48 protein-coding genes and 1 tRNA gene (1 of these 49 only partly in view) are annotated in these 49,426 nt (G+C 71.9%); 32 read left to right on the top strand and 17 right to left on the bottom strand.

Going from position 1 to position 49,426, the window contains the following annotated elements:
* Nucleotides 1-230: PilZ domain-containing protein (locus tag PSR1_RS00505; RefSeq protein WP_152643248.1), on the bottom strand; the 230-nt coding region annotated here is incomplete at its 3' end.
* Between the two features lie 191 nt (nt 231-421).
* On the opposite strand from PSR1_RS00505, the gene guaB reads away from it, so the two are divergent.
* The 14 genes from guaB to PSR1_RS00435 all read left to right on the top strand — a co-directional run bounded on the left by guaB (nt 422) and on the right by PSR1_RS00435 (nt 14,834).
* Nucleotides 422-1,885 (top strand): IMP dehydrogenase, encoded by a 1,464-nt coding sequence (gene guaB / locus PSR1_RS00500; protein ID WP_059435692.1) that lies wholly within the window; start codon nt 422-424, stop codon nt 1,883-1,885.
* Nucleotides 1,886-1,934: 49 nt separating this feature from the next.
* Nucleotides 1,935-3,491, top strand: coding sequence for a glutamine-hydrolyzing GMP synthase (guaA, locus tag PSR1_RS00495; RefSeq protein ID WP_059435691.1), 1,557 nt, complete (start codon nt 1,935-1,937; stop codon nt 3,489-3,491).
* Between the two features lie 157 nt (nt 3,492-3,648).
* The gene (locus PSR1_RS00490; protein ID WP_059435690.1) at nt 3,649-5,604 is read left to right on the top strand and encodes a hypothetical protein; all 1,956 of its coding nucleotides are present in this window, start codon (nt 3,649-3,651) and stop codon (nt 5,602-5,604) included.
* A 161-nt stretch (nt 5,605-5,765) separates the two neighbouring features.
* Entirely contained in the window at nt 5,766-6,500 is a 735-nt protein-coding gene (locus tag PSR1_RS00485) for a tetratricopeptide repeat protein (RefSeq protein WP_059435689.1), read from the top strand.
* A 13-nt stretch (nt 6,501-6,513) separates the two neighbouring features.
* On the top strand, nt 6,514-8,328 hold the full coding sequence (locus PSR1_RS00480) for a long-chain fatty acid--CoA ligase (RefSeq protein ID WP_059435688.1): 1,815 nt from the start codon (nt 6,514-6,516) through the stop codon (nt 8,326-8,328).
* 92 nt (nt 8,329-8,420) lie between these two features.
* Entirely contained in the window at nt 8,421-8,804 is a 384-nt protein-coding gene (locus PSR1_RS00475) for a response regulator (protein WP_059435687.1), read from the top strand.
* 110 nt (nt 8,805-8,914) lie between these two features.
* Nucleotides 8,915-9,247 carry an SCP2 sterol-binding domain-containing protein gene (locus PSR1_RS00470; protein ID WP_059435686.1) on the top strand — a complete coding sequence of 111 codons (333 nt, stop codon included), beginning with the start codon at nt 8,915-8,917 and terminating at the stop codon, nt 9,245-9,247.
* 15 nt (nt 9,248-9,262) lie between these two features.
* The gene (locus tag PSR1_RS00465; protein WP_059435685.1) at nt 9,263-10,438 is read left to right on the top strand and encodes a CaiB/BaiF CoA-transferase family protein; all 1,176 of its coding nucleotides are present in this window, start codon (nt 9,263-9,265) and stop codon (nt 10,436-10,438) included.
* Nucleotides 10,439-10,517: 79 nt separating this feature from the next.
* Complete coding sequence (locus PSR1_RS00460) at nt 10,518-10,781, top strand: hypothetical protein (RefSeq protein ID WP_012525578.1); 264 nt, start codon at nt 10,518-10,520, stop codon at nt 10,779-10,781.
* Between the two features lie 94 nt (nt 10,782-10,875).
* A complete protein-coding gene (locus tag PSR1_RS00455; protein ID WP_059435684.1) occupies nt 10,876-12,105 on the top strand; it encodes a hypothetical protein in 1,230 nt (409 codons plus the stop codon).
* Between the two features lie 12 nt (nt 12,106-12,117).
* Nucleotides 12,118-13,017 (top strand): metal ABC transporter substrate-binding protein, encoded by a 900-nt coding sequence (locus PSR1_RS00450; protein ID WP_059435683.1) that lies wholly within the window; start codon nt 12,118-12,120, stop codon nt 13,015-13,017.
* Nucleotides 13,014-13,784, top strand: a complete 771-nt coding sequence (locus PSR1_RS00445) for a metal ABC transporter ATP-binding protein (protein WP_059435682.1) — start codon at nt 13,014-13,016, stop codon at nt 13,782-13,784. The genes PSR1_RS00450 and PSR1_RS00445 overlap by 4 nt, the downstream gene beginning before the upstream one ends.
* Nucleotides 13,781-14,623, top strand: a complete 843-nt coding sequence (locus PSR1_RS00440) for a metal ABC transporter permease (protein ID WP_059435681.1) — start codon at nt 13,781-13,783, stop codon at nt 14,621-14,623. Before PSR1_RS00445 ends, PSR1_RS00440 begins: the two co-directional genes overlap by 4 nt.
* 134 nt (nt 14,624-14,757) lie before the next feature.
* Nucleotides 14,758-14,834 (top strand) — tRNA-Met (locus PSR1_RS00435).
* Between the two features lie 123 nt (nt 14,835-14,957).
* Here PSR1_RS00435 and PSR1_RS00430 read toward each other — a convergent pair.
* The 3 genes from PSR1_RS00430 to PSR1_RS00420 are packed head-to-tail and all read right to left on the bottom strand — an operon-like array spanning nt 14,958 to nt 17,623.
* Nucleotides 14,958-15,593: a hypothetical protein gene (locus PSR1_RS00430; RefSeq protein WP_059435680.1), complete on the bottom strand. Its 636-nt coding sequence runs from the start codon at nt 15,591-15,593 to the stop codon at nt 14,958-14,960.
* Entirely contained in the window at nt 15,593-17,008 is a 1,416-nt protein-coding gene (locus PSR1_RS00425) for an adenylate/guanylate cyclase domain-containing protein (protein ID WP_059435679.1), read from the bottom strand. The genes PSR1_RS00430 and PSR1_RS00425 overlap by 1 nt, the downstream gene beginning before the upstream one ends.
* A gap of 3 nt (nt 17,009-17,011) precedes the next feature.
* Entirely contained in the window at nt 17,012-17,623 is a 612-nt protein-coding gene (locus tag PSR1_RS00420; RefSeq protein WP_152643247.1) for a hypothetical protein, read from the bottom strand.
* 389 nt (nt 17,624-18,012) lie between these two features.
* Here PSR1_RS00420 and PSR1_RS00415 point away from each other — a divergent pair, with 389 nt between their 5' ends.
* The 7 genes from PSR1_RS00415 to PSR1_RS00385 all read left to right on the top strand — a co-directional run bounded on the left by PSR1_RS00415 (nt 18,013) and on the right by PSR1_RS00385 (nt 21,490).
* Complete coding sequence (locus PSR1_RS00415) at nt 18,013-18,216, top strand: hypothetical protein (RefSeq protein WP_059435677.1); 204 nt, start codon at nt 18,013-18,015, stop codon at nt 18,214-18,216.
* Nucleotides 18,213-18,737: a hypothetical protein gene (locus tag PSR1_RS00410; RefSeq protein ID WP_059435676.1), complete on the top strand. Its 525-nt coding sequence runs from the start codon at nt 18,213-18,215 to the stop codon at nt 18,735-18,737. The genes PSR1_RS00415 and PSR1_RS00410 overlap by 4 nt, the downstream gene beginning before the upstream one ends.
* 42 nt (nt 18,738-18,779) lie before the next feature.
* Entirely contained in the window at nt 18,780-19,037 is a 258-nt protein-coding gene (locus tag PSR1_RS00405; protein WP_059435675.1) for a hypothetical protein, read from the top strand.
* Between the two features lie 15 nt (nt 19,038-19,052).
* Nucleotides 19,053-19,553, top strand: a complete 501-nt coding sequence (locus PSR1_RS00400; protein WP_059435674.1) for a hypothetical protein — start codon at nt 19,053-19,055, stop codon at nt 19,551-19,553.
* Nucleotides 19,550-20,128, top strand: coding sequence for an SMI1/KNR4 family protein (locus PSR1_RS00395; RefSeq protein WP_059435673.1), 579 nt, complete (start codon nt 19,550-19,552; stop codon nt 20,126-20,128). The genes PSR1_RS00400 and PSR1_RS00395 overlap by 4 nt, the downstream gene beginning before the upstream one ends.
* A 19-nt stretch (nt 20,129-20,147) precedes the next feature.
* Complete coding sequence (locus PSR1_RS00390; RefSeq protein WP_059435672.1) at nt 20,148-20,546, top strand: hypothetical protein; 399 nt, start codon at nt 20,148-20,150, stop codon at nt 20,544-20,546.
* Nucleotides 20,547-20,734: 188 nt separating this feature from the next.
* Nucleotides 20,735-21,490, top strand: coding sequence for a DUF554 domain-containing protein (locus PSR1_RS00385; protein ID WP_059435671.1), 756 nt, complete (start codon nt 20,735-20,737; stop codon nt 21,488-21,490).
* A gap of 83 nt (nt 21,491-21,573) precedes the next feature.
* Here PSR1_RS00385 and PSR1_RS00380 read toward each other — a convergent pair whose 3' ends face one another.
* Both PSR1_RS00380 and PSR1_RS00375 read right to left on the bottom strand, forming a co-directional pair.
* Entirely contained in the window at nt 21,574-23,190 is a 1,617-nt protein-coding gene (locus PSR1_RS00380; protein ID WP_059435670.1) for a hypothetical protein, read from the bottom strand.
* Nucleotides 23,191-23,942: 752 nt separating this feature from the next.
* Nucleotides 23,943-24,557: a hypothetical protein gene (locus PSR1_RS00375; protein ID WP_059435669.1), complete on the bottom strand. Its 615-nt coding sequence runs from the start codon at nt 24,555-24,557 to the stop codon at nt 23,943-23,945.
* A 243-nt stretch (nt 24,558-24,800) separates the two neighbouring features.
* Here PSR1_RS00375 and PSR1_RS23250 point away from each other — a divergent pair, with 243 nt between their 5' ends.
* The gene (locus PSR1_RS23250; protein WP_082100062.1) at nt 24,801-25,199 is read left to right on the top strand and encodes a helix-turn-helix transcriptional regulator; all 399 of its coding nucleotides are present in this window, start codon (nt 24,801-24,803) and stop codon (nt 25,197-25,199) included.
* 52 nt (nt 25,200-25,251) lie between these two features.
* On the opposite strand, the gene PSR1_RS00370 is transcribed toward PSR1_RS23250, so the two are convergent.
* A complete protein-coding gene (locus PSR1_RS00370; protein ID WP_237757763.1) occupies nt 25,252-26,034 on the bottom strand; it encodes an AraC family transcriptional regulator in 783 nt (260 codons plus the stop codon).
* Nucleotides 26,035-26,131: 97 nt separating this feature from the next.
* Between PSR1_RS00370 and PSR1_RS00365 the strand changes: the two genes are divergently transcribed.
* The gene (locus PSR1_RS00365; protein ID WP_059435667.1) at nt 26,132-26,959 is read left to right on the top strand and encodes an NAD(P)-dependent oxidoreductase; all 828 of its coding nucleotides are present in this window, start codon (nt 26,132-26,134) and stop codon (nt 26,957-26,959) included.
* A 153-nt stretch (nt 26,960-27,112) separates the two neighbouring features.
* A complete protein-coding gene (locus tag PSR1_RS00360) occupies nt 27,113-27,739 on the top strand; it encodes a hypothetical protein (RefSeq protein ID WP_059435666.1) in 627 nt (208 codons plus the stop codon).
* 992 nt (nt 27,740-28,731) lie between these two features.
* Here PSR1_RS00360 and PSR1_RS00355 read toward each other — a convergent pair.
* A complete protein-coding gene (locus PSR1_RS00355; protein ID WP_059435665.1) occupies nt 28,732-30,366 on the bottom strand; it encodes an aspartate:alanine exchanger family transporter in 1,635 nt (544 codons plus the stop codon).
* 83 nt (nt 30,367-30,449) lie between these two features.
* A complete protein-coding gene (locus PSR1_RS00350) occupies nt 30,450-31,283 on the bottom strand; it encodes a rhomboid family intramembrane serine protease (RefSeq protein WP_160308981.1) in 834 nt (277 codons plus the stop codon).
* Nucleotides 31,284-31,569: 286 nt separating this feature from the next.
* Here PSR1_RS00350 and PSR1_RS00345 point away from each other — a divergent pair, with 286 nt between their 5' ends.
* The 3 genes from PSR1_RS00345 (at nt 31,570) to PSR1_RS00335 (ending at nt 34,327) form a co-directional block, all read left to right on the top strand.
* Complete coding sequence (locus tag PSR1_RS00345; protein WP_059435663.1) at nt 31,570-31,932, top strand: pyridoxamine 5'-phosphate oxidase family protein; 363 nt, start codon at nt 31,570-31,572, stop codon at nt 31,930-31,932.
* Between the two features lie 160 nt (nt 31,933-32,092).
* Nucleotides 32,093-33,145, top strand: a complete 1,053-nt coding sequence (cysK, locus tag PSR1_RS00340; protein ID WP_059435662.1) for a cysteine synthase A — start codon at nt 32,093-32,095, stop codon at nt 33,143-33,145.
* Nucleotides 33,146-33,157: 12 nt separating this feature from the next.
* Complete coding sequence (locus PSR1_RS00335; protein ID WP_059435661.1) at nt 33,158-34,327, top strand: aminotransferase class I/II-fold pyridoxal phosphate-dependent enzyme; 1,170 nt, start codon at nt 33,158-33,160, stop codon at nt 34,325-34,327.
* A 51-nt stretch (nt 34,328-34,378) separates the two neighbouring features.
* Here PSR1_RS00335 and PSR1_RS00330 read toward each other — a convergent pair whose 3' ends face one another.
* On the bottom strand, nt 34,379-35,230 hold the full coding sequence (locus tag PSR1_RS00330) for an oxidoreductase (protein ID WP_059435660.1): 852 nt from the start codon (nt 35,228-35,230) through the stop codon (nt 34,379-34,381).
* A gap of 102 nt (nt 35,231-35,332) precedes the next feature.
* On the opposite strand from PSR1_RS00330, the gene PSR1_RS00325 reads away from it, so the two are divergent.
* On the top strand, nt 35,333-36,268 hold the full coding sequence (locus PSR1_RS00325; protein ID WP_059435659.1) for a LysR family transcriptional regulator: 936 nt from the start codon (nt 35,333-35,335) through the stop codon (nt 36,266-36,268).
* Between the two features lie 523 nt (nt 36,269-36,791).
* Nucleotides 36,792-37,538 carry a glycine cleavage system protein H gene (locus PSR1_RS00320; protein ID WP_059435658.1) on the top strand — a complete coding sequence of 249 codons (747 nt, stop codon included), beginning with the start codon at nt 36,792-36,794 and terminating at the stop codon, nt 37,536-37,538.
* Nucleotides 37,539-37,607: 69 nt separating this feature from the next.
* Here the strand turns inward: PSR1_RS00320 and PSR1_RS00315 are convergent, their stop codons facing one another.
* On the bottom strand, nt 37,608-40,019 hold the full coding sequence (locus PSR1_RS00315) for a molybdopterin-dependent oxidoreductase (protein ID WP_059435657.1): 2,412 nt from the start codon (nt 40,017-40,019) through the stop codon (nt 37,608-37,610).
* Between the two features lie 134 nt (nt 40,020-40,153).
* Complete coding sequence (locus tag PSR1_RS00310) at nt 40,154-40,597, bottom strand: hypothetical protein (RefSeq protein WP_059435656.1); 444 nt, start codon at nt 40,595-40,597, stop codon at nt 40,154-40,156.
* A 114-nt stretch (nt 40,598-40,711) separates the two neighbouring features.
* On the opposite strand from PSR1_RS00310, the gene PSR1_RS00305 reads away from it, so the two are divergent.
* Entirely contained in the window at nt 40,712-41,971 is a 1,260-nt protein-coding gene (locus PSR1_RS00305) for a hypothetical protein (protein ID WP_059435655.1), read from the top strand.
* Between the two features lie 313 nt (nt 41,972-42,284).
* Nucleotides 42,285-43,019 carry a penicillin-insensitive murein endopeptidase gene (locus PSR1_RS00300; protein ID WP_237757761.1) on the top strand — a complete coding sequence of 245 codons (735 nt, stop codon included), beginning with the start codon at nt 42,285-42,287 and terminating at the stop codon, nt 43,017-43,019.
* 50 nt (nt 43,020-43,069) lie between these two features.
* On the opposite strand, the gene PSR1_RS00295 is transcribed toward PSR1_RS00300, so the two are convergent.
* The 3 genes from PSR1_RS00295 to PSR1_RS00285 form a co-directional block, all read right to left on the bottom strand.
* A complete protein-coding gene (locus PSR1_RS00295) occupies nt 43,070-43,582 on the bottom strand; it encodes a DUF4259 domain-containing protein (RefSeq protein ID WP_082100060.1) in 513 nt (170 codons plus the stop codon).
* Nucleotides 43,583-43,642: 60 nt separating this feature from the next.
* Nucleotides 43,643-44,182, bottom strand: coding sequence for a DUF1697 domain-containing protein (locus PSR1_RS00290; protein WP_059435653.1), 540 nt, complete (start codon nt 44,180-44,182; stop codon nt 43,643-43,645).
* Nucleotides 44,183-44,294: 112 nt separating this feature from the next.
* Nucleotides 44,295-45,155: an SDR family oxidoreductase gene (locus PSR1_RS00285; protein ID WP_059435652.1), complete on the bottom strand. Its 861-nt coding sequence runs from the start codon at nt 45,153-45,155 to the stop codon at nt 44,295-44,297.
* Between the two features lie 232 nt (nt 45,156-45,387).
* Between PSR1_RS00285 and PSR1_RS00280 the strand changes: the two genes are divergently transcribed.
* Nucleotides 45,388-47,514: a dehydrogenase gene (locus PSR1_RS00280; protein ID WP_059435651.1), complete on the top strand. Its 2,127-nt coding sequence runs from the start codon at nt 45,388-45,390 to the stop codon at nt 47,512-47,514.
* Between the two features lie 27 nt (nt 47,515-47,541).
* Here PSR1_RS00280 and PSR1_RS00275 read toward each other — a convergent pair whose 3' ends face one another.
* Both PSR1_RS00275 and PSR1_RS00270 read right to left on the bottom strand, forming a co-directional pair.
* Nucleotides 47,542-48,486 (bottom strand): TerC family protein, encoded by a 945-nt coding sequence (locus PSR1_RS00275; protein ID WP_059435650.1) that lies wholly within the window; start codon nt 48,484-48,486, stop codon nt 47,542-47,544.
* 200 nt (nt 48,487-48,686) lie between these two features.
* A protein-coding gene (locus PSR1_RS00270) for a hypothetical protein (protein ID WP_059435649.1) crosses the window boundary here: on the bottom strand, nt 48,687-49,426 show its 3' portion. It continues 229 nt past the right edge of the window; only the last 740 of its 969 coding nucleotides appear in the window; its start codon lies beyond the right edge, outside the window; it ends in the stop codon at nt 48,687-48,689.

The raw sequence follows: 49,426 nt of genomic DNA, 5'->3' as shown, positions 1-49,426 counted from the left end.
ATCCACCGCACCACGCCGCGGCCGCGGATGACGGTCTCGCCGCCCTGCAGGCGCAGGTCGAACGCGAGGTGGGTGCCCACCGGCCGCGGCTCCCGCGTCCGGATGAAGATCCCGCCGCGCGAGATGTTCACGGCGAACCGCTCGGTGAACTCGTCGACGCTGCCGTACGAGAGGCGCACGAGCAGCCCGACCGGCGTCCGCTCGCTCCCGCGCTTGTCTGCTGGTGGCACCGCCCGCGATTATCCCTTCGCGGCAGGCGGACCGGCAAGCGCGCGCACGTGCAAAACGTCGTGTGGGCGGCCGGCCCACCCGGTCCGGCGCCGGGAGGGCGGCGGCGGGGGAACTCGCCGCGATCCCCGGCGCTTGGGCCCGCCGGATCGGCTGGCTTGACGCTCCCGGACGCGCTCGTCTATACGTCCGCATGCTCAACCGCGACGACCTCCGCCTGGCGCTGACGTTCGACGACGTCCTGCTGCTCCCGGCCGAGTCGGACGTGCTCCCGAAGTCGGTCGAGACGTCCACGCGACTCACCCGCAACATCCAGCTCAACATCCCCATCGTCTCGTCCGCGATGGACACCGTCACCGAGGCGCGCATGGCCATCGCCATGGCGGCGGTCGGCGGGCTCGGCTTCATCCACAAGAACCTCACCGTCGAGGACCAGGCGGCCGAGGTCGTGAAGGTGAAGAAGTACGAGTCGGCGGTGGTCACCGAGCCGATCACCGTCGAGCCGGACGCGCCGCTGCACCGGGCCGTGGCGCTCATGCGCGAGAACGGCATCAGTGGCATCCCGGTGGTGCAGGGCGGCCGGCTCCTCGGCATCCTCACCAACCGCGACCTGCGCTTCGAGAAGAACCTGGAGCAGCGGGTCGAGCAGGTGATGACGAAGGACCTCGTCACCGCGCACGAGGGCGTCACCATCGAGGAGGCGAAGGAGCTGCTGCACCGCCACCGCATCGAGAAGCTGCTGGTGGTGAACGAGCGCTACGAGCTCCGCGGCCTCGTCACCATCAAGGACATCGAGAAGATCCAGAAGCACCCGAACGCCGCGAAGGATCGGATGGGCCGCCTGCTCTGCGGCGCCGCGGTGGGCGTGGGCGCCGACCGCGAGGCGCGGATCCAGGCGCTGCTCAAGGCCGGCGCGGACGTGATCGCCATCGACACCGCCCACGGCCACTCGAAGGGCGTGGTGGACGCGGTCCGCTCCACCAAGGCGAACTTCAAGGGCATCGAGCTGGTGGCGGGCAACGTGGCCACCGCCGAGGCCGCCGAGGCGCTCTGCAAGGCCGGCGTGGACGCCGTGAAGGTGGGCATCGGCCCCGGCTCCATCTGCACCACGCGCGTGGTCGCCGGCGTGGGCGTGCCGCAGATCACCGCGGTGGACGAGTGCGCCCGGGCCGCCGAGAAGTACGGCGTGCCGGTCATCTCCGACGGCGGCGTGAAGTACTCGGGCGACATGGTGAAGGCGCTCGCCGCCGGCGCGTCGTCGGTGATGATCGGGTCGCTGCTGGCCGGCACCGAGGAGGCGCCGGGCGAGGTGATCCTGTACCAGGGCCGCAGCTACAAGTCGTACCGCGGCATGGGCTCGATCGGCGCCATGAAGCAGGGCTCGAAGGACCGCTACTTCCAGGGCGACGTCTCCGACGCGGACAAGCTGGTGCCCGAGGGCATCGAGGGCCGCGTGCCGTACAAGGGCACCGTGGAGATGAACCTGTTCCAGCTGGTGGGCGGGCTCCGCAGCGGCATGGGCTACGTGGGCTGCCGGACCATCGCCGAGCTGCGCACCAGGCCGCGGTTCGTGCGCATCTCCTCCTCGGGCCTGCGCGAGAGCCACGTCCACGACGTGATCATCACGCAGGAGGCGCCGAACTACCGGGTCGACTGACCCTCCCTCCTCACCCGCGCGCCGCCCGGCGGAGCGCGGCCGGGCCGACATGGACATCCACTCAGAGAAGATCCTCATCCTCGACTTCGGGTCGCAGTACACGCAGCTCATCGCGCGGCGGCTGCGCGAGCTGGGCGTCTACTGCGAGATCCACCCCTGCACCGCCACGGCCGAGGCCATCCGCGCGTTCCGGCCCCGCGGCGTCGTGCTCTCCGGCGGCCCGGCCTCGGTGCTCGCCGAGGACAGCCCGCGCTGCGACCGGGTGGTGTTCGAGCTGGGCGTGCCGGTGCTGGGCATCTGCTACGGCCTGCAGGTCCTCGCCGCCGAGCTGGGCGGCCGGGTGGACCAGGCGGCGCACCGCGAGTTCGGGCCCGCCACCATCGAGGTGAAGGCGACCTCGCCGCTGTTCCAGGGCCTGCCCGCCACGCTCGACGTCTGGATGAGCCACGGCGACCGGGTGGAGGCGCTGCCGCCCGGCTTCGAGCCCATCGCCGCCACGCCCTCGGCCCCGTTCGCCGCGGTGGAGGACCGCGCCCGCCGCTTCTACGGCGTGCAGTTCCACCCCGAGGTGGTCCACACGCCGCGCGGCAAGGACGTGCTGCGCAACTTCGCCTACGGCGTGTGCGGCTGCTCCGGCACCTGGTCGATGCGCGGCTACGCCGAGGCGGCGGTGGAGCAGATCCGCGCCCAGGTGAAGGACGGCCACGTCATCTGCGCGCTGTCCGGCGGGGTGGACTCCGCGGTGGCCGCGCTGCTGGTGCACCGGGCCATCGGCGACCGGCTGCGCTGCATCTTCGTGGACAACGGCGTGCTCCGCGCCGGCGAGCGCCAGCAGGTCGAGGACGTGTTCGGCGCGATGTTCCACCTGCCGCTCGTGACCGTGGACGCCTCGCGGCGCTTCCTCGGCGCGCTGGCCGGGGTCACCGACCCCGAGCGGAAGCGCAAGATCATCGGGCACGAGTTCATCGCGGTGTTCGAGCAGGAGGTGGAGCGGCTCGCGGCGCACGGCGCGCGCGCGAGGTTCCTGGTGCAGGGCACGCTCTACCCGGACGTGATCGAGTCGGTGTCGTTCCGGGGCCCGTCCGCCACCATCAAGAGCCACCACAACGTCGGCGGCCTGCCCGAGAAGATGAACCTCGCGCTGGTCGAGCCGCTGCGCGAGCTGTTCAAGGACGAGGTGCGCCAGCTCGGCCTCGAGCTGGGCCTGCCGCCCGCCATCGTGCAGCGGCAGCCGTTCCCCGGCCCCGGGCTCGCCATTCGCGTGCTCGGCGAGGTCACCGAGGAGCGGCTCTCGGTGCTGCGCCGCGCCGACACCATCGTGCAGGAGGAGGTCCGCGCCGCCGGGCTGTACGAGAAGCTCTGGCAGGGCTTCGCGGTGCTCCTGCCGGTCCGCAGCGTCGGCGTCATGGGCGACGAGCGCACCTACGAGTCCACCTGCGCGATCCGCGCGGTGGAGTCCACCGACGGCATGACCGGCGACTGGGCGCGCCTGCCGTACGAGCTGCTGGGCCGCATGTCGTCGCGCATCATCAACGAGGTCCGCGGCATCAACCGCGTGGTCTACGACATCTCCTCCAAGCCGCCCGCGACCATCGAGTGGGAATGAGCCCGGCCGCCGCGGCGGCCTCCGGGCCGCCGCGCGCCGTGGTGGGAGCAGGTGGGCGCTCCTGCGTGCCGCCGACGGTCGGTGAACGTGGGATTGCCGCGTCGTTTGCTCAAGGGACGATCGCGGCTATCATCGCGCGCGAACTGGAGGCCATACGATGGCGCGAGCGTCCCGGGTCCTCGCGGTGCTTCCGCTGCTGCTGCTCGCGGCGGGGTGCCAGGACTACAACTTCAATCCTGTCGGCCACTGCCTGATCCAGCCGGGCTCGGAGCGCGTGACGCTCTCGAGCATCTCGACCGCGGACGTGCTGTTCGTGGTGGACGACTCCGGCTCCATGGCGGGCGAGCAGGAGAAGCTCGCGCAGAACTTCGCCGCGTTCATCCAGAACCTGGACCAGACGAACACGTCCCGGCGCGGCGCGGGCCTCGAGCCCATCGACTTCCACGTGGCGGTCACCACCACGTCGCTGTTCTACAACGCGCCGGTCTCCGGCGTGACCTGCCGCAACGACTGCCCCGGCGCCGCCGGCCAGCAGGTGTGCTGCGAGGCGCCGAGCGGCGCGCCCACCGGGCCGATGAAGGGGCCGCGGGCGTGCACGAGCGACGCCGCCTGCGGCGGCATCGCCGGCGCGACCTGCAAGACCACGTGCACCGGGCTGCTCGGCGAGGGCTACTGCTGCGGCGCGGACAACGTGGCGCCCGCCGTCGACCCCATCGGCTGCTCCGCGCTGGGCACGGCCTGCGGCAGGCTCGAGACGCACTACCGCTTCGACGGGCGCTGCGCGCCCGGCCTCGCGTCCGACGGTCAGTACTATCCGCACGGCGCCTTCGTCGGCCTGGGCGACAGCCCGCGCGTGCTCCACTTCGACAAGGAGCTGTACCCGGCGACCGACGGGACCGGCCAGCCCATCCGCGACGCCGCGCTCCCGCCGTGCAGCGACGGCAGCAAGGTCTGCAACCGCCAGGGCTTCACCGCCGCCCAGCTCAAGGACTGGTTCGCCAACAACCGCACCGGCACCTGGCAGGGCAACGTCATCGCCGGCACCTGCGGATCCGGCCAGGAGCAGGCGCTCCAGGCCGGGCGCCTCGCCGTCGAGCGGGCGCTCACGGGCGGCCAGGTGGACCGCCGCGACGCGAGCGGCAGCGTGGTGGCCTCGACCCCCGCGTCCTGGCTGCACGACAACTCCAAGCTGGTGACCGTCTTCGTGGGCGACGAGGACGACTGCTCGTCGCCGCAGGATCCCAGCGGCGGCGTGGTGCTGAGCGGCGGCCCCGGCTCCGACTCCTGCGTGGCCGACGCGTCCTCGCCCACGCCGAAGCAGTACGCGGTCTCGCAGATCGTGGACTACCTCACCGGCCTGGGCCGCCCGGTCGGCGCCGGCTTCATCGTCTCGACCTCGCAGAGCGTGTGCCAGGACGCGTCCTGCGCGCCCGGCATCTGCTGCGATTACGCCTGCACGGGCAGCACGCTGACCTGCACCAACAGCGTCTGCGGCGGCCAGGCCCCCGGTTCGCGCCTGCTGCTGGCGTCGCAGGAGCTCCGCGCCAAGGGCGCGGACGTGGTGGCCGGATCCATCTGCGACCCCAACTTCGCCCAGATCCTCGACCGCATCGCCGAGATCGTGAAGCCGCCCTCCGGCCTGCTGCTCCCCACCGATCCGGCCGGCAGTGACATCGTGCTGCTGCGCATCGCCAACCAGAAGGGCGACACGCGCAAGACCTGCCGCGGGCCGGCGCCGTCGGCCATGACGGCGGCCGAGGCGGGCGCCGCGGGCTACGACTGGTGGTTCACCGCCACGCGGGACCAGATCACCGCCGACCAGCGCAAGCCCACCGCCGCGACGCGCAACATCTACATCAACCACGACACGCGGAACTGCGAGGCGAACCCCGGCGAGACCTACTCCGCCGACTACCTCGGCCGGCTCCCCGCCGGCGGCTGCCAGACGCGCACGGACTGCTACGCCGCGCTGGGCGGCAAGCCGAACGGCGACACCGACGCGTGGACCTGCTACGCGGGCGAGAGCGGCAACCCCGCGGCGCCGTTCACGCAGCCCACGCCCACCGCGCCCGGCACCTGCATCTGCGGCGACCTCGGCGCCGGCTCGTTCTAGCCTCCGTTGCCCGGGCCCCGTTCGGGGCCCGGGCGTTCCCGGCCCTGCGCGTCACGCGTGCTCGCCGCCCGGCCTTCCGGGCGGGCGGCGGCGCGTCGTGACGAACGGTGAACCTCTCCAGGGGCGCAGCCAAGAGGGAGCCGTCCCGGCATGCTTGCCGGATGCTCTGTGCGCTGCTCGCCGCCGCCCTGGCCGTCACGGCTGCTCCCCAGGAGCCAGCCCTGGCGGACCTGCTGGAGCGCTCGGACGCCGCCTACGCGCGCCGCGACGAGCCCGGCGCGCTCGACGAGGTGCGCACCACGCTCGAGGAGGCGCAGCGGCGCGCGCCCGAGGACTACGAGGTGCTCTGGCGCCTCGCCCGGCTCGACTTCTGGCTCTCCGACGACCCGGGGCTGAAGGACTCGGAGAAGAGCCGCCTCGGCAAGCAGGGCTGGGACTACGGCGAGCGCGCCATCCGCGCGAACCCGGCGCGCGTCGAGGGCTGGCACTTCGCGGCGGCGGGCATGGGCAACTACTCGCTCGGCATCGGCATCTTCAAGGCGCTGACGCAAGGGATCGAGGGGAAGTTCAAGGACCGCCTCTCGCACGCCGAGAAGATCGACCCCGGGTTCCAGCACGGCTCGATCCCGACGGCGTGGGGGCGCTTCTGGTTCAAGCTGCCCTGGCCGAAGTACGACGCGAGGAAGAGCGAGCGCTCGCTGCAGGCGGCGCTGGCGCAGAACCCGGACAACGTGCGGGCGCGCGTGTACCTGGCCGACCTCTACCGGAAGGAAGGGCACGGGCGCGAGGCGAGGGAGCAGCTCGAGAAGGCGCTGGCATCGGAGCCGGGCCGTTATGACCCCCCCGAGGAGCGACGCTGGCAGCAGGTCGCGCGGGGCATGCTGGAACGCAAGTGAAAGCGAGGACGCGATGATCGCCGAGGCGGAGCTCAGGAAGGGGGCGTCCGACGCCCAGAACCTCGTCTCGCTGTTCGAGGCGCAGGCGCGCCGGCGCGGCGACGCGACGGCGGTGAAGTTCAAGTCCGGGGGCGCCTGGCGCGACGTGAGCTGGGCCGAGATGGCCCGCCGCGCGCGCGACGTGTCCGACGGGCTCGCGTCGCTCGGGCTCCGCGCCGGCGATCGCGTCGCCATCATCGGCGACACGAACCTCGAGTGGATCCTGGCGGACCTGGGGATCCTCGGCGCCGGCGGGATCACCGTCACCATCTACCAGTCCAACACGCCCCTCGAGTGCCAGTACATCCTGGCCGACTCCGGCGCGCGGTTCGTGTTCTGCGACTCCGCGGCGCAGGTGGCGAAGATCCGCGAGGTCCGCGGCAAGCTCCCGGCGCTGGAGGGCCTCGTGCGGGCGCAGGGTCCGGCGGCCGACGCGTTCGAGCGGACGCTCGCCGACGTGGAGCGCGCCGGCGTGGCCTGGCGCGCCTCGAACCCCGACGCGCACGCGGCGCGGCTCGCCCGCATCGGGCGCGACGACCCGGCCAGCTTCATCTACACCTCCGGCACCACCGGCAACCCGAAGGGCGTCGTGCTCACCCACGGCAACTGGGTCTACGAGGCGCTGGCGGTGGAGGGCCTGAAGGTCGTCCGCCCCGACGACCTCATCCTGATGTTCCTGCCCATGGCGCACTCGTTCGCCAAGGTGATCGAGGCGGTGTGGTTCAGCACCGGCGCGACCGGCGCGTTCGTCGAGTCGCTCGAGAAGATCGTGGACAACGCCGGCGAGGTCCGGCCCACGGTGATGCCGTCGGTGCCGCGCATCTTCGAGAAGGCCTACAACACCGTGATCACGAAGGGGCTCGCGACGCCGGGCCTGAAGGGCAAGCTGTTCAAGCTCGCCCTGGAGGAGTTCGAGAAGTACGCCGCCGCGAAGGAGCAGGGGAAGGACTACTCCTCGCTCGGGCTCACCATCGGCCGCAAGCTGGTGTTCCCGAAGCTCTCCGCCACCCTGTCCGAGCGCTTCGGCGGGCGGATGCGCCTGTTCGTCTCCGGCGGCGCGCCGCTCTCGCCGAAGATCGCCCACTTCTTCGACCAGCTCGGCTTCGTGATCCTGGAGGGCTACGGCCTCACCGAGACCTCCGCCGGCACGTTCGTGAACCGCCCCGGCGCGAACCGGATCGGCACGGTGGGCCCGCCGGTCCCCGGCACCGAGGTCCGCATCGCCGAGGACGGCGAGATCATGGTGCGCGGGCCGTGCGTGATGAAGGAGTACTACAACAACCCCGCCGCCACCGCCGAGGTGCTCAAGGACGGCTGGCTCGCCACCGGCGACATCGGGTTCGTGGACGAGGCGGGCTGCCTCAAGATCACCGACCGCAAGAAGGACATCATCGTCACGGCGGGCGGGAAGAACGTGGCGCCGCAGAACCTCGAGAACGAGCTGAAGACCGACCCGCTCGTCTCGCAGGTCATGGTGCACGGCGACAAGCGCAAGTTCCTCTCGGCGCTCATCACGCTCAACGAGGAGAACGCGCGCAAGTGGGCGAGCGAGCACGGCCTGCCGGCGGGCGAGGGGCTGCACCGCGATCCCCGGCTGCGCGCGCGCATCCAGGAGTCGATCGACGCCCTCAACGCCCGGCAGGCGAGCTACGCCACCATCAAGAAGTTCGAGATCCTGCCGCGCGACTTCACGCAGGCGACCGGCGAGCTCACGCCCACCCTGAAGGTGAAGCGCAAGGTCGTCACGCAGCAGTACCAGGCCCTGCTCGACTCCTTCTACGCCGAGTAGCCGTCGCCCCCACGAGGCGGTCGCGCCCCGGGGCGGCGAGTGCTTAACTGACCCCGGGGTGCCAGCTCGCGCGGCCGCCCGGCGGGGGGATCATGGAGCAGAGCGGGGTACGGGTCCTCCTCGTCGAGGACGACGACGACAACCGGGAGCTCATGGCCGAGGTGCTCACCGCCTCCGGGTGCCAGGTCATGTCCGCCGCGAGCGGCCAGGAGGGGCTGAAGACCCTGTCCGAGCACTCCATCGACGTGGTGGTCACCGACGTCGGCATGCCCGGCATGGGCGGGCTGGAGATGGCCCGCGCGGCGAAGGCCATCGCGCCCACCGTCCCGGTGGTCGTCGTCACCGGCTGGGCCGAGCGCGACGACATCGCGCGGGCGCGCGGCCGCGACGTGGACGCGGTGCTCATCAAGCCGGTGGACCCGGACGCGCTCACCGCGGCGGTGAACGACGCCGTGCAGACGCACGGGCGCGCGTAGCGGCGGCCGCCCGGGCCGGCTTGACACCCCCGGACCCGCCCAATACGTTGCCGGTTCCCGAGGCTTGATTCCGGAATCAGCGGCCGCCGAGCGGCCCCGAGGGGACCGACATGGCAGTGTCCACGGTGAAGGAAGTCTTCGAGCACCACATCCCGGCGAAGCTCCTGGCGAAGCCGGACGTCGTCACGCGGATCGCGGCCGTCTACCAGTTCAACATCTCGGGTCCCGGCGGCGGCACCTGGGGCGTGGACTGCACCGCGCCGGGCGGGAAGGTGAGCGAGGGCGCGCCCACGAGCCCGAAGTGCACGGTGGCCGCGACCGAGCAGGACTTCCTGAACATCGTGAATGGCAAGCTCAACCCGCAGATGGCCTTCATGTCCGGGAAGCTCAAGATCCAGGGCGACATGGGCCTCGCCATGAAGCTGCAGCAGATCCTGGTCTGACCCGGGGCGACGGGCGTGGCGCTCCCGCTCGCCGGCGTCCGCATCCTCGACCTCACCCGGCTCCTGCCCGGGCCGTACGCGACGCTGGTGCTCGCGGACCTCGGCGCGGACGTGGTGAAGGTGGAGGACCCGCAGGGCGGCGACTGGCTGCGCTGGATGCCGCCGCTCGCGGGCGAGCAGTCCGGCGCCTTCCACGCGCTGAACCGCAACAAGCGCTCCCTCGCGCTCGACCTCCGCAGGCCGGAGGGCGCCGAGGCGTTCCTGCGGCTCGCGGCGCGCGCCGACGCCGTCGTCGAGTCCTTCCGGCCCGGCGTGCTCGACCGGCTCGGCGTCGGGTACGAGGCGCTCCGCGCCCGCGCCCCCGGCCTCGTGCTCTGCTCCGTGTCCGGCTACGGGCAGGACGGCCCGTACGCCGGGCGCGCCGGCCACGACCTCGACTACTGCGCCGTCTCCGGCGTGCTCGCCGCGAACGGCCCGCCCGACGCGCCGCGGCCGCTGGGCGTGCAGGTCGCGGACGTGGCGGGCGGCGCCTGGCCCGCGGTGGCCGGGATCCTGGCGGCGCTCCTGCGGCGCGCCTCCACCGGCGAGGGCGCGCACGTGGACGTGTCGATGACCGAGGGCGCGCTGGCGCTGCTCGCCATGCCGCTCGGGATGGCGTGGGCCCGCGGCGCGCCGCTCGAGCGCGGCCGCGAGCTCCTCGACGGCGGCGCCGCCTGCTACGGCGTGTACCGCACCCGCGACGGCCGCTTCGTCGCGCTGGCCGCGCTCGAGCCCCCGTTCTTCGCCGCGTTCTGCGAGGCCGTGGGCCGGCCCGAGCTGGCGCCGCGGCAGTGGGACGAGGGCGGCGCGGCGGTCCGCGCCGAGCTGGAGGCGATCTTCGCCGCGCGCACCCGCGACGAGTGGGCCGCGTTCGCCGCGGCGCACGACGCGTGCGTCGCGCCGGTGCTGGAGGGCGACGAGCCGCGCGCCGACCCGCAGCTCGCCGCGCGCGGCGCGTTCGTCGCGGTGGACACGCCGTGGGAGGGCAGGGCGCTCCCGGCGGTGGCGTCCCCGGTGCGGCTGCGCGGGGAGGCCGCGCCGCTCCGGCCCGCGCCCCGGCTGGGCGAGCACGGCGACGCGGTGCTGGCCGAGGCCGGGTTCTCGCCCGCGGAGATCGCGGCCTTGCGCGCGGCGGGTGCGCTCGGAGCGTGAGCCGGGCCCGGCGCGCCGCGCGCGGGCGCTGGCACTTTCGGTTGACAGGCCGGGGACGGCCGACCAAGTTCGGGGCCGGATGCGCGCGCTCCTCGCCGCCGGTCTGGCGCTGTTCCTGGTCTTCGCGGCCGGGGGGCACCACGTGCACGCGCCCGGGCCGCACGGCGCCGACCACTGCGCCGTGTGCGCGGTGCGGAGCGCCGACGTCGCGCACGACGAGACCCCGGACGTCGCGCCGCGCCCCGTCCTCGAGGACGTGGTCGAGCCTGCGCGCGGTCTCGCACCCGTGCTGGGCGCCCCGCTCGGCGCCGTCCCCGGGCAGTCACCTCCGCGGAACGCGTAGCCCGCTCCGGCTCCGCATTGGGGCGCGCGGCTCCACGCGCGCCCGCGATCCATTCCGCGTAACATGGCGCGCCGGGCGCGCGCCGAGGTGCTCCATGCGTTCACTCATCGTGGCGAGCGTGCTCGCCGTGTCCGCCGTTCCCACCGCCGGGTCTGCGCAGTCGTCCGGCGCGGCCCCCCAGCCGTCCACTTCCCCCGCGCAGCAGGATCCGAAGCAGCTCGAGGCCGAGATCGCGAAGGAGCTGGGCGCCTCCCCCTCGGCCTCGCCCGCGCCGCAGCAGGCCGCCCCGCCGGCCGGCGGCGCCGCGCCCGCCACCGGCGGCAGCCCGTACGCGCGGCTGCTGCTGCTCCCCGACGTGAGCGCCATCGGCTCGGCGTCGCTCGCCTACGACGGCTACGACGTCGAGAAGCGCTCGCCCCGCGGCGGCCCGTACAGCCCCGCCGAGAAGCCGGCGTTCGCGTTCGAGGAGCTCGAGCTGGGCCTCCAGGCGGTGGTCGATCCGTACGTCCGCGCCGACGTGTTCCTCTCGTTCACCGAGGCCGGGGCCGGGGTCGAGGAGGCCTACGTCACCACCCTCGCGCTCCCGGCCGGGCTCCAGGTCCGGGCCGGCCGCATCTACAGCCCGTTCGGCCGGCTCAACCTGCAGCACCCGCACGCCTGGGAGTTCGTGGACGCGCCGCTCGCGCGCGAGCGGCTGCTCGGCGAGGAGTCGCTGGGCGGGCCGGGCGTGGAGGTCGCCTGGCTCGCGCCGCTGCCGTGGTTCTCGGAGCTGCGCCTCGCCGGCCAGAACACGACGCTGGTCGAGGACGCGCCGTCCGAGCTGACCGGGGTGGCGCGGCTGCTCAACTACGTGCCGCTCGGCGAGACGGCCACGCTCGGCGTGGGCCTGTCCGCGGCGCGGCGCGGGGAGGGCACCGCCGGCGCGTTCCGCGATCTGGGGGGCGCCGACGCGTACCTGCGCATCCGCCCGACGTCCGGGCGCGCCTACCTCGCGGTGCAGGGCGAGGTGTACGCGCGGAAGTTCCGCGGCGCCGCCGCCGACGCGAACGGCGGGGGCACCGACACCGGGTGGTGGACGCAGGCGTTCTGGCGGCAGAGCACGTGGTGGGGGTACGGCGTGCGCTACGAGCGCGCGCCGTCCGCGGGCGAGGCGCCGGCCGGCACCGAGCAGCGCGCCAGCGGGCTCGTGACCTGGTTCCCCTCGGAGTTCCAGCGGCTCCGGCTGCAGGTGGGCTGGGACCGGCTGCCCGGCGGCGGTGGCGGCCTCGAGGCGCTGCTCCACGTCGAGTTCGGCATCGGGGCGCACGGCGCCCACCCGTTCTAGGAGGAGATCGCCATGACCTTCCGCTCCGTCGCCCTCCTCCTCGCGCTCGTCCCCGCCTTCGCGCTCGCCGGCCCCCGGGTCGTGACCACCACCGAGGGCCTCGCCGCCCTCACCCGCGAGGTCTCCGCCGGCCGCGCCTCGGTGGAGAGCCTCTCGCGCGGCTCGCAGGACCCGCACTACGTGGACGCGAACCCCATGCTCGCGGTGAAGCTCCGGAACGCCGACCTGCTCGTGGACGTCGGGCTCGACCTCGAGATCGGGTGGCTGCCGCCGCTCGTGAACCAGTCGCGCAACGCCGCCATCCAGCCCGGCGGCGCGCACCGGCTCACCGCCGCCTCTGCCGTGCAGGTCCTCGACGTCCCCACCGGCCCCGTCGATCGCAGCCGCGGCGACCTCCACCCCGCCGGCAACCCGCACTTCCTCACCGATCCGCGGCGCGCGCTCCAGGTCGCGACCGCCATCGCCGGGAAGCTCGGCGAGCTCGACCCCGGCGGCGCCGCCGCCTACCAGGGCGCGCTCGGCGCGTTCCGGACGAAGCTCGAGGCCGATCTGGCGCGGTGGCAGGCGGCGCTCGCGCCGGCCAAGGGGCGGAAGATCTTCTCGCAGCACCGCACGCTCACGTACTTCCTCGACTGGAGCGGGATCGTGTCGGCCGGGGAGATCGAGCCGCGCCCCGGCGTGCCCGCGCCGCCCGCCTACCTCGCCGAGCTGGTGCAGCGGGCGCAGCGCGAGGGCGTGAAGGCCATCGTGGTGGAGAACTACTACGACACGAAGTCCGCCGAGGTGGTGGCGCGCCACGCCGGCGCGAAGGTGGTGCGCGTGCCCGGCGACGTCGGCGGCGAGCCCGGGGTGAAGACCTACGAGCAGTGGATCCAGGAGCTCGTGGAGCGGGTGGCGGGGGCGCTCCGTTGAGCCCCGGCCCGCTCGTCACGCTCGAGGGGGCGACGGTCGGCTACGGCCGCCGCCCCATCCTCGAGGGCGTGGATCTCTCCGTCGAGGCCGGCGACTTCCTGGCCGTCGTCGGGCCGAATGGCGGCGGCAAGACCACGCTGGTGCGCTCGGTGCTCGGGGCGCTCCCGCTGCTCGCCGGGCGGCGCACGCTGCGGCCCGGCGTGCGTGTCGGCTACGTGCCCCAGCGCGACCACGTCGATCCCGTGTGGCCGTTCACCGCCGGCGAGGTGGTGCTGATGGGGCGGGTCCCCGCGCTCGGCCCCGGGCGCCGCCCCGGCTCCGCCGACCAGGAGGCGGTGCGGGCCGCCCTCGGGCTCGTCGGCATCGAGGCGCTCGCCGGGAGCGCGTACGGCGAGCTGTCCGGCGGGCAGCGCCAGCGCACGCTCATCGCGCGGGCGCTCGCTGCCGAGCCCACGCTGCTCGTGGTGGACGAGCCCACCAACGGGATGGACCCCTCCGCCGAGCTCGCCACCATGGACCTGCTCCGCGATCTGCACGAGGGCGTGCGGATCGCGATCGTGATGGTGTCGCACCGGCTCGAGGCCGTCGCGAACTACGCCCGCTCGCTCGCGTTCGTGGACAAGGACCAGGCGCTGTTCCGCGTCGGGTCCGTGGACGAGATGCTGCGGCCCGAGGCGCTCGGGGCGCTGTACGGGCGGCCCGTGGCCGTGCGCGAGCTGGACGGGCGGCGCCTCGTGTACCCCGTGAACGGGCAGGTGCGGCGGTGAGCGCGTTCGAGACGTTCCTGTCCGCGCGCGAGATCTGGGAGGTGCCCCTCGCCGCGTCGATCGTGGCCGGCGCGCTCCTCGGCGCGCTCGGCGTGTACGTGGTGCTCCGGCGGACCGTGTTCGTGTCCGCCGCGCTGACGCAGGTGTCCACGCTCGGCCTCGTGCTCACGCTGCTCGTCGAGGAGCGGGTGCACATCGAGACCGAGCACGCCACCGAGCAGCTCGCCGTCGCGATCCTGTTCTCGGTCGCCGGGGCGCTCGTCCTCGGCGCGCTCCGTCCGCGCCGGCTGCCCGCCGAGGCCACCGTCGGCGCCGCCTGGGTGACCGCGTCCGCGCTGGTGGTGCTCGGGGTCAGCCAGCTCGTGCACGCCGCGCACGACCTCGGCGGCATGGTGTTCGGCAACGCCGTGGCCGTGCCCGCCGGAGACCTGGCCGTGATCGTGCTGGTGGCCGCCGTCTGCACCGCCGTGCACCTCGTGTTCGCGAAGGAGCTCGCGTTCGCCTCGTTCGACCCCGAGACCGCCCAGGCGCTCGGGCTGAAGGTGAAGCTCTGGGACGCCGTGCTGTTCCTGACCATCGGGCTCGCGATCCCCGTGACCGCGCGGGCGCTCGGCGCGCTGCCCGTGTTCGCGTTCCTGACGCTGCCCGCCGCGGCCGCGCTGCTGCTGAAGGTGGGGTTCCGCCCCGCGTTCGCCGTGGCCGCCGGCCTCGGCATCCTCGCGGCCGGCGGCGGGTACGTGCTGTCGTGGATCTGGGAGATCCCCACCGGCGCGACCATGGTGGCGCTCGCCGCGCTGTTCCTCGTGCCCGGCGCGCTGCTGCGCCGCGGGGGAGGGTGAGCCCGGCGGCGGGGCCGCCGCCGAGACCCCGCGCCGAGCCACCCCAGGCGCATTTCGGCGCGGTGCGAAAAGGTCTTGACCGGAACCGGCCCGGACTGTAGAAACCCGCCTCGCTTCGACACTTTCCCACCTGACGCGGGGTGGAGCAGCCAGGTAGCTCGTCGGGCTCATAACCCGAAGGTCGCAGGTTCAAATCCTGCCCCCGCAACCAGTCTGAACGAACAGGCCGCCTCCCTCGGGAGTGCGGCCTGTTCCATTTCTGAGGGCCAGCTTCGCCGTGTAGCCGTCGGAAGCGCTTCCTCTTCGTGCTCTCTGTGTAGCCGAAGGCGGTTGGTCAGGTCTTCTTCTTCAGCCGCTCGCGGTTCACAGCGCGAACACGGCCTCCAGCTTCGATGTAGGCGGCGCGAGCCGCCTTCAACTCAGGCTTGTGGCAGTCGCGGAAGCGCCGCTCGGCGCCGCAGGGGCACCACTGGTTGTCCGGCGGCATGCCGAGGCCGGGCTGGACGAAGCGCTGGAGGCCGACCGGGAAGCTCGCGACCAACTCCTCCCTGAACTCCTTCTTGCCGGCCTCGCCGTGAGCATAGGCGGGTCCTGGGTATTCCCCGGTGAGCGCCTGGATGGTCGAACGCCGAAGATGGATCAGGACTTGCTGGAGAAAGCCGACGAGGCCCACGCGCTCGTAGTCGATCTCGTGGGCAGGCGGCATCTGCACGCAGACGTTCGCGCCGACGTGGGCGTCCTCGGCCAGCGGCATCGGGCTCTTCAGGATCACGACTTCGGGATCGGCTCCCCGGGCTGGGAAGGCGGCCGGGACATCCATCCGCAAGTCGAACAGGTATTCCTTCTCGGTCGGGCCCAGGAGCCTGGCGGGGCCCTCAAGCCTCGTAGCGCCACCACGATCGTCCTGCACGACGCGCCAGCGCTCTTCGGTCGCCAGGAAGGCGTCGATTTCGCTCTTCCGCCTCCCCACTACTTCCACCACCACGAACGCGCCGGCTGGACTCCGTCCGGCGACGGGACGACACGGGCCCCGGTGCTCGCGGTTCCGACCACCGAGACCTTGCCGGCGTAGGCCCGAGCCTCCTGCTTCGCCCCGACCTGCTCGGCGTCGGCGGTCGAGACGTAGGCGGTGCCCTCCGCCGCGAAGAGCGCCTTCAGATCGTCCTCCAGCATGTCGTGGACGGCCTTCGAGACCTTCGTCTGGCCGGGCTCGGCACCGTCCTGGAGCGCCGATGCGTTCGGGACGGACTCCCCGAGCACGACGATGTCTCGGTTCCCCTTCAGGCCGAGGTAGGTCACGAGCACTCGGCCGTGGTCGATCCCGACCGTCATGTCCACGTTCGCGAACGCGGGGAACAGGGTCCGGCAGAGCTTCACGACCGATTGCATCGCCGCCGCCGCCTCGAACGACTTGCTCGCGTACCGGGACGAGGCAGCCGCCTCGTAGAAGAGGCCCTGGATCCGGTCGCCCTGGTACTGGATGTGGTCGCCGTCGTACTCGGCCCGGACGACCTGGTGCATCTCCGCGCGCACGGCGTGGAGGCACCGGAGAAGGTCGCGCTTGTCCGTGGCCTCCGCGACGAGCTTCGTGAAGCCTGACAGGTCCGCGAAGAACGAGGCGCCGTCGAACTTGGCGGTCCTGACGCCGAGGCGCTCGAAGTCGAGCCGCTCCTTCGGCTCGAAGAGCTCGAAGTGCGAGAGGGGGAACTTCGAGCACTCCTCCTGGACGGCCTTCTCCCACCGCTCCGGCAGCGCCTCGGCCGCCGGCAGGCTGGCGACGAGCGGGGTGGCGGCCGGTCCGTACCGGGTTCCCGACTTGCCCGTGAGAGCCTTCGCCGCCACGTTCGCGGCGTCACCGACGAACAGAAGCTCCCGGCTCCCGCCCCGCCCGTTCACCGTCGCGATGGTGTCGCCGGCCTCGATCCCGGCTTCCAGGTTGAAGGTGAACCCCGTCTCCGCCGCGACGAGCTTCGACAACTCCTTCGCCTGCGAGACGAACTGGTTCGCCGCCCCGAGCCTCTTCAAGGGCGGGTCCTTCACGTCGGTCGTGTCGTAGGGCTTGTGGAAGATCGCGTGCAGCCGTGCGCCCTGGAAGTGGATCTTCTCCGCGCCGTCCGTCTCGTACAGCAGGGACGTGAGGACGCGCTGGTAGACGTGGAGGTGGCGCAGGAGCTTGCGCAGCTTCTCCTTGTCTTCTCCGGCCTCGTCCAGGTGTTGCTGGAGGTTAACGGGGTCGAGGTAGAGATGCACCCCGGTGACGACCCGACAGTCGGTCGGGGTGAGGTTCTCCAGGTTCATCTCCTTCGTGAGCGGCTTCACGACGAGATCCTTCGTCTCGTCGTAGCTCTTCAGCAGCCGCTCCTTCGCCTCAGTCTCCTTCCACATGCTTCACCTCCAGAGCGCCAGGCCGATGGTCACGACCCAGGCGACGAACGCGACGAGCAGAAGGCGCGTCGCGCTCCTCTGCCACTTCCACTTCTCGTCCAGCAGCCAGGTGATCTTCAGGTTCTCGTAGGCCAGGTCGAGGACGGCGCCGGTAGGCGCGAGCGCCAGCAAGGCGTGCACGTACTCGGCGGGGCGTCGGTGGTACGCGGCGATGTCCTTCGCCCAGAGCAGGCGCGGTGCGCCCACGACCGGCACCACGTCCTCCTCCGAGGGGAAGCGCGGCCACAGGACCATCACCGCGCAGAGGACGGCCGCGACGAGCAGCCCGAGCGAGATCGTAGCCGCCACGACCAGCGCGAGGTCGGCGAGTGTGACCTTGTCGATGATGTTGCTTCCCAGGACCGCGACGATGATCCCGCCACCCCCGATGATGGTCGCCGCCTTCTGATCGGCGAGCTTCACCATCTCCTGGAGGTTGGCGTGGGTGTAGTACGCGAACTCCGTCCGCGCGGCGTGGTCGCCCGCTGCTCCGGGCGTCGGCGTGCCCGATCCTGCCGAGCCCGATGGTGCGGCCTCTCCAGGCGAAGTAGCCGGCTCGGCTGATGCGGTCTTCACCGCCAGACCTCCCGAACGCGCGTGCAGTGGGAGTATGGCCCACCCCCCTGACAGTCGAACGGTCGGGACGCGGTCGGCAGGCGCCGGATGGTGCGGCAGGCGGTTGCGGGCGCGCGCTGGTCGGAGAGTGTCGAACAGGAGGCGAGGGCGGCACGTCGCCGGCAAGCTCTCTGGCGCGGCCTGGCCTACGCCCGCGCGTGTCGCCGGGAGGCCCGCCGAGCCCCTTGTTCCCGGGGTTGGGCGGTGTCCGGCCCCGTGCTATCCCGCCACCGATGGCCATCCACGCCGCCCGCCGCGCCAGACGGGCGGGGCCCGGCCGCTCGTAAGCGCGGCACGGCCCCGTCCACGACACCAGGGAAGACCCCTGGGAGGAGCGCGACCGTGGCGACGTGGACGTCCGCATCGACGCGGCGGAGGTCGTGGTCACCTATCGCGACGGCGACAAGGTCCAGCAGTGCGGGCGGTCGGAGCGGGTACTCGAACCTGACGTGGAGGCGTGGGTCTTCGACCAGGCCGACGCCGGGGATATGGTCGAGACCGCGCGCGGCCGGTTCGTTCGGCAGGCCGCGCCGTCCGGCGGAGTGCGCGCGTGACCGCGATGTTCGAGCGGATCCGGCTCCGGCCTGGAACGCGATACCAGACCCGGGATGCCTTCTTCGCGAGGGCGAACGAGTTCCGCATCCTGGAAGACTTCGAGTGGGTGAAGCCGCTCCGGCTCGATCTCGAGCCCGGCAGCGTGGGCGTCTTCGAGCGGGAGGACGGCCAGAAGATCATCGTCCGCCACGAAGACGATCCGCGAGATCGCGACGAAGAGCAGGAGGAGGGGCATACCGTGGACGAGAAGCTCCCCGAGTTCATGTTCACCGTCGTCACGCCGGTCGGCACGTTCAAGCGCGTGTCGCGCCAGGCTCTGAAGTTCGCGGTCGTCTACGTGCCCGAGGAGCGACGCCGCGCGGGGCAGGACGGCTTCTGCCACGGCTGGACCGTCACCGAGGAGCGGGCGCAACGCCTCGCGGACGAGGTGCGGGCGAACTTCGGCGTCGAAGCAAGCATCACGGCCGTCACCGTGAAGCGCCGCTGGATCGAGCGCACGCCCAAGACCATCACGGAGTAAACCGGCGATCCCGTTCGCGAGAGGCTCTGGTACGCTCAGTTCATGGCGTACGCGAAGGCGATCATCCTGGCCGTGGTTGCCGCAGTGGTGGCAGGCGCCGGGGCAGGCGCGGTCGAGGCGTGGACCGTCGCCATGGCGAGGCTGGGTGCGGAGGACCGAGCCGTTCTCTTCGCTCAGTCGATCAGCGTGGCGGTGAACTGCGCGGCCTTCTTCGTCCTGGTACTTGTGCCGCTCGCGGCAGTCCTCGTGGTCGGTGTGAGGCGCCGGCGAAGGCGTTCCTCGCCGGGCCGGGTGCGGTGACCACTGGGGGAGTGGATGCCCGTCGGGCGTGAGGTGCAGTTCCTGAACATCGACCTGCTGCTGGTTGGTCGCTTCCACCGGAAGCCGCTCCTCGCCGCGTTGGGTGATGAGGTGTTCGTGCTTCACGAGGACGCGCAGTTCGAGGGCGAGGAGTGCCTGATCCTCGAAGTGCTGGAGCCCGAGCTCGACCTCGCGAACACCCTCATGCGGCTCTTGAAGTGGGCACGAGGGCTCCCGCCTGCGGCCCGGCGAGCCTGGGCGGCCGCCTCGCGACGGGTGTTCGACATCGGCATCGCGGCCGGCCTAAGACCGCACGAGAGCCACTGGGAGATCCGGGCCGAGGAAGTCGCGGCGCTCGCGGCGCTGAATGCGGAGGTCGTGCTCACGGTCTACGGGGCGGACGGGAACGGGCCACCTTCGCCCACATCGTCGCCATCGCAGCGCTCGGGGCGCGGCCTCGCCGAGAAGCGCGGCAGCGGGAGGGGCACCAGGATGCGGCCGAAGGGGAAGCGGTGAGCAAGACGCAGCGGAAAGTGGACCTCGCCATCGACGAGTTCGTCGCGCGCGTGAACGGGTCTCCCCGTGCTGCGCTCGACCCCGAGGTCGTCCCGGTGAACCTGCGGGAGGGGCGACAGCAGGCGGCCGCGCTCGACTGGGTTGCGTGGGGCATCGTCCGCGCGCCCTCGCCGTGCGCCTGGGTGGACGAGTTCGAGGCGAAGCTGCCCGGCCGGCTTCCACGGTCGTACGGATCGTTCGTCACCCGATACTTGTTCCCGGCCTTCGATGTTGGTCCGGTCACGCTCTTCGCGAACACCGGGGGTGGGGTCGGTGAGCGGTGGGAGCTTGTGCAGGCCGCTTTCTGGGACGAGCACCTGTCCACACCCCTCCTCGCGGCGGGCTTCGTCCAGTTCGGCCGACCATCCGGTGGCAGCTACGACCCGGTCTGCTTCGACCTCAACAAGACGACGAACGCCGGGGAGTGCCCGGTAGTCCAACTGGACCACGAGGCGGCGCTCATGGGCGGGAAGGTGCAGGTGGTAGCGGACATCGCGCCCTCCTTCATGGCGCTCCTGGCTCGCGAGCCGAGGTGACGAGATGAACCAGAGTCGAATGAAGCGGCTCGCACTGGGGGCGCTCGGGGTGCTGCTCCTCTCTCCGCTGAACCTTGCGGTCTTCCGATTGCTCCCGCAGGACAACGCCTTCCCTCTAGGGGTGGTTGTCGTCATGGATGCGCTCGGCATCCTGCTGGCCATCCGCTGGCTGCCGTCAGCCGGCATGGCGGTCGTTCTGGCGTGCGTGGTCAACGTCCCGCTCTTGCGGTGGGTAGGTGTTCCAGAAGCGGGGGAGTGGGCTGGTCTGTTCGCGCTCCCGAAGCTCTTCTTCTTCCTCGTCGCAGGGTGGTGGTCGTGGTCTCAGCGGCGGGACCAGAGCAGGGCACTCCGATGGGCCGGCGCTCTTGTCCCAACGGCCTGCTGCACGTACGTCGTCGTCTTTGGGCTCGTCGGCTGACGAGGCGTGTGGGGAGCCTTCGGTTCCGCAGGGCCTCACCGTCCCGGCGCGAAGCGGGGTGCCTGGAGCCTCGGCAAGAAGAACGTGCTGTCGAGAGAGCGGTTCGTTGAGGGAGGTATCAGGCCCCCGCAACCAGTCCGACGCCGGCCAGCCCAGAGCTGAGCCGGCGTCTTCTTCTGGGGCGACCCTTGCTCGACCTCGTCGCGCGCACCTCCGGCACCTGGATCAACGTCGCCGCGGTCGCGGCCGGCACGGTGGTGGGCGCCGGCGTGGGCGCCCGCTTGCCGGAGCGCCTCGGGCGGACGCTGATGCAGGTGCTCGGGCTTGTGACGCTGCTGGTCGAGCTCGGGATGGCGCGCGGGCTGGACGGCGTCCGCGCCGGTCCGCTCCCCGGGATCATCCTCGCGCTGGTGAGCCTCGCGCTCGGCGCGGTCGTCGGCGAGCTGCTCGGCATCGAGGAGCGGCTCACCGCCATCGGCGAGGCGGCGCGCCGCAAGGTGGGCGGCGGAGGCCGCTTCACCGAGGGCTTCGTCACCGCGTCGCTGCTCTTCTGCATCGGACCGATGGCGATCGTCGGCTCGATCCAGAACGGCCTGACGCTCGACGCGCAGACGCTGGTGCTGAAGTCGTCGCTCGACGGGATCGCCGCGGTCGCGCTCGCGGGGGTCTACGGGGTCGGGGTCGGGCTCTCCGCGCTGCCGATCCTCCTCCTCCAGGGCGGCATCAGCGTCGCGGCGGCCGCGTTCGCGCGGCTGCTGCCGAACCCGGCGACGGATCCGCGCGTGCTCGCGGTCGGGGGCGCCGGCGGGCTCCTGCTGGCAGGTATCGGCGTGAACTTGCTGCTCTCAGGCGTTGGGATGGAGGACCGCCGGGTCCGCGTCGGCTCGATGCTGCCGGTGCTGGTGATCGCGCCGGTGCTGGTGGTGGTGCTGGCGGGGTGGTGAGGCGGCGGGGGCTGGGCGGGAGCCCGTAAAGGGTCTTGTGGATGGACGGCGATCCGCCGGCACGAGTGGAGGGTGTGCGCAGTTCACGGCTCCAACTGGTCCGCGGGAACGAACGCCCAGTCACGAGCGAGTTTGGGATCGAACCTCGGAGTGCATGGAACGGGATTAGCCCAGCACTGGTCGCCCTTGACGGGAACGCTGACGCGAAGCCCTGACTCCGTAGCCATCTCAGAGGTATAGGTTAGCGGCAGTTGCGGCCGCGCAACGACTGGGATCGGCCATGGCCGGAGAACCGCGATTCTCAAAACGCCCGACGCAAACACCAGGACCGCCGCCATGAGCAGGGCCGCCGCGATGGTCCCGACCCGGAATGCGCGGCTAGGTGCTGCGGGGACGCGGCTGGCAGCAAACGCAAATGGAAGCAGGGCAGCAGAAAACAGGAATCCGAGCGCGAAGCGCGGGTTGGGCGCTAACGCGAACCAGTAAAGAATTCCGCCAAGCGTTACGGATATGGTGATGGCGAGTGGCGCTGTCAGCGCACGCCGGGTCGCCCACATTGCCGCGAGCGCGCACGTGATCATCACGCCCAAGATCAGGTAATCCAGCCTGCTTAGCGTCGCTTCGAGCCAGGCCGGTAGCCACGCCCAGCTGCCGAGAACTTGATCGGGAGTCAGTCCGGGCTGCCGCGCGTCCGCATAGATCCACCTAGCCTCCTCCTGCACTTGAGCGGGAGAAGGCGTCCACCTCAGGCTGTTGATACACGTGCTCGCTGCGGGGTACACGACGCAGCCCGACAGCAGAACTGAACGCAATGCCCACAATCCAGCACACAGTGACAACAGCCCAGTAAGTGCCAGGAGGCGCTTGCGGCCAAGGGCGTTGCGCCTCCGCGCCAGGGCGACCGCTCCGCCGAGCAACAGCGGAGCGGCCGATACCTTGATCGTGACGGCGAAAACGCCGAGAAGCATCGCGGCCACGGCATCTCCGTCGTTCGGTTCCAGCGCGCGCGCCAGCAAGACGAGAGTGAACGGAACGATGACGGTGAGGGCCTGATCTGGTGCTTGTGCCCCGATGCCTTCGGTCGCGTGGGCAACGGGTAGGATCACCGCAATCATTGCGATGTTCGAGAAGCTATTGTCTCCTCTAAGTAGGCGAGCGGCAGCAGCACTTGCACCGCATGCCGCGAAGAGCATGGGCAAGATGTTCACGAAGTATGCGCTCGCGCCATCGGACGCGAAGGAGTGTTCGAGCAGGGCACTCAGGACGAACCAGCAATTGTTGTACGCGAGCGGCCCATATAGGTTCACCACCCCGATCGCGATGGGCTGTTCGCTTGCCCACCTCACGGCCTGAAGGTAGTAGAGCCCGGCGTCGTACAGCCTCCAGGGTGGCTGCATGAGCGCGACGATGGCTGCGAGCGCCAGGGCCGAGCCCAGGACCTCGATGCGCGACACTCCCTCGCTCAGCCATCTGCGCCGCAGCCAGAACACCACCGTTCCCGTCAGCCACGCGACCGTGGCGACCGGAGGGCTTAGCGGCAGTCCGAAGTTGAGGACCATCCCTCCAAGCGCGAGCACGCCGAGGCCCAGCATCCCAGTGACGGCGCGCCTCAGGTAGGGATCCCCGCCGTATCGCAAGAGCGCCCCCAGCCCCAGGATCGGCGGGATCCATGTGACGACGATCAGGACGATGAAGAGCACGCAATCACCTCGGGAATCCTTCCCTGGACGCTGGCGTGAGCACATCGAGGCGCTGTGAGTCGCGCCGGTGTGCCCAAATTCGTCGCCTGAGCGTCGCTCGCTTGCTTGCCGGCTGGCTGTAGAGAGGTGCGGCGCGCAGGGGCGAGCATCAGGCCAGGAGACTTGACCGGCCTCGCCGCACGAAGCTGTCGCGGAGCTCCTTCAGTCATTGTGAGCGTGCTAGCTGGAGGCGACCGTCTTCGCCTTGCGGCTCGTCAATTGCGGGAGGGGGGTGCGTTCTAGTGAATCGGCGCGCGACGCAGCTGTGCCAGTGGTCGGCGTCTAGGCTTGATCCGGCGCTCTCATGTGATCGACGCAACACCTCGGCGATGATGACCGACCTGGACGCCGAGGAGATGGGATGGGGAAACGAGTCGATCACGGGCACCGACTGACCGGGGCGGACCGCATCGAGAGCCAGCGGCGGCGGGTCGCCGCCGGCGAGACTTTGGCACTCCGGTGCTCACGGTCGACCGCTCCACGGGTGAGGCGACCTGCTTCTTGCCATTGCGAACCCCGATGCTCTGCGAAGCCGAGAGCACCTCCTGGAACTCCTGGGGCAGCTCGAACGTGCGGAACGCGCGCCGAGCCAAGGGGCGGGCGTCGCGGACGTTACGTCCTACTGTGCGGGGTGGGCGGGCAAGTGCCGTGAACTGGTGAAGCGGTACTCGGCCCCGTAGTAGTCGCGTGGGGCGCGGCGCCGCGCGCGCGGGTCAGCAGCCGCCCTTCTTCCTCGGCGGCGGGCAGATGCCGAGGGGACGCGGCGCCGGCGGGCGCCCGCCACGAGGCGCGCATAGCCCCGAGCGCGCGCCGGTCGGGCGCGGTCCACGATGGGCGGCGGCGACCTGCATCCCCCACTCGAACATCCGGATGAACTCGCGGCACAAGGCCGGCGTGATGCTCTGGACCGGATCGCCACGATAGACCTCGATGCGTCCGACGCGGTGGCCCTGTTGCACGGGGTCGATGAACTTGGCGATCAGCGGGAACTCCGCCCGCCACTCCAGCGGGCCCTCGTTCACGAGGAGGAAGCCGTCCTCGCAGTCGATGGACCCGTCATGCTGCCGCTCCACCGCGATGCCTCCCCACGCCAGCCGGTCGCGCAAGCCATCCTTCGCGGTGACGCCGCCGATGGCGATGATGAGGTTGTCGTTCCGCGCGAAGTCGGGAGGCTTGATGCCCGACCGCAGCATGGCCTTGCAGTCCTCCACGCCGAGCCGGATGCGGCCGTTCCGCTGGAGCAGCGGGTCACCGAGGTGGTCCATCTTGTAGAAACGAACGACGCGGATGATGGGCTGCTCGGTTGCGAGGGCGCGGGCGGTGGCCATGGCGGGTCTGATACCCCGAGCCACGCGCGACGACACCGCGACGGGATGTCACCGCCGCTGGCGCCTGAACCTGGCCGGCTCGCCGCGCGGCACCACCCATGTTGCCTCTGGGGCGGCGAGGGCTGATGCGTCCCCAAACGGGCCCCGCAACCAGTTGATTCAGCACCGAGACGGCCGTCCACCAGGGCGGCCGTCTCGCTTTTCGGGCTCGGGGGCACGCGCACTCGGCCGCCGGGCACGGGCGTGAGCACGATCGACTCCACGACGGCGCTGAGTGCGGTGCGGGCCTGGTCTGGTCATGCCTTCGCCAGTTCGCCGAGCTTCGCGAGGAACTGGCCGACCGACACCTTGGGCCGTGCGGCCGGGCTCTCGCGCTCTTCGTTCGCCGCCAGGTTCAAGTCGGTCGTCGGCGAAACGGTGCACTCCCATCTGACGCATTGTCGCATTCGCCGGCGGTCCCAGGCGCTGCTGCGTAGCAGCCGGCTGTCGCTTGCCGAGATCGGGCGGGCGGTGCGTTGCGGCTCCGAGAGCGCCTTCAAGTACCGGTTCAAGCGCTTCGTCGGCGTGCCGCCCGGGGAGTTTCGGAGGGCTCAACGGTCGAGCACGATTCACCAAGCGCGAACGGAAGCGCCTGGCGGGTGACGAGAGAGCCGCTGCGGCGTTCGCCATTTCGGAGTGCTCGAGAAGCTCCGCGTCACCCCAGCAACGGGCCCACCCGGAGTTCACCGAGAAGCGCCTGCGGCGTCACGCCCGCGATCGCGCGGAAGTCGGCGATGAGGTGCGCCTGGTCGTAGTAGCCGGCCGCGGCGGCGATGCCCGCCCAGCTCGCGTGACGCTCCGCGCGCGCGGCGCCGAGCGCGCGATGGAAGCGCACGAGCCTGGCGTACGCCTTGGGGCTCACGCCGACGTGCTCGCGGAACACGCGACGGAGGTGTCGCTCGCTCACGCCGAGATCGGCGGCGACGGCGTTCACCTTCCTGCGCCGGAGCCGATCCGCGGCGTCGAGGGTGCGCTGCGCGCCGGGGCGGCGTCCGCCGGCGATCGCGACGCGTTCGATGATCACGCTCTCGAGCAACGCAGCCGCGTCGATCGAGTCGCGCGCGCCGGCGAGGCGATCCAGGAGACGCCGCGTCGCGGCGTCGCCCCAGAGATCCTCGAGCGCGACGATGCGCCCGGCGAGCGCGGAGGCCCGCACGCCGAGCACCGCCTCCGAAGCGCCCAGGTGAAGACGCGCGGTCACCGCCCGTTGCCCGCTGCGAATGAGCTTGCGGTGTACCTGCTGGCGGACGCCCATGGCGTGCACGTCGAGGCCACCCCGCGCCGACGGCCCGAAGCGCACGACGAGCTGGATCTCCGGACGCGGGAGCGAGAGGCCCGGCATGTCGTGGTCGCACTCGGACACGAAGAATGTCGCCACGGCGGCCGCGGTCGGCACGGTCGGCGCGATGCGAGCGTTGTGGACGGCCGGTGCCTGCACGAGCAGATCGTTAGTGCGCACCCCGCCGCCCCGCAAGCGTCGTCCGCGTGTCCGATTCTTCCAAGGCGCGACGGTCGCGGAGGGCTAGGGTCGGCTCATGAAGATCCTCGTCACCGGAGCGACCGGAAAGGTCGGAAGCCGACTCGCGAAGCGACTCGCCCAGCGCGGCGATGGAGTCCGAGCGCTCGTGCGCAATCCGGCACGGGCCGCCGACCTGCGCGAGGTCGACGTCGAGCTCGCCGCGGGCGACCTGCTCGACGTGGACTCGCTCGTGGCCGCCGTCGGCGGCATCGACGCCGTCGTCCACTGTGCCGCGTTCTTCCGCGGCGCGACCCCCGAGCAAGCCCATGCGGTCAATGACCTCGGCACCCGGCACCTCGCGAGCGTCGCCCGTGCCGCGTCCGTGAAGCGCTTCGTCTTCACGAGCACCGGCCTGGTCTACGGCTCGAACGGCGGCCGTCTCGCCCGCGAGGACGATCCCTGCGCACCGACCGCGGCCTACCCGGTGAGCAAGCTGGCCGCGGAGCGCTTCCTCCTCGGCATCGAAGGTCTCGATGTGCGCGTGCTCCGGCTCCCGTTCGTGTACGGCGACGGCGATCCGCACATCGAGGAGGCGATCCCTCTGCTGAGCGGCTTCCCGCCCGCGCAGCGCATGTCGATCGCCCACCACGTCGACGTCGCGCAGGCCGTCGCCCGGCTGCTGGATGCCGTCTCGCCTGCGCACCGCATCTACAACGTGGTCGACGACGAGTCCCCCGCGCTCGCCACCCTGTTCGCGTCCGTGGGGGCGGCGCCACCAGACGGCTCGGACGCCGTGCGCGCGAGCGCCTTCGACGCGCTCCTCGACGGCAGCCGCATCCGCGAAGACCTCTCCTTCAAACCCAGGTTCCCCCGCTTCGCAGACGCGGTCGCGGCGGGCGCATGATGGCGCGACGACGGAGACGCGAAGGTGATGCTGAAGCCGCACATGGCCGGGCGCTGTTCGTCATGCCTCGGTCCTGTCGCAGGGGGCCGCAACCCGCGAAGGTCTTCCTTCGTCCTGCTTGACCAATGCCAATCGGCTCTTCACGATGAGCGCATGCGCTACCGGATTGCCGCTGTCGTGGCTTGCTTCGCCTGGGCGGTCGTCCCGAGCTTGCCTGCCCGCGCCGGTACCCAGGACCTCGCCGACCACTCCGCGAGCGAGCCCGCGACGCTGATGCTTGGAGGGCGCAGCAACGGGCTGACCCTCATCGAGCTCGCCGACGACGGCCTGACGACCAGATCTGTGCAAGGGGTCTGGGACCCGGCAGCCCGTTCGTACCGCTTCGCCGTGAACGGCGAGGATCTGCTGGTGATCGATGGGATGGTCCAGACGAGCACGGCATGGACGACGAGCCATTCCGTATTGAGTCGTCTCGTGGTCAGGAAGGGAGACGCCTACTGGGACGGCAAGAAGGTGGATCTCGGACGCGTCACCGTCGAGCGCGTGTTCGAGGCCATCCCGTGGAAGGGGGGCGTCATGGCGACGGCCCGCACCTACCAGCGCAAGTCGTTCTTTGAACGTTGGCCGTTCAAGGGCGCGTTCATCGAAGCAGAAGAGATCGAGCCCTTCTGCCTCGTCTACTTCGACCCCACGACGCTCAAGGGCGAAGCCCGGTACTTGTTCGGCAAGCACACCGAGCCATTCTTCGTCCTGCCCGATCCCGTCGGTGCGAGCCGGTGAATCGCGGGCTGAACCTGCTCAAAATCCCCCCTCTGCAGCCCGCTTCAAAACCGGGGTGAAGGGCGGGTTTACGAACGGCGCTCGCCCTGCTCAGAAACGGACGGTTCTGGACAGTGCTCGGGCCGTCGATCACCGCGAGCGTCCCCATGAGACACATCCCACCGGACGCCAGACCTCTGGGTCGGCGGCGCGGAACCCGGTCACCGAGGCTACTCGGCCCCGGCAGTCGTAGGTCACCAAGCGGGAGTCGTACACGTCGCCCGAGAACCCGCAAACGGTGGACGAGAGTGGATTCCAGGAGCCCGAGGAGTCGATGTACTTCGGTCCCTCGCACCAATAGCTCGGAGGACCGCAGGCGCTCCGAACGGCATCCCGAGGCTCGCCGAACCTGACCGGGCATTCCCGTCCACCGTCAGCGCGTACCGACCACGCTGCGTGAGGCCACACGAGCGCAGGCAAGGCGAAGCTCGAGACCAAGGCAGCGACGAACGCGAGCGACCTGCTCCACCAGCGCCGCGTCCACCGCCAAAGTGCGGCGCCCGTCACCAGCGCGGCGCACCCGGTGGCCCCGTAGAACGAGAACGTGTCGATGGGGGACCGGCATGTCGCCTCGGCACATAGCCATGCCGACGGAATCGGAGCTGCAGCGAAGCCGATGAACACGGCGGCGAGCACCGTGTCGAGCCGCGTGACCACGCCAAGCACGTTCTGCCACGACGGCGCGTTGAGTCTGGCTTTCACCTTCCGAGCGTACCAGCGTCCGCCACTCGCAGGACGGGAAAGCTCACGTAGGGTGGACCCGACCCGCGGGCGACCGCGTCTCGCCCGGCCTGGGGTGCGAAGATGGGCGATGCACGTCGTCGTTGCGGCGACGGCCGCGCTCACCACCTTCGCGGTGTTCAGGTGTTCAGGTGGCCGAGGTCTTGACCTACGGCGAGGCGTCGGAAGCGCCCCGCGCTCGGCGCTCCTTCGCCGCCGAGTGGTTCGCGAGGTCAGCCGAAGGCTACCAGCAGCTGCACCAGCAGGAGCTTCGCGATGGTGGCGGCCGGGTACACCGCGGCGTAGCCCTGGCTCGGGATCTCGTTGCCGGTCTGATCGAGCGCGTAGCCGAGCACCGCCGGCTGGGTCTGGATCCCCGCCACCATCCCGAGCGCGAGGCTCATCGGGACCTTCATGAGGCGGTGGGCCACGAAGAGCGCCGCGAGCGAGGTGGCGAACGTGATCGCGGCCCCGGCGGCGAAGAGCAGCAGCCCCTCCCGGCTCGCGAAGGTGGCGAGGAAGCCCACGCCGGCGCGCGTTCCGATGCCGGCCAGGAAGAGGGTGAGGCCGAACTGCCGGAGCGCCACGCTGGCGCTGAAGGGGAGGTGCCAGACCATCCCGCCGGTGCGCCCGATCGTCCCGAGCACGAGCGCCACCACCAGCGGCCCCCCGGCGAACCCGAGCGACACCCGTACCCCGCCCGGCAGCGGCAGCGGGAGGATGCCGAGGAGCAGGCCGAGCGCGAGCCCGAGGCCGAAGGTGAGGATGTCGACCTCGCTCGCCGCGCGGTAGGAGTCGCCGAAGTAGGCGGTGACGCCGGGGAGCTGCTTCACCGGGCCGAGCACCCGGACCCGGTCGCCGACCTCGAGCCGCAGGGCCGGGGCGGGGAGCAGGTCCACGTCGCCGCGCCGGACGCGGGTGATCACCGCGCCCATCCGGCGCGGCAGGTCGAGCTCCGCCACCGTCCGCCCGGCCACCTCGGGGCTCGACACGAAGATCCGCCGGAGGTCGAACTCGCTCCGGTCGGTGTCGATGGGCTCGTCGGCGACCATGCCGAGCCGCTCCACCACCCGCTCGAGCTCGGCGGGGGTGCCGACCACCGTGACGAGGTCGCCCGCCTCGAGCCGCACGTCCGGCGCGGCCAGCATGAGCCGATCGCCGCGCAGCAGCCGGCCGAAGATGACGTGCCAGCGGAGCCCGCGCACGAGCTCCTCCAGCGTGAGCGCGCCCATGTCCTCGGTGACGCGCACGGTGGTCGAGCCGAGCGGCTCGTTCGCGGCGCCCATCTCGGCCAGGCGTCGCGCCTCGCCGGCGAGGTCCGGCTTCCAGAGCCACCAGCCGGCGCGCACCGCCAGCACCACGCCCACCACGCCGAACGGATAGCAGATCGAGTAGGCCACCACCGGCTCGGCGAGTGCGTGCCCGGGGACCGTCTGCTTGAGCGTCTCCATGGCGGCAGCGAGGGCGGGGGTGCTGGTGGTGGCGCCCGCGAAGAGGCCGGCGGTGAGCGACGCGTCCAGGCCGAGCAGCCGGCGCGCGAGGTAGGAGAGCGCCACCGCCAGGGCGACGGCAAAGGCCGCGAGGCCGGTGTTGCGGATCCCGTCGCGCCGGAGCGAGGCCACGAACGCCCGGCCCGACGAGAGGCCGATGGCGTACACGAAGATCGCCAGGCCGAGCATGTAGACGATCTCGGGGAGCGCCAGCGAGGGGTCGAGGGCCCCCGCCGCGAGGCCCACGAAGAGCACCGACGCGACCCCGAGCCGGCTGCCCCGCAGCTTCACCTGGCCGAGCGGATAGCCGAGCGCCGCCACCAGGAACAGGAGCAGGAGCGGGTTCTGCGCGAGGAGCCGGACGAGGGGATCGAGCATGGCGGACGCGGCGGGAGTGTACCCGGTCCCGGCTCCCCGCGCGCGCTGCGCTACGCGGGGACGGCGATCCTGGTGGGCGCCGATCACTCGATCGTCTTGCCGCCCTCCTCGTCGACCCTGGCTGCTTCCTCGGGCGAGACGGTCCTCAGCCTCGCCAGGACCGAGGCCGCAGCGTTCGCCTTCCCCGCGGCGCGGTAGGCACGGATCAGGCTCGCCATGACCCAGGGCTGGTCGGGCCGCAACCGGAGGCTCACGTCATAGGCGCCGATGGCCAGGTCGTACTGGCCGCGGGCGTGAGCTCCGTACGCCTTGGTTGCCCACCAGGTGGCGGACCACGGGCAGGCGACGCTGACGCCGAGCGCCAGCAGGAGCAGGACGATCGCTCCGGCCTTCGCCAGGCGGGGCCGCCTGCCCATCACCACGGCCTCCGCGACCAGCGCTCCGAACAGGAGCCCGCCGAGGTGAGCCCCGTTCGCTACCAGACGCGTCAGGACGATCCAGCAACCGACGAACCACGAGGCGAAGACGACTCCGATGGTCGTCGTGAAGATCGATCTCAGCTCGGTGCGCCTGCCCCTCGCCAGCCAGCCGAAGGCGAACACGGCGAACGTCATTCCGGACGCGCCCACCCCGACCTCGTCGAAGATGGCCAGCTGGAAGGCCGAGCTCACGAACGCGGAGGTGAGCAGGAGCAGTCCCATCGTGAGCGGTCCGAAGGCGGCCTCTACCGCCCGCCCGAGCGTCCAGAGCCAGTAGACGTTCACCGCCAGGTGCCACAGGTGCTGATGGATGAAGGCCGAAGCGAGCAGGACCCATGCCGCGCCGGACCAGACCTGGAACGCGTCGCCGCGGTAGCCCCACGATGCGAGCGGCGCCTCGTCCGGCGTCACGGAGACCACCGCGAAGAGCGCCACCATCGCGGCGCAGGCCGTGGCCGTGACCCAAGGCACCCGGCGCCTCGAGGCCGGACCCGTCTCAGCTGTCGGACTCGGGCGGCTCCCGCCGACCGGAGAGGTGGCTTCGGGCGCGCCGTCTTGTCTCATGCCGTCGGTCTCCGGGCCGGTCTCGCAGCGATGAATGGCTTCCACGATGAGTATATCCGCACGCCGGAGCCAACGAACACTCCCGTGGCGATCCTCCGGCGCAACCGGTAGACCCATTGCGCACGCGGCCGGGGCACGGGTCGCAGGAGCGGAGGGAACGATGATTCCGGATCGGTTGAGGGCGGCGCTGAAGGGCGAGGGCTCGGCTGCGTTCGTGACGCAGGGGGCGGACGGCCCCCACCTCGTGGCGACGTGGAACAGCTACATCGACGTGCTCGACGGCGACACGCTGATCTTCCCGGCGGGCGGGTACCGCAAGACCGAGGAGAACCTCCGGAGCGGAAGCCCGGTGCAGATGATCGTGGGGGGACACGATCCCGCGGGCATCGGATTCCGCCTCAGCGGCCGCGCCGTGCTCGAGGTGGACACCCCGAACCACCAGCGGGTGAAGCAGCGGTTCCCGTGGGCTCGCGCTGCGGTCGTCTTCCAGGTTGGCACGGTCGAGCAGGTGCTCGGGAAATAGGCTCGACGCCGGCACCGAACGGCAGGCGTCCCGGCGAGGGCCCCATGCGGGCCCGGGAGCGCGAGGCCGACGATCCCGTTCGGTCCCTCTCCGGGCGGCGCGCCCCCATTACAGATGTCGCCTCGAGCGGCGGCTCCCCCGCCGCTCCACGAGGTGCGCCATGGGTGGTCGACGTTACGCGAGCATCGTCGAGACGATCGGAAACACTCCCGTAGTCCGGATCAACAGGCTCGCTCCACCGAACGTGAACCTGTTCGTCAAGGTGGAGGCCTTCAACCCGCTCGGCTCGGTGAAGGACCGGCTCGCCATCGCGGTCATCGAGGCGGCGGAGCGGTCGGGGGCGCTGAAGCCGGGCCAGACCGTCATCGAGGCGACCAGCGGCAACACCGGCATCGGCCTGGCCATGGTCTGCGCGGCCAAGGGCTATCCGCTGGTGCTCGTGATGGCCGAGTCGTTCAGCGTCGAGCGGCGCCGGCTGATGCGCTTCCTGGGCGCCAAGGTGGTGCTCACCCCGGCCGCGGAGCGCGCCGTGGGCATGATCCGCAAGACGGAGGCGCTGGCGGCCGCGCACGGCTGGTTCATGACGCGCCAGTTCGAGAACGAGGCCAACCCCGACTATCACTCGCGCACGACGGCGCAGGAGATCCTGGCCGACTTCGCGGGCGACCGGCTCGACTACTGGGTGACCGGCTACGGGACCGGCGGGACGCTCAAGGGCGTGGCCCGCGTGCTCCGCAAGGAACGGCCGGAGACGAAGATCGTCGTCTGCGAGCCGCAGGAGGCGCCGCTCCTGGGCAGCGGGACCGCGCAGGCACGGAATCCGGACGGCACCCCGGCTGCGCCGCACCCCAGCTTCAAGCCGCATCCGATGCAGGGCTGGACCCCGGACTTCATCCCGAAGCTGACCGGCGACGCGGTCGACCTGAAGCTGGTGGACCGCATCGTGACCGTCCCCGGGCCGGAGGCGATCCGCTGCGCAAAGGAGCTGGCCGCACGGGAGGGGATCTTCGTGGGCATCACCTCCGGCGGCACGCTGGCCGGCGCCCTCCAGGTCGCCGCCGGCGCGGAGCGGGGGGCCAACATCCTCTGCATGCTGCCGGACACGGGTGAGCGTTACCTGAGCACGCCGCTCTTCGCGCACGTGCCGGCCGAGATGACCGAGGAGGAACAGTCCATCGCGCGCTCCGTGCCGGACGCGGCGCCGAAGGCCTGAGGGCGCACGGTCATGGCCATCGTGTCGCGGAGGGCGGCGGCGGCGGGTGGGGCGTTCGAGCCCGTCACGAGCTTCTACTTCAGCTCGCGGTACGGCGAACGGCGCGGCGATCCCACCATCGCCGACTTCACCTTCGGCAACCCGCACGAGATGCCGCTCGACGGGCTCGTCGCGGCCATCCGGGAAGCCGCGGTCCCCCGCGACGAGAACTGGTTCGCCTACAAGTCCAGCGAGGAGGCGCCGCAGACGTTCCTGGCCGAGGCCGTCGGCCAGGAGCTGGGCCTTCCGCTCGAGCCAGCCGACGTGGCCCTCACCGCCGGAGCCTTCGGCGCCATCTCGCTCGCGTTCCGCCTGCTGCTCGACGCCGGGGACGAGGCCATCTTCAACGCGCCGGCCTGGTTCTGCTACGAGCCGATGCTCCTGGCGGCCGACGCCGTGCCGCGGGAGGTGGCGCTCCGCGCGCCGCGCTTCGACCTCGACCTCGAGGCCATCGAGGCGGCCATCGGCCCGGACACCCGCCTCGTGATCGTGAACACGCCCCACAACCCCACCGGGCGGATCTACGCGCGTGAAGAGCTGGCGGGCCTGGCGGAGGTGCTGGAGCGCGCCTCGCGCCGGATCGGCCGCAGGATCTTCCTCCTGTCCGACGAGCCGTATCGACGCATCCGCTTCGACGGCCGCGGCTTCACGAGCCCGGCGGCCGTCTACCCCTGGACGCTCGTCTCGTACAGCTACGGGAAGGTCCTGCTGGCACCGGGGCAGCGACTCGGCTACCTGGCCCTCTCGCCGCGGATGCCCGCCTCCGATCGCGAGCAGCTGCGCGAGGTCATGTTCGCGACGCAGATGGCGCTGGGGTGGTGCTTTCCGAACGCCGTCATGCAGTACGCCGTGCCGCAGCTGGAGCGCCTCACCATCGACGTGGCGGCGCTGGCTCGGCGGCGCGATGCGCTGAGCGAGGCGCTGGGCCGGGCCGGGCACGGCGTCCTCGCGCCCGAGGGCACCTTCTACCTGTGGGCACGGTGGGCGGGTGACCCCGTCCGCCAGTGGAACGCCCTGGCCGACGACGGGATCTTCGTCATGCCGGGCGCGCTCATGAAGCAGCCCGACTACTTCCGGATCAGCCTGACCGCGTCGGACGCGATGGTGGCGCAGGCCCTTCCGTACCTGGCCCGGCCGGCCTGAAGCCGGCGTGCGCTGACGGCGCCGGTCCTCACCGCCGCCGGCGCGCCGGGCTCAACGCTCGCCCTTGTCGAGGTCTGTTGACGCGCTCAGCGACTCCCAGGTGGTCATCTCGCGTTCCAGCGCACTCAGCTTCTCTCGCACGAGAGACAGCGCGTCCGACCCCAGCACGAGATGCGCGGGCGGGTGCTCGGCGTCCAGGACGGCGAGCATCGCGCGCGCGGCCTTTGCGGGGTCGCCCAGCTGGTTGCCGTGACGCTCGAGCCGCGCCTTCCGGATCGGCCCCATGACCTCGTCGTAGTCGGCGACGTGCCGCTCCGAACGCACCAGCGAGCGGCCTGCCCAGTCCGTGCGAAAGCCTCCAGGCTCCACGCACGTCACGTGGATGCCGAAGGTGCGAAGCTCCTTCCCGAGCGACTCGAACAGCCCTTCGAGCGCGAACTTGCTCGCGTGGTAGTACGCGATCCCGGGCAGGGTGATGATGCCTCCCATCGAGGTGACGGTGAGGATGTGCCCTCGCCGGCGCGCTCGCATGAGCGGCAGCACCGCCTGGGTCAGCGCGACGGTCCCGAAGAAGTTGACCTCCATCTGGTGCCGCAGCTCCGAGAGCGGCGACTCCTCCACCGTCCCTTCGTGCCCGTAACCCGCGTTCACGAGCACGTCGACCTGCCCGAGGTGGCGCTGGATGCCGGCGACCAGCGCCGGCACGGCGGCGGTGTCCGTCAGGTCGAGGCGCCGTCCGAAGGCACGGCCGGGCGCCGACCGCTCGAACTCGACGAGCGCGTCCTCGGTTCGAACCGTGCCGACGACGCGGTGTCCGGCGGCGAGCGCCTCACGGGCCAGGGCACGTCCGAGTCCGCTGCTCACTCCAGTGACGACGAAGACGCCATCGCGAAGCCGTCCCATCTCGATGCTCCTTGGGTCGAGGTGCAGGAAGGATGCAGGTCGGCGCGCCTTCGTGAAACTGCGGCGTGGCTTGACGCACTTTGAAGCGGTAACTTCAAAGTCATGAGCGGTCCGAAACTCGAAGGCCTCGAGCAGTTCATGCTGGTCGCGGAGCTCGGAAGCTTCTCGGCCGCCGCGCGGCGCCTCGGCGTCTCGCCCTCGGCGGTGAGCCAGGCGGTCCGGCACCTGGAGCACCGACTCGGCGCCGCGCTCCTGCATCGAACCACCCGCAGCGTGTCGCTCACCGAGGTGGGCGTACGGTACCTCGCCAGCGCGTCGTCTGCGCTCGAAGCGCTCCAGGCGGCAAACGAGGCGGTCGGGGAGCTGAGCCAGCGCCCCCGAGGGAGGCTCCGGCTGAATGTCCTGCGCGGCGCGTACCTCATCGTGCTCCAGCCACTCCTTGGTCGCTTCATGGCCGCGTACCCGGACATCGCGCTCGAGGTGTTCATCGACTCTGGCGTCTCGGACGTCGTGCGCGAGGGCTTCGACGCGGGCATTCGTTTCGGACACGTCGTCGCGCAGGACATGGTCGGCATCGACGTGGGCCCTCGGCTCACTGCCCAGGTGCTTGGCACGCCCGCCTACTTCCGGCGGCACGGAACGCCGCGGCACCCGCGCGATCTGAAGGCCCACGCGTGCATCGGCTTCCGCCACCAGCCGTCGGGCGTGGTGGAGCCCTGGGAGTTCCAGAGAGGTGGCGAGCGCTACGAGCTGCGCTTCGAGCCTCGGCTCGTCTTCAACGACTCCGCCGCGCTCCTCCAGGCCGCGCTGGACGGCTTCGGGCTCACGTACACGGTGAACGGCTACATCGAGCGGTTCCTCGAGGAGGGAAGCCTCGTGCGCGTGCTCGCCAGCTGGAGCCCGCCCCACGAGTCGTTCCGTCTCTTCTATCCGAGCCGCCGCCGTGTCTCGCCGAAGCTCAGAGCACTCATCGACTTCTTGCGAGACACGCACCCCACAGCTCGACCGAATCTCTCGACCACGATGCGCGACCCGTGAGCGGGTCTCACGCCCGTCAGTGGGGCGACCGACTTCGGGAACACCGACTTCGCGACCCGCGGCCGGCACCCAATGGCGCCGTCGTAAGGCCGTCGCGAAACTCTGCACCGTGTTGCGTTCCTCGTCAGTGGCGCGCGCGCGCCCGACTGACCCGGAATTGCGGCTGATTCTGGCCGGGAGCGACGCGGCGCCGCTGTCGCTCTCACCAGTTCGCCGCGGGCGTCGCGACGCGCGCCGACGAGCTCGCCGCGGCCGCTCGCGCGCAACCGTGCGTGTCCGCACGGGGTTCCCAGGATCGGGGTGCGGCGCGCCTGCGCTGGCCCGCGGCTTGCCATTGAGCACGGGCGAAGGGCGAAGGACCGCAGCGACGGAAGCCCACCGCAGGAGCTGACAAGGAGCACGCCATGATGTTCGCACTCGTGCTGGCCCTCATCGGATTCGCCATCATCCCGGCCCTCGACCTCTCCGCCACGCACTGACCCCGGTCGACGGCAGCGCACGCCACGCAAGGACGAGGGAGCCAATGGCCTACGATCTGCTCTCGGTCTACCCGGCGAAGCTCCTGGAGTACGGGCTCGGGATCGGCTACCTGCTGCTCTTCATCCCGTTCTGGCGGTACGTGCAGGGAGGCCGCCGCGAGGTGCGCGAGGTGGTGCGGGTCTCGCCGCCGCTGCGCGAGGCCATCTCCGCCGCCCTCCGTGCCGCGCGCCCCGCCGGCGCGACGGCCATCCCCCGGCCGGCCTCGGCCGGCTGGTTCCACGTTCCGGCCGACGTGCACCTGCACCCCGGCCACACCTGGGCGCGGCTGGGAGGCGATGGGCTCGTCTCGGTCGGCATCGACGACTTCGCGCACAAGCTGGTGGGGCCGGCGACGGTGGAGCTGCCCGCGGTCGGGACGCGGGTGGCGCAGGGTGAGCCCGCCATCGAGCTGCGCGACGAGGACCGCGGCGTCGCGATGCTCTCGCCGGTGGATGGAACCGTGGTGGCGGTGAACCCGCGCGTCAGCGCCCACGGCGCGCTCGAGGACCCCTACGGCGCCGGCTGGCTGTTCAAGGTGAAGGCGCCGCGGCTGGTCGCGAACTTCCGGCAGCTCCAGGCCGAGGCGCCGGCGCAGCGGATGCTCGACGCGGCCGGGGACACGCTCGCGCTCCGCCTCGCCCCCGAGCTCGGGCAGGTCCTGCAGGACGGCGGCACGCCGGTCCACGGCATCGCCCGGGCGCTGGCAGGCGAGGGCTGGGACGAGCTGGCCCGGGAGTACTTCCTGACCTGAGCCGCCGCGGACGAAGGGCGCGACGGGGGCCGGCGAGCGCCGGCCCTCTCTCGTTCGTCTGCAGGCCGCCTATCGCCCGCCGGCCTCCTCCGCCCGCCGGATCTCGCAGAGGTACGCCCGGTGAGGCACGGAGCCGCTGATCGGGTCGATGGCCGCGTTCCCGATCAGCAGGTTGAAGTTCGCGCCGTCGGGGCCGAACGGCTCGTAGCCCGGCGCGCCCACCTCGGGGCACGGCTGCCACCAGCCGTGCTGGCCGCAGACCACGTCCGGCTGCAAGGTGTCGTTCAGCCGCGCCCGCGCCCGGACGCGACCCTCCGGCGTCTCGATGCGGACCCAGTCGCCCGCCGCGATGCCTCGCTCCGCCGCGGCGACGGGATGCAGCTCGACCTCCGGGTCCATCGCCTTGCGCCGCAGGCTGGGGAGCGCGCGGTGCTGGCTCTCGCAGAACAGGGTGTGCTTGGCGCACGTGAGGACGAGCGGGTAGCGCTCGGCGAGGTCCGGACGGGAGACCGGGCCGACCTGCGGCTCCTGGTACTCCGGCAGCGGCGGCTGGCCGTGCGCGAGCAGCGTCTCCGAGTACAGCTCGATCTTGCGGGTGGGCGTGCCGAAGCCCAGCGGGACGCCGCCGGCCGTCTCCGCGAACTTGCGGTAGCGCGTCTCGAGCGCGACGCGCGCGCCCTCCGGGTGCGCGCGCAGCCACTCGAGCGAGAGGCCCGAGGGCGCCAGCTGGTGGCGATGGGCGGCGTCGAGGTCCCCGTTCCAGAAGTGCTCGCCGAGGCCGAGCGCGACGGCGAGGTCGAAGACGATCCTGGTGTCGGAGCGCGCCTCGCCGGGCGGCGCGGCCACGGGCCGCCGCAGCTGGACGAGCGACTGCGCCTCGGGGCTCACCTCGAAGCCGAGCTTGAGCGCCTCGCGCTCGAAGCCGCTCGCCACCGGCAGGACGAGGTCGGCGAGCTCCGCGGTCGGGTTCATGAAGAGGTCCGCGTGGACGTAGAAGTCGAGCGCGGCCAGCGCCCCGCGTCCGCGCAGGACGTCGCCGTGCGACAGCAGCAGGTTGGAGCCGAACCCGACGAGACCTCGCACGGCGTACGGCTCGCGCTCGAGGATGCCGCGGTACAGCTCGTCGGTCGTCGCGAAACCCCACCGCGCCGGGCCGAGGGGACGATCCGCGACGCCGAGCCCCACCGCCGGGCGCGCCGGCCGCGCCGGCACCTCGGAGCCGACCGCGGGGCTGGCGACCGCCGGGAAGAGCACGTTGCCGCCGCGTGCGTCGAGGCTGCCGGTCAGCACGGAGAGCTGCGCGATCGCCCGTGCGATCTGCGTCGAGCTCGTCTGCATCTCGACGCCGCTCCACGCGTAGTAGGCGAGGGGTCTCGACTCCCACAGGAGCCGCGCCGAGCGCTCGACCTCGGCGCGCGGCACGCCGGTGATCGCCTCGACGCGCTCCGGCGGGTAGGCGCGGCAGCGCGCGGCCGCGAGGTCGAACGCCGTCCGGCAGCGCACGTCGCCCTTCCACGTCCTCGCCGTGTGCTCGCCGGACAGGGCGAGGTCCGTGGGGTCCACGTCGTACCGTCCACGGCGCGGGTCGTAGCCGGTGGGGCGGCCGGCGGCTCGGTCCCAGGCGACGTGGCGTCCCGCGTCCCCGCCCTCCGAGACGTCGGCGTCGGTGAGGAGGCGGCCCGTGTCCGAGCGGACGAGCAGCGGGCCGTTCGTCCACTCACGCACGAACGGCTCGTCGAACCAGCCGCGCTCGATCATCACGCCGGCGAGCCCGAGCGCGAGCGCGGCGTCGGTGCCGGGGCGCACCTGCAGCCACGCGTCGGCGCGCCGTGCCGGCTCGGTGCGCCGCGGGTCGACCACGACGAGGCGGGCCCCGCGCTTCTGCGCCGCGAGGGTGGCGGTCGCGTGGGCGAGCCGCGCGTGGTTGGGGTTGTATCCCCAGAACAGGATGCAGCCGGCGTTCTCGAGGTCGGGCAGGTACTTCCCGGGCACCGGCGCACCGAACGTGAAGCCCGTCGCGAAGTACCGGCCCCAGCCGCAGAGCTCCATCGCGCCGACGAGGTTCGGGCTGCCGAACGCGCGCATCAGCCGTTCCACCCAGGCCATCGAGTCGTCCGACGCCGAGGTCGAGGGCGACACCAGGCTGAACGCGACGCTCTCGGGCCCGGACTCCGCGGCGAGCGCGCCGAGCCGCGACGCGGTGAGCTCCAGCGCCTCGTCCCAGCCGATCCGCTGCCAGCCAGGGTCCGGATCGCCCTTCGGTCGCGTGCGCTTCAACGGGTACTTCAGGCGGTCGCGGTGATGGACGAGCTCCGGCGCGGCCCGTCCCTTCGCGCAGAGCGCCTGGCCCGTGGGATGCGACGGGTCGGGATCGAGGCGGACGAAGCGCCCGTCCTCGATGGTCGCGATCGCGCCGCAGCGCGAGACGCACAGCGCGCAGTACGTGGGGACGCGCTCCGAGGTCGGGTGGCCGGGCGCCATCACCCGTGCCCTTGGGCCGCCATGTCGCCGCGGGCTGGACCGTCCTGGGGCTCAGCCCGAACGGAACGGGGCAGGCGCACCAGCGCTCGCCCTGAGGCGGTGGCGTCACGCCCGGGCCACACTGTGCGCCGGGTTCACGGTGAGGCCGTCCCCAGGCGCGCGCCCTCCGCCACCGGTTCGGTCGATGGAGCAGGCGGTGCAGCCTGGGGCGCGAGCCGCTCCCGGATGTCCTCGGCAGCCCGGAACATGACGGCCTGGGCGGCGACGTGCGCGGCCCGGGTGATGTTCTCGGCCGCCAGGACGCCGGGCCGGCCAGGGACCTCGACGCGCTCGGCCACGTAGGTCTGCTCGAAGGCGACGGCGCCGCGCGCGTCGAGCAACGCGACGTGGATGGACATCGCGAGCTCGCCGCTGTTGGTGAAGATCGACGGCCAGGGATACCGGTAGCTGAAGGCGGTGATCCGTGGAGCTATGACCGCGCGATGGCCGTCCAGGTGCGTCGCGTCGTTCGACAGGTCGGCGCCGCCGAGGAACAGGTCGCCGAAGGCGTCGGAGCACGAAGCGTTCCATGATGTCACGAATGGTGTGGTATCGCGCTTGCTAGAGCCTCGCGTTCGCTGGAACGGCCGCCGACGGCCTGAGTGACATCGAGGACTCCACGGCATCGGCGCCGAGGGTCGAAAAGGAGACGGATGGACCGGTTCGCAGTGGTGCTGGTGGTGGGCCTCCTCATGTCCGGATGCTCCTGGGGGCCGCGCACGCGGCCGGTGCGCGATCGCGAGGTGCTCCAGCTCCAGTCCGCCGTCGTTCCGGCGCCCGCGGGCCCGGGCTGGAAGGTGGCGCGCACGTTCGACGTGCCGGTGCGAGGGTTCGAGCTGGTCCACGCGGGGGACGGTCGCGCGCGGGATCGGTGGATCGAGATCTCCGAGCAGGACCGACGGACGGTGCTGCCGTCCGGTGAGGCCGTCCTCGCCCAGCTCTCCGCCGAGGCGAGGAGCAAGCTCGGCGATCCGGCCGCGGCGATCGAGGCGCTCGACGCGAGCCCGCCGCGGACCTTCGGCGACGCCGCGGTCGCCGTGGCGATCCGGGCCGAGGAGACCGCCGCGAAGGCCGGCCTGCTCCAGAAGCGCGTCGTCCACTCGGCGCTCATCGCCTTCGTGCCACCGGCCGCCCCGGATCGCGCATGCGTCATCGCGTACACCGCGCTGGACACGGGCGGCCTCCCGGACGATGACTTCGCCGACTCGTGGCGCGCGCTCGTCGACGGGGTCGAGCTCAGGCCCGCGAGCGCCGCGAACGTCGCCGCCGCGGCGCGCGCCGACGACTTCCCGAAGCGCTTCGAGCCGGGGCTCGCGCGACGGTCGCTCACGCTGCCGGCGGGTGGATTCCAGTGGTGGGTGGCGCGCGAGCGGTGGCTCGCCCACGGCGGCTTCACCGGGGGCTGGGGGCTCGCGCTCGGCATCACCGATCGCCTCGAGGTCGGCGCGCCGGGGGCCCTGCGCCTCTCCTTCGGAGAGGTGGAGGCGCTCGAGCGTCCCGAGCTCGCCGTCGAAGCCGGGCTGGTCGGGATCGATCACGACGCGGACCGCGGCACCGTCTGGTCGTACGGGGTGAGCGCCATGGGCCGGAAGCGGCTCGCGCCCGACGTCGCGTTGCGGGGGCGGCTCGCCGCCTACGGCGCGCACGAATCCCGCACCGCCCGGGATCGGCCGGGCGGGGCCGCGAGCGCGGAGATCGTCTGGGACGTCCTGGAGTACGCGACGCTCGGCCTCGAGGCCGGCTGGCACACCATCCCATCCCCGGGGCCGGACCGCACCCGCGTGTGGATCGGCGCCGGGCCGGCCGTCACGCTCCACCTCCCGTTCGTCGATCTCGCGGTGGTGAGCGCGGCAGGTTGGCACGACGGCCGACCCGGCGTCCGCGTCGGTGCGGGGTTCCTGCTCACCCTGTGAGCGACGCCAGGCGCAGGGTCGTCACCTGACGCCCGGGAACCACCAGAGGCCGAATGCGATCAGCGCAGAGGCGACGACGATCACGCCGGCGGGACGAACCACGCGACGGAGAGACGTGCGGCAGCCCGGCCAGCGCGACGAAGAGCGCCCATGCGGCGAGTCCGCCCAGGAGGACCCGGACCCATCTCCCACCGGCAGGCGCACGCGGCACTGCACGGATGGTAGCAGATGCGCGTATCGTGACGCGAGGTGCGCGCCGAGGAGAGCGGATGGGGTATCGCGGATCGGGTCCAGGCGGCCCGCGGGGTTCGGCTTGAAGCGCCTCGCCATCTCGGCGGTGGTCCTCGCGGTGACCGCGTTCCCGGCGGCGCTCGCGTGGGCCTGGCTGCGGGTCCTCGCGGACGGGGACACGCCGTCGAGGGCCATCGGCACCATCGCCCGCGGCAGCGTCGAGCACGCGCACGTCATCCCGCCGTGGGGGCCGGGGTACGTGACATACTCGTTCCTGGGGTCCGCGCTGGGCCGCCAGTACGTCCATGGACGGGTCCGCGACGTGCTCCTCGCCACGTTCGCGACGCGGTCGAGATCCGAGGGCGGGCGCACGTTCGTGGTGGGCGAGACGGGCTGGCCGCGCGGAGGCCGGTTCAGGCCCCACCGCTCGCACCAGAACGGGATGGCGGTGGACGTGTTCGTGCCGCTCCGGACCCGGGCCGGCGCGGCGGCGTCGCTCGGCGCCTGGCCGTGGAACGCGTTCGGCTACGGGCTCGAGTTCGACGCGCGAGGCGAGCGGGGCGACCAGCGGATCGACTTCGAGAGCCTCGCCGCCCTGTTGCTGGAGGCGGAGGACCAGTCGGCGCGGCGCGGGCTCCGCATCGCGAGGGTCATCCTCGCGCCGGAGTACGTCCCCCTCGTGCTGGACACGCCCTCGGGCCGCCGCCTCGGCGCGCTCGGGAGCCGCATCACCCGGCGGCCGGTCTGGGTCCGCCACGACGAGCACGTTCACCTCGAGTTCGAAGAGGCGGGCGCGGCGCCGGGCGCAGGGCGATAGGAGGATCGATACGTCCAGATCGCCCGCGACGGCTCCGCCCTGTACCTGTTTCACTCGTGGGAAATCGGCTGAGCTCCGGCTTCCAGCCGCTGGATGATGTGCTCGACGCCGCGCCTCCACCGAGGGTACTCCTCCTCGTTCTCCGACCAGAGCTCGTCGAGCTCGGACCCAGGCGCGATCAGCCTCCGGCACGCCTTCACGGCAGCGCTCCGGAGGCCGGCTGCCGCCCCTGAGTCGAGGGCCGAGATCCAGGTCTCCAGCTCCTGGTCCTCTTCTCCGAGCGTCCCGCCGTTCAGGATCGCATCGACGACGGCGGCACCCACCAGCGCTCCGTGGCCTGCGCCGTATTCCAGGTAGTCGGCCGTGGCTGCGGCCTCGAACGCGTCACGCATGACGTCGAGCGGGTGATCCGATGCGCGAAGCTCGTCGAGGAAGTCGAGCGCGGTGTCGTCCTGGAGAACCCCTGAGCCCCACGCACCCATGTGAACCTCCACGGACAGCGGGAACGACGAGCGGCGGCGCGACCTCGGCCGGCTCAGCGCCAGGACGGTCACCCGGTCCATCCTCGATCAGCATCGCATGCGCGACCGGGCACGGCCAACCGCGGGACGAGGCGCCAGGTCTCACTCGCCCATCAGCTCGTGCAGCCGCGTCGTGGTGTTCCAGTTGCGGATCGTCATCTGCTTGTAGGTCGGCTGCCCGATGACCCGGCTCATGCGGCTCTGCGACGCCTTCGCGATGAGCCGGGAGAAGTAGAGGACCCCGGGGCCGGCGGTGACCTCGTCGACCTCGGGGTTCACCGGGACGCGCTCGACCGCCTGGGCGGGCGACAGCGGCGCCTTCAGGAAGATGGCGTCGTAGCGGAAGCGCTCGGGCCGCGTGCCGAAGCCATCGGGCGCGTGCTCCACCACCCGGCGAAGCTGCGCGCGGGAGAGCACGACCACGCTGGCGGGGTAGTCGAACGCGCTCGAGAGCATCGCCTCGATGCGCGGGACGAGGGTGGCGCCGCGCTCCGAGGTCGAGACGAGGACGTTGCCGCTCTGGATGTACGTCGCGACCTCGGAGAACCCGTCGGCCTCGAACGCCGCCTTCAGGGCGGGCATGCCGATGAGGTTCTTGCCGCCGACGTTGATCCCGCGAAGCAGCACCAGGTAGCGGCTCATGCGTTCCTTTCGGTCACGCCCCTCCTAGCCGACCCCCGCCGCAGCGGCAAGACGTCTCTGTCCGTGAACCCGAGATGGTCCACGCCGAGGGCGCTGCACGCGCGCGACTGCCTCAGCGCGAGCGCCGGGCGGTGGCCCGGCGCCCGGGCGCCTTCGGCGCCTCCGGGGTGCGTCCGGTCCACTGCTCCATGCTGCCCGCGGCGCCGAGCGCGGTGGACAGCGCGTCGGCGAGCCAGGTGGGGAGGACGCCGTTCAGGAACGGCACGAGCTTCACGAGCCAGGGCGTGCGGACGAAGACGTCGTCCCGCTCGACGCCCGCGACGATCTCGTCCGCGAGCTGCGCCGCGGTGAGCATCGACGTGAACAGCGGCGGCCGGGCCCCTTCGAAGAGGCCGGTCGAGACGTACAGCGGGCAGACCGTCGTCACGTGCACGTGGCGGTGCCCCAGGCGCGCGAGCTCCAGCCGGATCGACTCGGAGAACCCGACCACGGCCCACTTGCTCGACGCGTAGGTGCTCGCGAACGGCACGGCCGTGAGGCCCGCCGCGCTCGCCACGTTGACGAGGTGGGCGCGGGGCCTTCCGACGAGGTCGGCGAGGAACGCGTTCGTCATCGACACCAGCCCGAGCACGTTCACGGAGAACGTGTCGAGGTGCTTCTGGAGCGGGACGTCCAGGAACGCGCCGCCGAAGACCACCCCGGCGTTGTTGACCAGCACGTCGATGGGCCCGCCGCTGGCGTGGATGGCGTCCCGCACCTGCAGGATGGCGGCGCCCTTCGTCACGTCGAGGACGTGGTGCGTCGCGATGGCCCCGGCCCCGCGGATCGCGTCGGCGGTCGCGGCCAGCGGCGCCTCGTCCCGGTCGGTCAGGATCAGCTCGGCGCCGCGGGCGCCGAGCCGCTCGGCGAGCGCCCGGCCGATCCCGGCCGCGGCGCCCGTGATGAGGACGCGCTTCCCCTTCCACGCCTTCATGGCGACCTCCCCGCTCGTCCTCGCCGACGTTGCTCCTCGGGTGGATCGATGAGGCTGCGCCCGATGGTCGCAGACCAGGGAGAGACGCGACCCGGAGCGAGCGCCGCGGCGCCACCGCCAGCCGATCGTCCTGCTCGTCGGTCACACCAGCCCGAGGGGACCGGTTCGAACCGGCCCCGCCCGTGCCGGCGAACGTGCCCACGGGCTGGCGCATCATTGCGGCGAGCGGACCATGCAAACGAAGAACGTCGTCAGCATCAGCCTCGGCGCGAGCGCCGGGGACTACGACTACACCACGCGGTTCATGGGGCAGCAGTTCAGGCTCCGACGCTTCGGGGTGGACCACGACGTCGGCAGGGCGCTCGACCTGCTCGCGCGCTGGCAGGGCGAGTGCGACGCGATCGGCCTGGGCCTGGTCTCCGACCACCTGCTCGTGGGGACGCGCCGGTGGGAGGATCCCATCACGGCCGAGCTCGAGGCGGCCGTGTGCGAGGTGCCGGTCACCACCGGCGCCCGCCTCCGCGGCTTCCTCGACGAGTGGGCCATCCGGCACATCCAGGCGCACGAGCAGCGTTGCTTCACGAACGCGCGGGTGCTCTTCCTGTCCGGGCTCGCGAACTACGCGATCGCGCAGGCGGTGTCCGAGTACACGCACAACCTGAGCTTCGCCGACCCGCTGCTCCAGCTCGGGATCCCGGCGATCCTCGGCTCGGTCGCGCAGCTCGAGGCGTACGCGGCGCTCACGGCCCCCGTGCAGCGTCCGCTCCAGGGGCTCTGGGGGAAGGCGCCGGCCTCGGCTCGCGACGTCTGGACGCGGTTGGTGCTCGGCAGGGCGGCCCGCGACGCGAGCGTCCTGGTGGGGCCCCACGACGACCTCGCCGCGGTCGGACGCGGCGCGCTGAACCACAAGATGGTCCTCACCTCGGCGATCCCCGACGCGGAGGTGAAGCGGCTCGGGGAGCAGGGGGTGGACGTCGTCATCGACCGCACGCCGCAGCTGCTCGAGCGCGTCGTCGGCCTCAACGTCATCGAGGCCATGATCATCGCCGCCCTGGGCAGGCAGAGCCGCGACGACGTGCTCCACGACGAGTACCTGGAGATCTTCGGCGACATGAAGCTCGCGCCGCGCATCCTGTTCCCGTCCGGCAGGCCCCGGCGCGTGAACCGGTTCGCCTTCGTCATCCACCCGCTGTCGCGCGAGTACCTGAAGGCGGCGAAGCCGGTGGAGCTGGTGTCGCGCATCGCGCCCTCTGTCGTGCTCCCCGCGGTCGAGAAGCTCATCGCCTACTCGCCGCCGTTCGTGTACTCGAAGATCACCGGCATCCGGTCGCCGACCGGCACCGAGGCGGAGGGCTGGCTCATCACCGTGGGCGGCACGCCGAAGGAGCTGCTGGCGCACAGCCCCGAGTTCACCTACCGGCGCCTGCTCGCCGCGGCGAAGATCGCGGAGGGGCTCGGCGCCCAGATCATGGGCCTCGGCGCGTTCACCAAGGTGGTGGGCGACGCGGGCGTGACCGTCGCGAAGCGCGCCGGCATCCCCATCACCACCGGGAACAGCTACAGCGCGTCCGCGGCGCTCTGGGCCGCCGCCGACGGCGTGAAGCGCCTGGGGCTCCTCTCGCGGAGCGAGGACGGCCGGGTCGCCGGCAAGGCGATGGTGGTGGGGGCGACCGGGGCGATCGGCTCGGCCTGCGCGCGGCTCCTCGCCATGTCCTTCGACGACGTCTACCTCGTCTCGCCCGAGATCGGGAAGCTGCTCACGCTGCGCGAGACGATCCTGGCGGACACGCCCGACGCAGGCGTGCACCTGTCGAGCAAGGCGGACGAGAACCTGCGGGACATGGACCTCGTGGTCACGGCCACGTCCGGCGCCGGCAAGAAGGTCCTCGACATCATGAAGGTGAAGCCCGGCTGCGTGATCACGGACGTGGCGCGGCCGCTCGACCTGCCGGCGTCGGAGGTGGCGAAGCGCCCGGACGTGCTCGTGGTCGAATCGGGCGAGATCCAGCTGCCCGGCGGCGTGCGCATGCGCGACATCGGCCTGCCGGACGGCGTCGTGTACGCCTGCCTGGCGGAGACGATCGTCCTCGCGCTGGAGGGCCGGTTCGAGAGCTACACCGTCGGCCGCAACATCGAGTGGGAGAAGGTGAAGGAGATCTACAAGCTCGGCCTCAAGCACGGCATGCGGCTGGCGGCGATCTCCGGCGTGAACGGGCCGTTCAGCGACGAGGACATCGGCCGCGTTCGCGCGCTCGCCCTCGCCGCGCGCGGCCGCTGGCGGGGCAGGGAGCCGGCGAGCCCGCCCGCGCGCGAGGGCGCGCCGCCCGCGGCCCGCCCCGAGGTGCACGCCGGGGCGTGAGCCGCGTTCCGCGCGACGGCTCGGGGACTACGTCCCCGCGCTGCCGCGGGGGGCGGCCGCGCTGCGCCGGGTGACGACCAGGCTCGCGACGACGCCGGTCGCCAGGATCAGCGTGACCACGCCGAGCGAGACGGCGGGGTGGACCTTGACGAAGTCCACCAGCGCCATCTTCGCGCCGACGAACACCAGGACGGCCGCCAGCGAGGGCTTCAGGTACGTGAACCGCTCCACGAAGCTGGCCAGCAGGAAGTACAGCGACCTGAGCCCCAGGATGGCGAAGATGTTCGAGGTGAACACGATGAACGGGTCGCGCGTGATCGCGAAGATGGCCGGGATGGAATCCACGGCGAACACGACGTCGGTGAACTCGATGAGGGCCAGCGCGAAGAAGAGCGGGGTGGCGACGCGCTTGCCGCCCTCGACGGTGAAGAAGCGGTTGCCGTCGAGGCGAGGGGTGGCCGGGACCACGCGCTTCAGCACGCGGAAGACGGCGCTCTGCTCCGGGTGAGACACCCCACCGCGCGCGAGGAAGAGCTTCACGCCGGTGAGGACCAGGAAGCCGCCGAAGACATAGATGATCCAGTGGAAGCGCTCGAGGAGCGCGGCGCCGGCCGCGATCATCGCGCCGCGGAGCACCAGGGCGGAGAGGATGCCCCAGAACAGGACCCGGTGCTGGTACAGGGCCGGGATCCCGAGCGCGCCGAAGATCACGACGAACACGAAGATGTTGTCCACCGAGAGCGACTTCTCGATGACGTAGCCGGTCAGGTACTCGAGGCCGCTGTCGGCGCCGTGGCGCTGCCACACGTATGCGCCGAAGCCGAGGGCGAGGGCGATCCAGAGCAGCGACCACGCGAGCGCCTCGCGTGGCCCGACGGCGTGATCCTTCCGGTGGAAGACGCCCAGGTCCAGCGCGAGCATCACCAGCACGAAGCCGCCGAAGGCGGCCCATTCCCAGATCGCGTGTTCCACGGCGTCCCCCGCTCGGTCGGTCCCGACCTGTTCGCCGCTCGCCGGCCGTGGGCGCCGCCGTGGCAGCGAATCGGCGCCATCGCTGGTCCGCTCCCGGAGGCGCGCCGGCGCGCCGCCCCGCGGGCATCATGGCCGAGGTGGCCGGCGCCATCTCTGGCTTCCCGCCCGCCTCCCTGCGGCTTGTTGACGCGCGCGTGCGGTCAAGCGCCCGGCCCGTCCAGCACGAGCGGCGCCGTGAACTCGACCAGGTACCCGATCATCCAGACGTCCCAGCGCTCCTCGAACCGGATGTTGAGCGGATCGTGGCCGCGGTGGTACCGCACGAACGGTCCCCCGCTGCCTCCGTGATCGAAGTGCGTCACGTAGGCGAGATCGAAGGCGGCGTCGCCGTACGGCGAATGGCCTCGCCCGAAGCCCAGGTGGACCGCGCCCGATGCGGTGAGCCGGAGCCGGGCGTCCGAGGCCATCCGGCGGCGGAGCGGGATGGCTCGGTGCCGTCCCGTGATCTCGAGCTCGCCGGAGGCCAGCCACCGGATCGCGGTCTCTCCATGGCGGTGGCGCATGGCCGGCTCGATGCACCCGGAGAACGAGCACGGGACGTTCCAGTCGAAGCCGAGCTTGGTGGTGACTCCGCCGCGAGAAGCGCCGCCGCTCGCCGGGAAGGAGAGCCAGCGGAGGAGGAGCTCGGCGCCGAGGACGTGCTCGGTGAAGCTCCCGCTGTCGAGGTTCAGCTCGTTGGACGGGGGCACACCGGGCGGCCATCCGCAGTCGAAGTCCGACGTGGCGCCGGGCAGCAGCGCGCCGTCGCGGAGCGCGCAGCCCTTCTGCCCGTTGGAGTGGTGCGCGGCGATCAGCCCGACCGACACCAGGAGGCGATCGGCGCGGGTCGCGCCGCTCGAGGCGAGCGGGAGGACGTCGACGAGCTGCAGGCGCAGGCGCG

Origin of the sequence: Anaeromyxobacter sp. PSR-1 (assembly GCF_000964525.1) — a bacterium.
Lineage (GTDB): Bacteria > Myxococcota > Myxococcia > Myxococcales > Anaeromyxobacteraceae > Anaeromyxobacter.
The sequence above is the reverse complement of the archived record's forward strand: the minus strand, read 5'-3'. Positions and strand labels throughout refer to the sequence as shown.

What these genes read in the sequence shown, in the direction of transcription:
- guaB (WP_059435692.1), top strand. Translation starts at nt 422, where the DNA reads ATGCTCAACCGCGACGACCTCCGCCTGGCGCTGACGTTCGACGACGTC.
- PSR1_RS00305 (WP_059435655.1), top strand. Translation starts at nt 40,712, where the DNA reads ATGGACCGGTTCGCAGTGGTGCTGGTGGTGGGCCTCCTCATGTCCGGA.
- PSR1_RS00490 (WP_059435690.1), top strand. Translation starts at nt 3,649, where the DNA reads ATGGCGCGAGCGTCCCGGGTCCTCGCGGTGCTTCCGCTGCTGCTGCTC.
- PSR1_RS00425 (WP_059435679.1), bottom strand. Translation starts at nt 17,008, where the DNA reads ATGTGGAAGGAGACTGAGGCGAAGGAGCGGCTGCTGAAGAGCTACGAC.
- PSR1_RS00325 (WP_059435659.1), top strand. Translation starts at nt 35,333, where the DNA reads ATGAGCGGTCCGAAACTCGAAGGCCTCGAGCAGTTCATGCTGGTCGCG.
- PSR1_RS00455 (WP_059435684.1), top strand. Translation starts at nt 10,876, where the DNA reads ATGCGTTCACTCATCGTGGCGAGCGTGCTCGCCGTGTCCGCCGTTCCC.
- PSR1_RS00335 (WP_059435661.1), top strand. Translation starts at nt 33,158, where the DNA reads ATGGCCATCGTGTCGCGGAGGGCGGCGGCGGCGGGTGGGGCGTTCGAG.
- PSR1_RS00485 (WP_059435689.1), top strand. Translation starts at nt 5,766, where the DNA reads ATGCTCTGTGCGCTGCTCGCCGCCGCCCTGGCCGTCACGGCTGCTCCC.
- guaA (WP_059435691.1), top strand. Translation starts at nt 1,935, where the DNA reads ATGGACATCCACTCAGAGAAGATCCTCATCCTCGACTTCGGGTCGCAG.
- PSR1_RS00360 (WP_059435666.1), top strand. Translation starts at nt 27,113, where the DNA reads ATGCGCTACCGGATTGCCGCTGTCGTGGCTTGCTTCGCCTGGGCGGTC.
- PSR1_RS00375 (WP_059435669.1), bottom strand. Translation starts at nt 24,557, where the DNA reads ATGGCCACCGCCCGCGCCCTCGCAACCGAGCAGCCCATCATCCGCGTC.
- PSR1_RS00285 (WP_059435652.1), bottom strand. Translation starts at nt 45,155, where the DNA reads ATGAAGGCGTGGAAGGGGAAGCGCGTCCTCATCACGGGCGCCGCGGCC.
- PSR1_RS00475 (WP_059435687.1), top strand. Translation starts at nt 8,421, where the DNA reads ATGGAGCAGAGCGGGGTACGGGTCCTCCTCGTCGAGGACGACGACGAC.
- PSR1_RS00350 (WP_160308981.1), bottom strand. Translation starts at nt 31,283, where the DNA reads ATGGTGGCGCTCTTCGCGGTGGTCTCCGTGACGCCGGACGAGGCGCCG.
- cysK (WP_059435662.1), top strand. Translation starts at nt 32,093, where the DNA reads ATGGGTGGTCGACGTTACGCGAGCATCGTCGAGACGATCGGAAACACT.
- PSR1_RS00400 (WP_059435674.1), top strand. Translation starts at nt 19,053, where the DNA reads ATGCCCGTCGGGCGTGAGGTGCAGTTCCTGAACATCGACCTGCTGCTG.
- PSR1_RS00460 (WP_012525578.1), top strand. Translation starts at nt 10,518, where the DNA reads ATGCGCGCGCTCCTCGCCGCCGGTCTGGCGCTGTTCCTGGTCTTCGCG.
- PSR1_RS00405 (WP_059435675.1), top strand. Translation starts at nt 18,780, where the DNA reads ATGGCGTACGCGAAGGCGATCATCCTGGCCGTGGTTGCCGCAGTGGTG.
- PSR1_RS00365 (WP_059435667.1), top strand. Translation starts at nt 26,132, where the DNA reads ATGAAGATCCTCGTCACCGGAGCGACCGGAAAGGTCGGAAGCCGACTC.
- PSR1_RS00280 (WP_059435651.1), top strand. Translation starts at nt 45,388, where the DNA reads ATGCAAACGAAGAACGTCGTCAGCATCAGCCTCGGCGCGAGCGCCGGG.
- PSR1_RS00315 (WP_059435657.1), bottom strand. Translation starts at nt 40,019, where the DNA reads ATGGCGCCCGGCCACCCGACCTCGGAGCGCGTCCCCACGTACTGCGCG.
- PSR1_RS00450 (WP_059435683.1), top strand. Translation starts at nt 12,118, where the DNA reads ATGACCTTCCGCTCCGTCGCCCTCCTCCTCGCGCTCGTCCCCGCCTTC.
- PSR1_RS00470 (WP_059435686.1), top strand. Translation starts at nt 8,915, where the DNA reads ATGGCAGTGTCCACGGTGAAGGAAGTCTTCGAGCACCACATCCCGGCG.
- PSR1_RS00290 (WP_059435653.1), bottom strand. Translation starts at nt 44,182, where the DNA reads ATGAGCCGCTACCTGGTGCTGCTTCGCGGGATCAACGTCGGCGGCAAG.
- PSR1_RS00320 (WP_059435658.1), top strand. Translation starts at nt 36,792, where the DNA reads ATGGCCTACGATCTGCTCTCGGTCTACCCGGCGAAGCTCCTGGAGTAC.
- PSR1_RS00480 (WP_059435688.1), top strand. Translation starts at nt 6,514, where the DNA reads ATGATCGCCGAGGCGGAGCTCAGGAAGGGGGCGTCCGACGCCCAGAAC.
- PSR1_RS00390 (WP_059435672.1), top strand. Translation starts at nt 20,148, where the DNA reads ATGAAGCGGCTCGCACTGGGGGCGCTCGGGGTGCTGCTCCTCTCTCCG.
- PSR1_RS00330 (WP_059435660.1), bottom strand. Translation starts at nt 35,230, where the DNA reads ATGGGACGGCTTCGCGATGGCGTCTTCGTCGTCACTGGAGTGAGCAGC.
- PSR1_RS00295 (WP_082100060.1), bottom strand. Translation starts at nt 43,582, where the DNA reads ATGGACCGGGTGACCGTCCTGGCGCTGAGCCGGCCGAGGTCGCGCCGC.
- PSR1_RS00345 (WP_059435663.1), top strand. Translation starts at nt 31,570, where the DNA reads ATGATTCCGGATCGGTTGAGGGCGGCGCTGAAGGGCGAGGGCTCGGCT.
- PSR1_RS00355 (WP_059435665.1), bottom strand. Translation starts at nt 30,366, where the DNA reads ATGCTCGATCCCCTCGTCCGGCTCCTCGCGCAGAACCCGCTCCTGCTC.